This window comes from Pseudomonas sp. DrBHI1 (genome assembly GCF_002205115.1).
In the GTDB taxonomy this organism is placed as follows: Bacteria; Pseudomonadota; Gammaproteobacteria; order Pseudomonadales; family Pseudomonadaceae; genus Aquipseudomonas; species Aquipseudomonas mosselii.
Genome location: NZ_NIBE01000026.1, coordinates 1 through 56,809, shown reverse-complemented (window position 1 = coordinate 56,809; position 56,809 = coordinate 1). Strand labels below are relative to the sequence as shown.

General features: G+C 66.1%; 54 protein-coding genes, 1 pseudogene and 1 riboswitch (1 of these 56 cut by a window edge). Of the genes and pseudogenes, 31 read left to right on the top strand and 24 right to left on the bottom strand.

The window, feature by feature from the left end:
* Positions 1–890 carry the 3' portion of a C13 family peptidase gene (locus tag CC207_RS04235; protein WP_028690376.1) on the top strand. 844 nt of this gene lie to the left of the window's left edge, so only the last 890 of its 1,734 coding nucleotides appear in the window; the start codon falls outside the window, past its left edge; it ends in the stop codon at positions 888–890.
* Positions 891–917: 27 nt separating this feature from the next.
* Entirely contained in the window at positions 918–1,562 is a 645-nt protein-coding gene (locus tag CC207_RS04230) for an oxidoreductase (protein ID WP_028690375.1), read from the top strand.
* 64 nt (positions 1,563–1,626) lie between these two features.
* Here the strand turns inward: CC207_RS04230 and CC207_RS04225 are convergent, their stop codons facing one another.
* The 4 genes from CC207_RS04225 to CC207_RS04210 all read right to left on the bottom strand — a co-directional run bounded on the left by CC207_RS04225 (position 1,627) and on the right by CC207_RS04210 (position 5,917).
* Positions 1,627–1,914, bottom strand: a complete 288-nt coding sequence (locus tag CC207_RS04225) for a YceK/YidQ family lipoprotein (protein ID WP_088851638.1) — start codon at positions 1,912–1,914, stop codon at positions 1,627–1,629.
* On the bottom strand, positions 1,911–2,540 hold the full coding sequence (gene ubiX, locus CC207_RS04220; RefSeq protein WP_028690373.1) for a flavin prenyltransferase UbiX: 630 nt from the start codon (positions 2,538–2,540) through the stop codon (positions 1,911–1,913). The genes CC207_RS04225 and ubiX overlap by 4 nt, the downstream gene beginning before the upstream one ends.
* Positions 2,537–3,886, bottom strand: coding sequence for a UDP-N-acetylmuramate:L-alanyl-gamma-D-glutamyl-meso-diaminopimelate ligase (gene mpl / locus CC207_RS04215; RefSeq protein WP_028690372.1), 1,350 nt, complete (start codon positions 3,884–3,886; stop codon positions 2,537–2,539). Before mpl ends, ubiX begins: the two co-directional genes overlap by 4 nt.
* 66 nt (positions 3,887–3,952) lie before the next feature.
* Positions 3,953–5,917 carry a sigma-54-dependent Fis family transcriptional regulator gene (locus CC207_RS04210; protein ID WP_028690371.1) on the bottom strand — a complete coding sequence of 655 codons (1,965 nt, stop codon included), beginning with the start codon at positions 5,915–5,917 and terminating at the stop codon, positions 3,953–3,955.
* Positions 5,918–6,184: 267 nt separating this feature from the next.
* Here CC207_RS04210 and CC207_RS04205 point away from each other — a divergent pair, with 267 nt between their 5' ends.
* From CC207_RS04205 to CC207_RS04165, 9 genes are all read left to right on the top strand, one after another.
* Complete coding sequence (locus CC207_RS04205; RefSeq protein WP_028690370.1) at positions 6,185–7,705, top strand: aldehyde dehydrogenase family protein; 1,521 nt, start codon at positions 6,185–6,187, stop codon at positions 7,703–7,705.
* A gap of 181 nt (positions 7,706–7,886) precedes the next feature.
* Complete coding sequence (gene eat / locus CC207_RS04200; protein ID WP_028690369.1) at positions 7,887–9,335, top strand: ethanolamine permease; 1,449 nt, start codon at positions 7,887–7,889, stop codon at positions 9,333–9,335.
* 49 nt (positions 9,336–9,384) lie between these two features.
* Entirely contained in the window at positions 9,385–10,779 is a 1,395-nt protein-coding gene (locus CC207_RS04195; RefSeq protein WP_069016295.1) for an ethanolamine ammonia-lyase subunit EutB, read from the top strand.
* A gap of 8 nt (positions 10,780–10,787) precedes the next feature.
* Positions 10,788–11,606 (top strand): ethanolamine ammonia-lyase subunit EutC, encoded by an 819-nt coding sequence (eutC, locus tag CC207_RS04190; RefSeq protein WP_088851651.1) that lies wholly within the window; start codon positions 10,788–10,790, stop codon positions 11,604–11,606.
* Positions 11,607–11,713: 107 nt separating this feature from the next.
* Positions 11,714–12,172: a GNAT family N-acetyltransferase gene (locus CC207_RS04185; RefSeq protein WP_028690317.1), complete on the top strand. Its 459-nt coding sequence runs from the start codon at positions 11,714–11,716 to the stop codon at positions 12,170–12,172.
* Positions 12,173–12,461: 289 nt separating this feature from the next.
* The gene (locus CC207_RS04180) at positions 12,462–13,109 is read left to right on the top strand and encodes a DedA family protein (protein ID WP_028690316.1); all 648 of its coding nucleotides are present in this window, start codon (positions 12,462–12,464) and stop codon (positions 13,107–13,109) included.
* Positions 13,110–13,116: 7 nt separating this feature from the next.
* Complete coding sequence (locus tag CC207_RS04175; RefSeq protein WP_028690315.1) at positions 13,117–13,932, top strand: zinc-dependent peptidase; 816 nt, start codon at positions 13,117–13,119, stop codon at positions 13,930–13,932.
* Between the two features lie 92 nt (positions 13,933–14,024).
* Positions 14,025–14,552 carry an inorganic diphosphatase gene (gene ppa / locus CC207_RS04170; RefSeq protein WP_028690314.1) on the top strand — a complete coding sequence of 176 codons (528 nt, stop codon included), beginning with the start codon at positions 14,025–14,027 and terminating at the stop codon, positions 14,550–14,552.
* A 195-nt stretch (positions 14,553–14,747) separates the two neighbouring features.
* Positions 14,748–15,446, top strand: coding sequence for a S24 family peptidase (locus CC207_RS04165; protein ID WP_069016297.1), 699 nt, complete (start codon positions 14,748–14,750; stop codon positions 15,444–15,446).
* Positions 15,447–15,694: 248 nt separating this feature from the next.
* Here the strand turns inward: CC207_RS04165 and CC207_RS04160 are convergent, their stop codons facing one another.
* Positions 15,695–18,625, bottom strand: a complete 2,931-nt coding sequence (locus tag CC207_RS04160) for a TonB-dependent receptor (protein WP_178080950.1) — start codon at positions 18,623–18,625, stop codon at positions 15,695–15,697.
* A 170-nt stretch (positions 18,626–18,795) separates the two neighbouring features.
* Between CC207_RS04160 and CC207_RS04155 the strand changes: the two genes are divergently transcribed.
* The 6 genes from CC207_RS04155 to CC207_RS04130 all read left to right on the top strand — a co-directional run bounded on the left by CC207_RS04155 (position 18,796) and on the right by CC207_RS04130 (position 25,678).
* Positions 18,796–19,335, top strand: coding sequence for a sigma-70 family RNA polymerase sigma factor (locus CC207_RS04155; protein ID WP_028690300.1), 540 nt, complete (start codon positions 18,796–18,798; stop codon positions 19,333–19,335).
* The gene (locus CC207_RS04150; protein ID WP_028690299.1) at positions 19,328–20,260 is read left to right on the top strand and encodes a FecR family protein; all 933 of its coding nucleotides are present in this window, start codon (positions 19,328–19,330) and stop codon (positions 20,258–20,260) included. Before CC207_RS04155 ends, CC207_RS04150 begins: the two co-directional genes overlap by 8 nt.
* Positions 20,261–20,376: 116 nt before the next feature.
* A complete protein-coding gene (locus CC207_RS04145) occupies positions 20,377–21,069 on the top strand; it encodes a response regulator transcription factor (protein ID WP_028690298.1) in 693 nt (230 codons plus the stop codon).
* A complete protein-coding gene (locus CC207_RS04140) occupies positions 21,069–22,406 on the top strand; it encodes a sensor histidine kinase (protein WP_088851636.1) in 1,338 nt (445 codons plus the stop codon). Before CC207_RS04145 ends, CC207_RS04140 begins: the two co-directional genes overlap by 1 nt.
* Before the next feature lie 83 nt (positions 22,407–22,489).
* Positions 22,490–24,718: a TonB-dependent siderophore receptor gene (locus CC207_RS04135; protein WP_088851635.1), complete on the top strand. Its 2,229-nt coding sequence runs from the start codon at positions 22,490–22,492 to the stop codon at positions 24,716–24,718.
* Between the two features lie 69 nt (positions 24,719–24,787).
* Positions 24,788–25,678, top strand: coding sequence for an alpha/beta hydrolase (locus CC207_RS04130; RefSeq protein WP_088851634.1), 891 nt, complete (start codon positions 24,788–24,790; stop codon positions 25,676–25,678).
* A 4-nt stretch (positions 25,679–25,682) separates the two neighbouring features.
* On the opposite strand, the gene CC207_RS04125 is transcribed toward CC207_RS04130, so the two are convergent.
* The 3 genes and pseudogenes from CC207_RS04125 to CC207_RS28230 all read right to left on the bottom strand — a co-directional run.
* Positions 25,683–26,480 (bottom strand): nucleotidyltransferase domain-containing protein, encoded by a 798-nt coding sequence (locus tag CC207_RS04125; protein ID WP_028690294.1) that lies wholly within the window; start codon positions 26,478–26,480, stop codon positions 25,683–25,685.
* 39 nt (positions 26,481–26,519) lie between these two features.
* Positions 26,520–27,725, bottom strand: a complete 1,206-nt coding sequence (locus tag CC207_RS04120) for an RtcB family protein (protein WP_028690293.1) — start codon at positions 27,723–27,725, stop codon at positions 26,520–26,522.
* A 39-nt stretch (positions 27,726–27,764) separates the two neighbouring features.
* Positions 27,765–28,673, bottom strand: a pseudogene (locus CC207_RS28230) (slipin family protein); the annotation flags it as partial.
* Between the two features lie 1,226 nt (positions 28,674–29,899).
* Between CC207_RS28230 and rtcR the strand changes: the two are divergent.
* Complete coding sequence (gene rtcR / locus CC207_RS04110; protein WP_088851633.1) at positions 29,900–31,483, top strand: RNA repair transcriptional activator RtcR; 1,584 nt, start codon at positions 29,900–29,902, stop codon at positions 31,481–31,483.
* 36 nt (positions 31,484–31,519) lie between these two features.
* Positions 31,520–31,661: riboswitch (FMN riboswitch) on the top strand.
* 80 nt (positions 31,662–31,741) lie between these two features.
* Positions 31,742–32,392 (top strand): 3,4-dihydroxy-2-butanone-4-phosphate synthase, encoded by a 651-nt coding sequence (gene ribB, locus CC207_RS04105; protein WP_088851632.1) that lies wholly within the window; start codon positions 31,742–31,744, stop codon positions 32,390–32,392.
* A gap of 63 nt (positions 32,393–32,455) precedes the next feature.
* Here ribB and CC207_RS04100 read toward each other — a convergent pair whose 3' ends face one another.
* From CC207_RS04100 to CC207_RS04090, 3 genes are read right to left on the bottom strand one after another with little or no spacing between them, the layout of a single operon-like run.
* Positions 32,456–33,649: an SGNH/GDSL hydrolase family protein gene (locus CC207_RS04100; protein ID WP_088851631.1), complete on the bottom strand. Its 1,194-nt coding sequence runs from the start codon at positions 33,647–33,649 to the stop codon at positions 32,456–32,458.
* A gap of 1 nt (position 33,650) precedes the next feature.
* Positions 33,651–34,793, bottom strand: coding sequence for a DUF459 domain-containing protein (locus CC207_RS04095; protein ID WP_236179984.1), 1,143 nt, complete (start codon positions 34,791–34,793; stop codon positions 33,651–33,653).
* Positions 34,780–36,183 carry an MBOAT family protein gene (locus CC207_RS04090; protein ID WP_028690288.1) on the bottom strand — a complete coding sequence of 468 codons (1,404 nt, stop codon included), beginning with the start codon at positions 36,181–36,183 and terminating at the stop codon, positions 34,780–34,782. Before CC207_RS04090 ends, CC207_RS04095 begins: the two co-directional genes overlap by 14 nt.
* Before the next feature lie 232 nt (positions 36,184–36,415).
* Here CC207_RS04090 and CC207_RS04085 point away from each other — a divergent pair, with 232 nt between their 5' ends.
* The 4 genes from CC207_RS04085 (at position 36,416) to CC207_RS04070 (ending at position 41,639) form a co-directional block, all read left to right on the top strand.
* Positions 36,416–36,658, top strand: a complete 243-nt coding sequence (locus tag CC207_RS04085; protein WP_028690287.1) for an exodeoxyribonuclease VII small subunit — start codon at positions 36,416–36,418, stop codon at positions 36,656–36,658.
* Complete coding sequence (gene ispA, locus CC207_RS04080; protein WP_028690286.1) at positions 36,655–37,542, top strand: (2E,6E)-farnesyl diphosphate synthase; 888 nt, start codon at positions 36,655–36,657, stop codon at positions 37,540–37,542. Before CC207_RS04085 ends, ispA begins: the two co-directional genes overlap by 4 nt.
* 235 nt (positions 37,543–37,777) lie before the next feature.
* On the top strand, positions 37,778–39,673 hold the full coding sequence (gene dxs, locus CC207_RS04075; protein ID WP_069016308.1) for a 1-deoxy-D-xylulose-5-phosphate synthase: 1,896 nt from the start codon (positions 37,778–37,780) through the stop codon (positions 39,671–39,673).
* Positions 39,674–39,749: 76 nt separating this feature from the next.
* Positions 39,750–41,639 carry a TonB-dependent siderophore receptor gene (locus CC207_RS04070; protein ID WP_088851630.1) on the top strand — a complete coding sequence of 630 codons (1,890 nt, stop codon included), beginning with the start codon at positions 39,750–39,752 and terminating at the stop codon, positions 41,637–41,639.
* On the opposite strand, the gene CC207_RS04065 is transcribed toward CC207_RS04070, so the two are convergent.
* The 12 genes from CC207_RS04065 to nrdR form a co-directional block, all read right to left on the bottom strand.
* Positions 41,617–42,429 (bottom strand): cobalamin-binding protein, encoded by an 813-nt coding sequence (locus CC207_RS04065; RefSeq protein WP_088851629.1) that lies wholly within the window; start codon positions 42,427–42,429, stop codon positions 41,617–41,619. The genes CC207_RS04070 and CC207_RS04065 overlap by 23 nt on opposite strands.
* Complete coding sequence (locus CC207_RS04060) at positions 42,429–42,848, bottom strand: hypothetical protein (protein WP_062361885.1); 420 nt, start codon at positions 42,846–42,848, stop codon at positions 42,429–42,431. Before CC207_RS04060 ends, CC207_RS04065 begins: the two co-directional genes overlap by 1 nt.
* Complete coding sequence (gene ribA / locus CC207_RS04055) at positions 42,845–43,462, bottom strand: GTP cyclohydrolase II (protein WP_028690281.1); 618 nt, start codon at positions 43,460–43,462, stop codon at positions 42,845–42,847. The genes CC207_RS04060 and ribA overlap by 4 nt, the downstream gene beginning before the upstream one ends.
* Positions 43,463–43,606: 144 nt before the next feature.
* Entirely contained in the window at positions 43,607–44,344 is a 738-nt protein-coding gene (locus CC207_RS04050; protein ID WP_028690280.1) for an ABC transporter substrate-binding protein, read from the bottom strand.
* Between the two features lie 16 nt (positions 44,345–44,360).
* On the bottom strand, positions 44,361–44,864 hold the full coding sequence (locus tag CC207_RS04045) for a phosphatidylglycerophosphatase A (RefSeq protein WP_023632630.1): 504 nt from the start codon (positions 44,862–44,864) through the stop codon (positions 44,361–44,363).
* Positions 44,861–45,817 (bottom strand): thiamine-phosphate kinase, encoded by a 957-nt coding sequence (gene thiL, locus CC207_RS04040; protein WP_088851628.1) that lies wholly within the window; start codon positions 45,815–45,817, stop codon positions 44,861–44,863. Before thiL ends, CC207_RS04045 begins: the two co-directional genes overlap by 4 nt.
* Before the next feature lie 18 nt (positions 45,818–45,835).
* Positions 45,836–46,336, bottom strand: coding sequence for a transcription antitermination factor NusB (nusB, locus tag CC207_RS04035; protein ID WP_028690278.1), 501 nt, complete (start codon positions 46,334–46,336; stop codon positions 45,836–45,838).
* Positions 46,333–46,809, bottom strand: coding sequence for a 6,7-dimethyl-8-ribityllumazine synthase (gene ribE, locus CC207_RS04030; protein WP_003255395.1), 477 nt, complete (start codon positions 46,807–46,809; stop codon positions 46,333–46,335). Before ribE ends, nusB begins: the two co-directional genes overlap by 4 nt.
* Positions 46,810–46,900: 91 nt before the next feature.
* Positions 46,901–47,992, bottom strand: coding sequence for a bifunctional 3,4-dihydroxy-2-butanone-4-phosphate synthase/GTP cyclohydrolase II (gene ribBA, locus CC207_RS04025; protein ID WP_028690277.1), 1,092 nt, complete (start codon positions 47,990–47,992; stop codon positions 46,901–46,903).
* 18 nt (positions 47,993–48,010) lie between these two features.
* Positions 48,011–48,676 carry a riboflavin synthase gene (locus tag CC207_RS04020; RefSeq protein WP_028690276.1) on the bottom strand — a complete coding sequence of 222 codons (666 nt, stop codon included), beginning with the start codon at positions 48,674–48,676 and terminating at the stop codon, positions 48,011–48,013.
* Between the two features lie 41 nt (positions 48,677–48,717).
* Positions 48,718–49,845 carry a bifunctional diaminohydroxyphosphoribosylaminopyrimidine deaminase/5-amino-6-(5-phosphoribosylamino)uracil reductase RibD gene (ribD, locus tag CC207_RS04015; RefSeq protein ID WP_088851627.1) on the bottom strand — a complete coding sequence of 376 codons (1,128 nt, stop codon included), beginning with the start codon at positions 49,843–49,845 and terminating at the stop codon, positions 48,718–48,720.
* A 2-nt stretch (positions 49,846–49,847) separates the two neighbouring features.
* A complete protein-coding gene (gene nrdR / locus CC207_RS04010; protein WP_009685710.1) occupies positions 49,848–50,312 on the bottom strand; it encodes a transcriptional regulator NrdR in 465 nt (154 codons plus the stop codon).
* A gap of 105 nt (positions 50,313–50,417) precedes the next feature.
* Between nrdR and CC207_RS04005 the strand changes: the two genes are divergently transcribed.
* The 3 genes from CC207_RS04005 to trxA are packed head-to-tail and all read left to right on the top strand — an operon-like array spanning position 50,418 to position 52,434.
* Complete coding sequence (locus CC207_RS04005) at positions 50,418–50,870, top strand: YbaY family lipoprotein (protein WP_028690274.1); 453 nt, start codon at positions 50,418–50,420, stop codon at positions 50,868–50,870.
* Positions 50,871–51,530, top strand: coding sequence for a methyltransferase (locus tag CC207_RS04000; RefSeq protein WP_088851626.1), 660 nt, complete (start codon positions 50,871–50,873; stop codon positions 51,528–51,530).
* A 31-nt stretch (positions 51,531–51,561) separates the two neighbouring features.
* Positions 51,562–52,434: a thioredoxin gene (gene trxA, locus CC207_RS03995; RefSeq protein ID WP_028690272.1), complete on the top strand. Its 873-nt coding sequence runs from the start codon at positions 51,562–51,564 to the stop codon at positions 52,432–52,434.
* A 26-nt stretch (positions 52,435–52,460) separates the two neighbouring features.
* Here trxA and CC207_RS03990 read toward each other — a convergent pair whose 3' ends face one another.
* Complete coding sequence (locus tag CC207_RS03990; RefSeq protein WP_028690271.1) at positions 52,461–52,805, bottom strand: hypothetical protein; 345 nt, start codon at positions 52,803–52,805, stop codon at positions 52,461–52,463.
* Between the two features lie 135 nt (positions 52,806–52,940).
* On the opposite strand from CC207_RS03990, the gene CC207_RS03985 reads away from it, so the two are divergent.
* The 5 genes from CC207_RS03985 to CC207_RS03965 all read left to right on the top strand — a co-directional run.
* Positions 52,941–53,522, top strand: coding sequence for a DUF2796 domain-containing protein (locus CC207_RS03985; RefSeq protein ID WP_062361882.1), 582 nt, complete (start codon positions 52,941–52,943; stop codon positions 53,520–53,522).
* Positions 53,523–54,233 carry an ABC transporter ATP-binding protein gene (locus CC207_RS03980; RefSeq protein ID WP_062361880.1) on the top strand — a complete coding sequence of 237 codons (711 nt, stop codon included), beginning with the start codon at positions 53,523–53,525 and terminating at the stop codon, positions 54,231–54,233.
* A complete protein-coding gene (locus CC207_RS03975; RefSeq protein ID WP_088851625.1) occupies positions 54,233–55,498 on the top strand; it encodes an ABC transporter permease in 1,266 nt (421 codons plus the stop codon). Before CC207_RS03980 ends, CC207_RS03975 begins: the two co-directional genes overlap by 1 nt.
* A gap of 99 nt (positions 55,499–55,597) precedes the next feature.
* Positions 55,598–56,083 carry a DUF3299 domain-containing protein gene (locus CC207_RS03970; protein ID WP_036985990.1) on the top strand — a complete coding sequence of 162 codons (486 nt, stop codon included), beginning with the start codon at positions 55,598–55,600 and terminating at the stop codon, positions 56,081–56,083.
* 109 nt (positions 56,084–56,192) lie between these two features.
* A partial coding sequence (locus CC207_RS03965; protein WP_143496065.1) for an OmpW family protein occupies positions 56,193–56,809 on the top strand: 617 nt, incomplete at its 3' end.

Here is a 56,809-nt window from a genome sequence, read left to right as displayed (position 1 = left end):
ACGGACGGATCGAGAGCGGCACCTGGGTCAACGGCGTGCGCGTGCGCGATGCCCAGGGCAAACTGCTGCCCGACCCACTGGACCTGGCCTTGCTCAACCAGGGCAAGCTGCTGGCCGATGCCCTGGCCAAGGTGCCGGCGTCGGTGCCGCCGGTGCAGCTGTACAGCCTGGTGGTAGCCGGCGACGGCCAGCAGAGCGTATTCCTGCGCGAGGCCGACTATGTCAGCAACATGCTCAAGGTGCGCTTCGGCGCCCACGGCCAGGTGACCCTGGTCAACCATCGCGACCACCTGGCCGACCGCCCGATGGCCACCCGCGAGAACCTCACCCGCGCCGCCCGCACCCTGGCCGAGCGCAGCGGCCCCGAGGACCTGGTGTTCATCTACCTGACCAGCCATGGCAGCCATGACCACCAACTGGTCCTCGACCAGCCGCGCCTGCAACTGGCCGACCTCTCCGCGGACGAGCTGGCCAGCGCCCTGGCCCCGCTGAAAGACCGCGACAAGGTAATCGTCATCTCGGCCTGCTATTCGGGTGGCTACATCGCTCCGCTCAAGGACGACCGCACCCTGGTCATGACCGCCGCGCGCCCCGACCGGGTGTCGTTCGGCTGCTCCGAAGAAGCCGACTTCACCTATTTCGGCGACGCCCTGTTCGCCCAGGCGCTGAACCAGACCGACGACTTGAAACAGGCGTTTGAACTGGCGCGTCAAAGCGTTGCCGAAAGAGAACGAAGGGAGGGCTTCGAAGCCTCGGAGCCGCAGCTCTGGGCGCCGCCAGCAGTGATCAGCCACTGGCAGCGCCTGCGCCGCCAACAGGCCGAGCAAGCCCTGCGCAATGAAGCCCAGCCAGCTTCTGGGCAACAGGCAAAAACACCTGGTGCCCACTAAGCTGTGTAGTAACGAGGGAGAGACATCATGTACCTGACGCCTCAACATGTCCTGCTTGCCGGTGCCACGGGTCTGACGGGTGAACACCTGCTCGACCGCCTGCTCAACGAGCCCACCATCAGCCGCGTTCTGGCACCGACCCGCCGCCCCCTGGCCGAGCACCCGCACCTGGAAAACCCGGTGGGCGACCCGGCTGTGTTTCTCCCGCAACTGGCCGGCCGTGTCGATATCGCCTTCTGCTGCCTGGGCACCACGCTCAAGCAGGCCGGCTCGGAAAATGCGTTCCGCGCCGTCGACCTGGACATGGTCGTGGCCTTCAGCAAGCGTGCCCGCGAGATGGGCGCCCGCCACCTGCTGGTAATCAGCGCCTTGGGCGCCGATCCGAAATCGTCGGTCTTCTACAACCGGGTCAAGGGCGAGATGGAAGAGGCGCTCAAGCAGCAGGACTGGCCGCAGTTGACCATCGTGCGGCCTTCGCTGTTGCTGGGCGAGCGGATCGAGCCGCGTCTGGGGGAACGGATGGCGGCGCCCTTCGCCCGCCTGATACCGGGCAAGTACCGGGGCATCGAGGCCTGCACCCTGGCTCGGGCGCTGTGGCGTCTGGCGCTGGAAGAGGAAGATGGGATTCGGGTGGTTGAGTCCGACGAGCTGCGCAAGCTGGGGAAGAAATAGTCAGTCCTGAACCACGCCAATCGCCGGCAAGCCGGCGATTGTGCTGCAGAGCAGCCCTTGGCTATCAAAGACCACCGGTGGCGTTAAAGCCCACCCCCGCCGCCGTCAACAACGACAACGGCAGCAGCAAGGTATCCAGCAACGCACTGCCCGGCAGGTCCAGCCCCGGATAGGCCGGCGCTTCGGCGCCAAAGCGGTCCAGGGGACAACAACCGCCGTTGATCACGTACAGGTCCAGGCGCGTCCCGGCATACACCACCGGCGCCCCCGGCTTGTTGGCGTCGAGGGTGCGCACCGTGGCGCAGCCGCCGAGCTGGCCCAGTATCACCAGCCCCGCCAGCACCCGCTTCAATCATCGACCCCATAGTGATGCTCGCCCCAGCGCGGCAGCATGTCCTGCGGGATGTTCAGCAGATTGAGGATGCGCGCCACGACGAAATCGACCAGGTCGTCGATGCTCTGCGGCTGGTGGTAGAACCCCGGTGCCGCCGGCAGGATCACCGCGCCCATCTGCGACAGCTTGAGCATGTTCTCCAGGTGGATGGTGGAGAACGGCGCCTCGCGCGGCACCAGGATCAATTGCCGACGCTCCTTGAGGGTCACGTCGGCGGCCCGCTCGATCAGGTTGTTGCAGGCGCCCGTGGCGATCGCCGAAAGGGTCCCGGTGGAACAGGGCACCACCACCATCGCCGCCGGCGCGCCGGAGCCCGAGGCCACCGGCGACATCCAGTCTTCCTTGCCGTACACGCGGATCTGTCCGTCGGCCGCGCCAGTGTACTCGGTGAGGAACGCCTGCATGGCCTGGGGCTTGGCCGGCAGCAGCACGTCGGTCTCGGTGGCCATCACCAGTTGCGCGGCCTTGGAGACGAGGAAGTGCACCTCGCGCTCCTCGCGCACCAGGCAGTCGAGCAGACGCAGGCCATACTGCGCCCCGGAGGCGCCGGTCATGGCCAGGGTGATGCGTTCCGGCCCGCTCACTTCAGCGCCTCGGCCAGCTTGCCGTGCAGGCCACCGAAGCCGCCGTTGCTCATGATCACCACATGGGTGCCCGGACGGGCCTGGCCCTTGATGCGCTCGATGATGGCTTCAAGGCTGTCGGCCACCACGCTCGGCACCTTGCACTGCGCGGCGGTGCCCGCCAGGTCCCAGCCCAGGTTGGGCGGCGCGTACCAGATCACCTGGTCGGCGTCGTTGACGCTTTCCGGCAGGCCATCGCGGTGGGCGCCGAGCTTCATGGAGTTGGAGCGCGGCTCGATCACCGCAATCACCGGTGCCTCGCCGACGCGCTTGCGCAGACCGTCGAGGGTGGTGGCGATGGCGGTCGGGTGGTGAGCGAAGTCGTCATAGATGGTCACGCCCTGCACTTCGGCGACCTTCTCCATGCGCCGCTTGACGCTCTTGAACGCGCTCAGGCCTTCGATACCCATGGCCGGCGCCACGCCGACATGACGGGCGGCGGCCAAGGTAGCCAGGGCGTTGGCGACGTTGTGCTGACCGGTCAACGCCCAATCCACCACACCCTGCGCCTGACCTTCGAACAGCACCTCGAAACGCGAGCCGTCGGCGCTGAGCAGCCGCGCCTGCCATTGCCCGCCTTCGCCGGTGGTCTGCACCGGGGTCCAGCAGCCCATGCCGATGACCCGCTCCAGCGCCTGCTCGGTGGTCGGGTGGATGACCAGGCCTTCGCTGGGGATGGTGCGCACCAGATGGTGGAACTGCCGCTCGATGGACGCCAGGTCGGGGAAGATATCCGCGTGATCGAACTCCAGGTTGTTGAGGATCGCGGTGCGCGGGTGGTAGTGGACGAACTTGGAGCGTTTGTCGAAGAAGGCGCTGTCGTATTCGTCGGCCTCGACCACGAAGAACGGCGTTGCGCCCAGGCGCGCCGACACCGAGAAGTTCTGCGGCACGCCGCCGATCAGGAAGCCCGGGCTCATGCCAGCGTGTTCCAGAACCCAGGCCAGCATGCTGCTGGTGGTGGTCTTGCCGTGGGTACCGGCCACGGCCAATACCCAGCGGCCCTGCAGCACATGGTCGGCCAGCCACTGCGGGCCGGACACATAGGGCAGGCCTTTGTTCAGCACGTACTCCACCGCCGGGTTGCCCCGCGACATGGCGTTGCCGATCACCACCAGGTCAGGTGCCGGCTCCAGCTGGGCCGGGTCGTAGCCCTGGGTCAGCTCGATGCCCTGGGCCTCGAGCTGGGTGCTCATCGGGGGATAGACGTTGGCGTCGGAGCCGGTGACGCGGTGGCCCAGCTCCTTGGCCAGCACGGCCAGCGAACCCATGAAAGTGCCGCAAATACCGAGAATATGAATGTGCATGATCGACCTCGCAAAACGTCGAGGCAGGGTAGCCCAGGGCGAGGGAAATCGCACTCGCTGTTTCGCTCAACCGACCCTGGCGATGCCGTGTTTGCGCAGTTTTCGATACAAGGTATTGCGGCTGATGCCCAACTGCTCGGCGACATGGGTCAAGTGCCAGCGGTTTGCCTCCAGTACGGTGAGCAGTGCATCGCGCTCGGCGTATAGGAGCGGCCTTGTGCCGCGACAGGGCTGCGCAGCAGCCCCGGCGTTTTCGGGATCCTGGGGCCGCTCTGCGGCCCTTTCGCGACACAAGGCCGCTCCTGCGGAGGCCGCGCTATTGCGAACAATTGCCGGGAGATCGGAAAACTCGATGTGCGCGCCTTCGCACAACGCCACCAAGGTACGCAGCACATTCCTCATCTGCCGCACGTTACCCGGCCAGGTGAAGTCCAACAGCGCCTGGCGGGCGGCCGGGTCGAGGCCGATGGCCTGGCCCTCGGTCTCCTGCGCCAGCAGGAAGTCCAGCAACTGCGCCTTGTCGCTGCGCTCGCGCAGCGCCGGCAGGGCGACTTCCAGGCCATTGAGGCGGTAGTAGAGGTCTTCGCGGAAACCGCCCTGCGCCACCCGTTCCAGCAGGTCACGGTGGGTGGCGCTGACGATCCGCACATCCACCGCCTGCGGCTCGCCGCCAATGGGCACCACCTGACGCTCCTCGAGCACCCGCAACAGGCGGGTCTGCAGCGCCAGCGGCATGTCGCCGATCTCGTCCAGCAGCAAGGTGCCGCCATCGGCCTGCAACAGCTTGCCGCGCATGCCCTCCTTGCGCGCGCCGGTGAAGCTGCCGCCGCGATAGCCGAACAGCTCGCTTTCGATCAAGCTCTCGGGAATCGACGCGCAGTTGATTGCCACGAACGGCTTGTGCCGACGCGAGCTGGCCTGGTGCACGGCCTGGGCGAAGGCCTCCTTGCCGCAGCCGGTCTCGCCGCGCAGCAGCAGGGGCACATCGCGCTCGAACACCCGCACGGCACGACGAAAGTCCTCGCGCAGGGCTGGGTCGAGCAGGCAAATGCCGGGGGCACTGGCGTGGGGCAAGGCCACCGGCACCGACCACACCGGCGCACGGGCCTGGCCACGCAGGCTGGCGAACACCTGGCGGCCATCGCGGGTGTGCAGCGGCCAGGCGCTGCTGCCCTGGGGCGTGGCGCGACTGAACAGCTCGTCGTGGCTGCAGGCGAAGAACCTGTCCAGCGGCTTGCCCAGCACGCCGCCACGGATGGTGCCCAGCAGGTTCAAGGCGCTCTGGTTGGCGGCGCAGATCCGCCCGTCACCGTCAAAGGCCAGCAACCCTTCGCTGAACAGGCCGACCGACTCCGCCTGCAGGTGGAAGCGCAGCAACCACTGCTGCTCGAAATGACGCAGGAAATAGCAGCTTTCGATCATCTTCGCCGACAGGTTGACCAGGGCCATGGTGTGGAACTGGCTCTGGCGCGACACATCCGGCCGTGCCGACGATACGTCGAGCACCGCCAGCAGTTCGCCATGGGGGTCGAATACCGGGCTGGCCGAACAGGTCAGGCCGGTGTGTCGGCCACGGAAATGTTCGTCCCGGTGAATGGTCAGGGCCTGGCGCTCGACCAGGCAGGTGCCGATGCCGTTGGTGCCCTCGCGGGCTTCGCTCCAGTCGGCGCCCAACCACAGCCCGGCGCGCTCGAAAATACGCCGCTCGCCGGGGGCGCAGACGCAGTTGAGGATCACCCCGCGGGCGTCGGTCAGCAGCACCGCGTGACCGCTGCCGGAGAGCTGCTGGTGCAGGCTGTTCATCTCGTTGTCGGCGATCTGCAGCACCTGGTGCAGACGCTCGCGGCTCTCCAGCAGGCGGCCGTGCTCGAGCACCACCGGGGCCTGGGCCCGGGCCGGATCGAGGTGGTAATCCTCGAGGCAGCGCAGCCAGGAGCGGGCGATCGACGGGTCGCTGCCCGGCCCGCTGGCCTGGCCGTGGGCGACCGTGAGCACTTGCTGGGCATGGCGACTGAACGGGTTGCTCTGCATTTGTAGTTGTTCTCCGCAGATAGAGCGTGTTGCCAGCATCCTCCAGGCGGCAACGCTTTGCAATGCTGCACTGACCCTGTGGTCACAGGTTGTGTCGTAAACGGTACAAAGTGTCACCCAGGCCGTGTCGGCCCTGGCACAGGGCGGCGCCAGCCACTGCCCGATCTTGACCCAAGTCATTGATACACAAGGCCCTCCAGGCACTGGCCCGACCTTTGCTCTACGCTAGGAAACTCCGCAACAATCACAATGACCAGGAGACACACCATGCGTTACGCACATCCCGGTACCGAGGGCGCGAAGGTTTCCTTCAAGAGCCGCTACGGCAACTACATCGGTGGTGAGTTCGTTCCTCCGGTAAAGGGTGAGTACTTCACCAACACCTCGCCAGTGAACGGCCAGCCGATCGCCGAATTCCCCCGTTCCGGCGCCGAAGACATCGAAAAGGCCCTCGACGCCGCCCATGCCGCCGCCGACGCCTGGGGCCGCACCTCGGTGCAGGACCGCTCCAACGTCCTGCTGCGCATCGCCGACCGCATCGAGCAGAACCTCGAACTGCTGGCTATCACCGAGACCTGGGACAACGGCAAGCCGATCCGCGAAACCCTCAACGCCGACATCCCGCTGGCGGTCGATCACTTCCGCTACTTCGCTGGCTGCATCCGCGCCCAGGAAGGCGGCGCCGCCGAGATCAACGAAACCACCGTGGCCTACCACATCCACGAGCCACTGGGCGTGGTCGGGCAGATCATCCCGTGGAACTTCCCGCTGCTGATGGCCGCCTGGAAGCTGGCCCCGGCCCTGGCCGCCGGCAACTGCGTGGTGCTCAAGCCCGCCGAGCAGACGCCGCTGGGCATCACCGTGCTGCTGGAGCTGATCGGCGACCTGTTGCCCAAGGGCGTGCTCAACGTGGTGCAAGGCTATGGCCGCGAGGCCGGTGAAGCCCTGGCCACCAGCAAGCGCATCGCCAAGATCGCCTTCACCGGCTCCACCCCGGTCGGCGCGCACATCATGAAATGCGCGGCCGAAAACATCATCCCGTCCACCGTCGAACTGGGCGGCAAGTCGCCCAACGTCTACTTCGAGGACATCATGCAGGCCGAGCCTGCCTTCATCGACAAGGCCGCCGAAGGCATGGTGCTGGCGTTCTTCAACCAGGGCGAGGTGTGCACCTGCCCGTCGCGCGCCCTGGTGCAGGAGTCGATCTACCCGCAGTTCATGGAAGTGGTGATGAAGAAGGTCCTGCAGATCAAGCGCGGCGACCCGCTGGACACCGACACCATGGTCGGCGCCCAGGCATCCCAGCAGCAGTTCGAGAAGATCCAGTCGTACCTGAAGATTGCCCAGGAAGAAGGCGCCGAGCTGCTCACCGGCGGCAAGGTGGAGCAGCTCGAAGGCGCGCTGGCCAGCGGGTACTACATCCAGCCGACCCTGCTCAAGGGCAACAACAAGATGCGTGTGTTCCAGGAAGAGATCTTCGGCCCGGTGGTCAGCGTCACCACCTTCAAGGACGAAGCCGAGGCCCTGGCCATCGCCAACGACACCGAGTTCGGCCTCGGTGCCGGCGTGTGGACCCGCGACATCAACCGCGCCTATCGCATGGGCCGCGGTATCAAGGCCGGCCGCGTGTGGACCAACTGCTACCACCTGTACCCGGCGCATGCCGCGTTCGGTGGCTACAAGAAGTCCGGCGTCGGCCGCGAAACCCACAAGATGATGCTCGACCACTACCAGCAGACCAAGAACCTGCTGGTGAGCTACGACATCAACCCGCTGGGCTTCTTCTAACAAGAGCAGCTTCAAGTTCCAAGCTTCAAGCGACAAGAAAAAGCAGGCCTGATGCGGGCTGCTTTTTCTTGAAGCTTGCGGCTTGGGGCTTGCAGCTGCCCATTGGCCCGCTTTCTGCAAAACGAATCACCAGTGGCCGGCAGTCCCTCCGGCAACCTAAGAAAAACAACAGGTGAACCCTATGCCAAGCGATCATTCCGGCAGCGCGCCGGCGAGCTCCTCCGTCGACTTCGAAAAAGTCGGATCGGACTATTTCCAGCAACGTGAACTGAAAAAAGGCGCCGCCGGCTGGGTCCTGCTGGTGGGCCTGGGCGTGGCCTACGTGATTTCCGGCGACTACGCCGGGTGGAACTTCGGCTTGGCCCAGGGCGGCTGGGGCGGCATGTTCCTCGCCACCCTGCTGATGGCCACCATGTATTTGTGCATGTGCTTCTCCCTGGCCGAACTGTCGTCGATGATCCCCACCGCTGGCGGCGGCTATGGCTTCGCCCGCAGCGCCTTCGGTCCCTGGGGCGGGTTCCTCACCGGCACGGCGATCCTCATCGAGTACGCTATTGCCCCCGCGGCCATCGCCGTGTTCATCGGCGCCTACTGCCAGTCGTTGTTCGGCATCGGCGGCTGGATGATCTACCTGGCCTTCTACATCGTGTTCATCGGCATCCATATCTTCGGGGTGGGCGAGGCGCTGAAGCTGATGTTCATCATCACCGCCGTCGCCGCCATCGCCCTGGCGGTGTTCCTGATCGGCATGGTGCCCCATTTCGATGCAGCCAACCTGTTCGACATCGCCAAGACCGACGCAGTCGGTGCCAGCAGCTTCCTGCCGTTCGGCTATGTGGGGGTGTGGGCGGCGATTCCCTACGCGATCTGGTTCTTCCTCGCGGTCGAGGGCGTGCCGCTGGCCGCTGAAGAGACCAAGAACCCGAAACGCGATCTGCCCCGCGGCCTGATCGGCGCGATGCTGGTGCTGCTGGCCTTCGCCCTGCTGATTCTGGTGGTCGGCCCCGGCGGCGCCGGCTCCGAAGCCCTCAAGGCCTCGGGCAACCCGCTGGTCGAGGCACTGTCCAAGGCCTACGGCGGCTCCACCTGGATGGGCGGCTTCGTCAACCTGGTGGGCCTGGCCGGCCTGATCGCTAGTTTCTTCTCGATCATCTACGCCTATTCGCGGCAGATCTTCGCGCTTTCCCGTGCCGGCTACCTGCCGCGCAAGCTGTCGGAAACCAACAAGAGCAAGGCCCCGGTGCTGGCCTTGGTGATCCCCGGCATCATCGGCTTCGCCCTGTCGCTGACCGGCCAGGGCGACCTGCTGATCCTGGTGGCGGTGTTCGGCGCGACGTTGTCCTACGTGCTGATGATGGCCGCGCACATCACCCTGCGCATCCGCCGCCCGAAAATGGAGCGTCCGTATCGCACGCCCGGCGGCATCTTCACCTCGGGCGTTGCCCTGGTGCTGGCCTGCATCGCCGTGGTCGCCGGGTTCCTGGTCGATCCAAGGGTGGTGATTGGCGCTGCAGTGATCTATGCAGTATTAATTGCCTACTTTGCTTTCTACAGCCGTCACCACCTGGTGGCCGGTACCCCGGAAGAGGAATTCGCCGCGATCCAGAAGGCCGAAGAGGCCCTGCACTGATTGCCGACTTGCGCCGCAGGCCAGGCCTGCGGCGCCCTGGAGATTCTGTATGGCAAGTTTCACGCATACGGTGGGCCACCAGGTCTACCGCTTCGACAGCCTCAAAGAGGTGATGGCCAAGGCCAGTCCGGCGCGCTCTGGCGACTACCTGGCAGGGGTCGCCGCCAGCAACGACGGCGAGCGGGTGGCGGCGCAGATGGCCCTGGCCAACATCCCGCTCAAGCACTTCCTCAACGAGGCGCTGATTCCCTATGAACAGGACGAAGTCACCCGCCTGATCGTCGACACCCACGACCCGCAAGCTTTCGCTGCGGTCAGCCATCTGACCGTCGGTGGGCTGCGCGACTGGCTGCTCAGCGAGCAAGCCGACGAGCACAGCTTGCGCGCCCTGGCGCCGGGCCTGACACCGGAAATGGCGGCGGCGGTTTCGAAAATCATGCGCGTGCAGGACCTGGTGCTGGTGGCGCAGAAAATCCGCGTGGTCACCGCCTTTCGCGGCACCATGGGGCTGCGCGGACGGCTGTCGACGCGCCTGCAGCCCAACCACCCGACCGACGAGCCGGCCGGCATCGCCGCAAGCATCCTTGACGGCCTGCTGTACGGCAATGGCGATGCCATGATCGGCATCAACCCGGCCACCGACAGTATCGCCTCGATCTGCGCGCTGCTGGAGATGCTCGATGCGATCATCCAGCGCTACGACATTCCCACCCAATCCTGCGTGCTGACCCACGTCACCACCTCGATCGAGGCGATCAACCGTGGCATGCCGCTGGACCTGGTGTTCCAGTCCATTGCCGGCACCGAAGCGGCCAACGCCGGCTTCGGCATCAACCTCAACGTGCTTCAGGAAGGCTACGAGGCAGGCCTCTCGCTCAAGCGCGGCAGGGTCGGGCAGAACCTGATGTACTTCGAGACCGGCCAGGGCAGCGCGCTGTCGTCCAACGCGCACCATGGCGTCGACCAGCAGACCTGCGAGACCCGCGCCTACGCCGTGGCCCGCCACTTCAAGCCGTTCCTGGTCAACACCGTGGTTGGTTTCATCGGCCCGGAATACCTGTACAACGGCAAGCAGATCATCCGCGCCGGCCTCGAGGACCATTTCTGCGGCAAGCTGCTGGGCGTGCCGATGGGCTGCGACATCTGCTACACCAACCACGCCGAAGCCGACCAGGACGACATGGACACCCTGCTGACCCTGCTGGGCGTGGCCGGGATCAACTTCATCATGGGCATCCCCGGCTCGGACGACATCATGCTCAACTACCAGACTACCTCGTTCCACGACGCGCTCTACGCGCGCCAGACCCTGGGGCTGAAGCCCGGGCCGGAATTCGAGGCGTGGCTGGAGCGCACCGGCATCTTCACCCAGGCCGACGGCCGCATCCGCTTCGGCGACAACCTGCCGCCGGCCTTCCGCCAGGCCCTGGCGCAGCTTGCATAGGGATGACCATGGACCGACACACCCCCACCCCAGAGAACCCCTGGCTGGCCCTGCGCAACCTCACCCCGGCGCGCATCGCCCTCGGCCGCACCGGCATCAGCCTGCCCACCGGCGCCCAGCTGGACTTCCAGTTCGCCCATGCCCAGGCCCGCGATGCCGTGCATCTGCCGTTCGACCATGTCGGCCTGCGCCAGCAACTCGGCGAGCGCGGCCGCGACAGCCTGCTGCTGCACAGCGCCGCCAGCGACCGCCACCAGTACCTGCAACGCCCGGATCTTGGCCGGCGCCTGCATGAAGACTCGGCCCAGCGCCTGCGCGAGCACGCCCAAGCCAACCCCGGCGGCGTCGACCTGGCGATCGTCGTCGCCGATGGGCTGTCGGCGCTGGCCGTGCACCGCCACAGCCTGCCCTTCCTGAGCCGTTTCGAGGAGCAGGCCGCCGCCGATGGCTGGAGCAGCGCTCCGGTGATCCTGGTGGAGCAAGGCCGGGTCGCGGTGGCCGACGAAGTGGGCGAACTGCTTGGCGCGCGCATGACCGTCATGTTGATCGGCGAACGCCCAGGCCTGAGTTCACCCGACAGCCTGGGGCTGTACTTCACCTACGCGCCCAAGGTCGGCCTGACCGATGCCTACCGCAACTGCATCTCCAACGTGCGCCTGGAAGGGCTGAGCTACGGCCTGGCCGCCCACCGCCTGCTGTACCTGATGCGCGAGGCGTGCAGGCGTCAGCTGTCGGGGGTGAATCTGAAGGACGAAGCGGAGGTCCACAGCATCGACAGTGAAGAATCCGCCGGCAAAAACGGAAACTTCCTACTCGGCGAAGGGTAAAAAACATGTCACGGAAGGCGGATTGCGCTTCTAGCCTGCTTTAGGCAGCATGCCAGAGGACGCTGCAGGCAATCCGCCGTATCCCCAATGGACTCAGAGGCCCGCCCATGCGCATCATCCAGGCAACCTTGGAACACCTCGACCTGCTCACCCCTTTGTTCGTGAAATACCGCGAGTTCTATGGGCAACTGCCTTACCCGGACAGTTCGCGGGCCTTTCTCGAGAAGCGCCTCAAGCGCAAGGAGTCGATCATCTACCTGGCGCTGCCGGATGACGGCGACGACCGCCTGCTGGGCTTCTGCCAGCTGTATCCGAGCTTCTCCTCGCTGTCGCTCAAGCGCGTGTGGATCCTCAACGACATCTACGTGGCCGAGGACTCACGCCGCATGCTGGTCGCCGACAACCTGATGCGCGAGGCCAAGAAGATGGCCAAGCAATCCAACGCCGTGCGAATGCGCGTGTCCACCAGCAGCGACAACGAGGTGGCGCGCAAGACCTATGAATCCATGGGCTTTCGCAAGGACACCGAGTTCGAGAACTACATCCTGCCGATCAGTCAGGATTGATGCCTGGCGCTCTTGTGCTCGCTGTGGGAGCGGTCGTGTGTCGCGATGGGTCGCGACACACGACCGCTCCTAAAGGAACCGCGTTACAGCAAACGCTCCCCCACGACGCCCAGTGACTCTGTCGTAACGCTCCGCTACAAACTCTCCGGGCACAATCCGGACTTCGCCGTATAATCCCCCTCCTGTCATGTGCGAAAAGTTACCCGCCTAGCCGGTAAACCGTCCCCAACCATGGCACTGTCCGTCATCGCGCGCCCGTAGAAGCGGGTCAAGAACACAGGTGCTGTACATGGATTTCAACCCGCTGGACCTCATCCTGCATCTCGATGCCTACCTCGACCTGCTGGTCAACAACTACGGTCCCTGGATCTACGCCATCCTTTTCGCCGTGATCTTCTGCGAGACCGGCCTGGTGGTCATGCCGTTCCTGCCGGGCGACTCGCTGCTGTTCATCGCCGGCGCCGTGGCCGCCGGTGGCGGCATGGATCCGGTGCTGCTGGCCGGCCTGCTAATGGCCGCGGCGATCCTCGGCGACAGCACCAACTACGTGATCGGGCGCACCGCAGGCGAACGCCTGTTCCGCAACCCCAACTCGAAGATCTTCCGCCGGGACTACCTGCAGCGCACCCACGAGTTCTACGAACGCCACGGCGGCAAGACCGTCACCCTGGCGCGCTTCCTGCCGATTCTGCGCACGTTCGCGCCGTTCGTCGCCGGCATCGCCCACATGCACTACCCGCGTTTCCTGGCGTTCAGCGTGGCCGGCTCGCTGCTATGGGTCGGCGGCCTGGTGACCCTGGGCTACTTCTTCGGCAACGTGCCGTTCATCAAGCAGCACCTGTCGCTGATGGTGGTCGGCATCATCATCCTGTCGCTGGTGCCGATGATCCTCGGCCTGCTGCGCGGTCGCTTCGGCCGCACGGCCAAGGCCCACTGACCGGCGCATGTGGTCGTTCAGCGCCTGGCGCCGCCGGCGCACCCTGGCCCGCTATCCAGTCGATCCGCACATGTGGCAGGTGATCCGCGATCGCCTGCCGCTGCTGGACGGCATCAGCGACGATGAAGACCGCTGGCTGCGTGAAGCCAGCGTGCTGTTCCTGCACGACAAACACCTGACCACCCTGCCGGGCGTCGAGCTGGACGACGAGCAGCGCCTGTTCCTCGCCGCCCAGGCCCAACTGCCGCTGCTGCACCTGGGCGAGTTGAACTGGTACCAGGGCTTCCACGAGATCATCCTCTACCCCGACGATTTCAAGAGCCCCCAGCGCCATCGCGACGCCAGCGGCGTCGAACATGTCTGGGACGCCGAGCACAGCGGCGAGGCCTGGCAGCAGGGCCCGGTGATCCTGGCCTGGCCCGGCGTGCTGGCCAGCGGCGGCTGGGAAGCCTACAACCTGGTGATCCACGAACTGGCGCACAAGCTGGACATGCTCAACGGCGATGCCAACGGCCTGCCGCCGCTGCACCACGGCATGCGTGTCGAAGACTGGGCCCAGGCCATGCAACAGGCCTATGACGCGATGAATCGCCAGCTCGATGCCGACCCGGACGCCGAAACGGCCATCGACCCCTACGCCGCGGAAAACCCGGCCGAATTCTTCGCCGTTACCAGCGAATACTTCTTCAGCGCCCCCGACCTGCTGCACCAGGCCTGGCCGCAGGTCTACCAGCAGCTGACGCTGTTCTACCGCCAGGACCCGCTCGAGCGCCTGACGCGCCTGCAGGCCGAACACCCGGACTACCGGGAACGCCACGCCTGAACGCCCGCACATCAGGCCGGGCGTGGCACCCACCGTGGGAATATGCCTATAATCGCCGCCACTTTTTTGATCAAACACGGGGGCATTGCCCAATGAGCTACAGCAAGATTCCAGCCGGCAAAGACCTGCCGAACGACATCTACGTCGCCATCGAAATCCCGGCCAACCACGCGCCGATCAAGTACGAGATCGACAAGGACAGCGATGCCCTGTTCGTCGACCGTTTCATGGCCACCCCGATGTTCTACCCGGCCAACTACGGCTACATCCCCAACACCCTGGCCGACGACGGTGATCCGCTGGACGTGCTGGTCGTGACCCCGTACCCGGTCGCTCCAGGCTCGGTGATCCGCGCCCGTCCGGTCGGCGTGCTGAACATGACCGACGACGGCGGCGGCGACGCCAAGGTCATCGCCGTACCGCACGACAAGCTGAGCCAGCTGTACGTCGACGTGAAGGAATACACCGACCTGCCAGCCCTGCTGATCCAGCAGATCGAACACTTCTTCGCGAACTACAAGGATCTCGAGAAGGGCAAGTGGGTCAAGATCGAAGGTTGGGAAGGCGCCGACGCCGCCCGCGCCGCGATCACCAAATCGGTCGCTGCCTACAAGGGCTGAGCCTGAAACACGAAAAGCCCTGCTTCTGCAGGGTTTTTTGTGGGCGCTCGCCAAGAGAATCAACCATCACCCAAACATAAAACGAAACTTCTCACCTAGTCCTAGGCACCACCCTACAAACCGCCATTTTTCCTACAAACTCCCTCGACATCGGGTTGATTTCCACACCGTTCGAGGGCCTATAGACTCGGCACCATGAAAACATCCGGTGACCGTCTCAAAGCCCTCCTGCTGGAGTGCAACCTGACCCCCTCCGACTTTGCCGCACAGCGCAAAGTTACACCGCAACACGTCAACAACTGGTTCAAGCGCGGCGTGCCCCAGGCCCGGCTCGATGAAATCGCCGACCTGTTTTGCGTACGCAGGCGCTGGCTGCGCAGTGGCGAGGGAGCGAAACATCCGACGCCACTGGCCCCCGCATCACCGGCAACGCCAAACCTGGCCCTGCCGCCGCCGCTGCAAGCCCTTGACACAGATCTGCTCCACCTGCCATTGCACCAGGTACGGGAAGGCAAACTGATAGCCGTGCCAGGGCACTACCAGCCAATACCCCGGCGAGCCCTGGAGTGCGTGCAGGTCAGCGCCGAAATGGCCATCTGCCTCGGCATGCCGGGCAACAACATGACACCGCTGCTGCCCCAGGGCGCCCTGTTGGCCATCGACCGCGACTGCACCCGGGTGGTCGACGGCGAATGCTACGCCCTGCTGCACAACGGCCGCCTGCGGGTACAGCACCTCACCCTTGGCCACAACGGCACGCTGTGCCTGCACAGCCATGACCGTCTCAACCACCCCAGCGAACGCTATACGGCCTATCAGCGCCGGGTGCAGAACGTGGAAATCCTCGGCTGGGTGTTCTGGTGGTCAAGCCTGCGCCCGGCACGCCCCGCCTGAAGCACCTCACTTTTTGCTGGGCATGTGTCGCACACACGGGTATGCTACGCCGCACATCATGCCCCCTGATGGTGCAAGCCGCATTCCAGAGGGCCTGGCGACGCCTCACACAGCCGTCCGCCATCTTTTTCAGGCCATGTTGCCAACCGTTTAAGGCGGTTGCGGCTTATCAAAAATGAGCCAAGACCGTCCCCGAGAAGCCGGCCACAAGCCGGCTTTTTAATGCCTGCCGAACAGCCGCGCGCCCCTCAGAAACGCGCCACCATCCCCACCCGCCAGGTCCGCCCCGGTGCAGGCATGAAGCTCTGCGCCAGCGGGTCCAGGTAGTAACGATCCGTCAGGTTCTGCACCGACACATTCAGCTCGGTGTGCTCCAGCAGCTTGTACTTGAGGAACAGGTCGAACAACGCCACCGAGCGGTAGTCGATCTGCGGCGTGGTCGCGCCGGTCTGCCAGGGCTTATCCATCTGCGCGGTGGGCCCCGAGCTGTAGGTCATGCGCCCGCCCACGGTCAGTGCCTCGTCGAAGAAACGCATCCCGCCGAGCAGGTTGGCCGAGAAGCGCGGCGGGTTCTGGGTGTTGGTGTACGAACCCATGTAGCTGCCCGACGTGCAGTCCGGGGTGTCGTGGGTGCGCTGATACCGATTGGCGCTGGCGCGTAGCTTGGCGGCGAAGGCCGCGTCGCAGGTCTCGGTCATCAGGTAGTAGGTGGCCGAAAGGTCGGCGAACACGCGCCCGGCATCGTAGTGCGACTGCAGTTCCAGGCCACGGGTATGGAAGCTGTCGGTGTTGCTGAAGGTCATCTGGCCCCACAGGCCTGGGCTCGGGTCGTAGTAACGAGTGATGTAGTTCTTGATGTCGTTGTCGAACCAGGCCAGCTTGGCCGACGCCTCGTCGCCGGCGATCAGCAGGTCGCTGCGCAAGGCGCTCACCCCCACTTCCCAGCTGCGCGAGCGCTCGGGCTTGAGGTGCTTGCCCGGGGTGACCTGCTGGGTGCCCTGGCTGGTCTCGAACAGCGACGGCAGGCGCAGGCCTTCGGTGTAGGAGGCATAGACGAAGGTGTCCGGGAGGAACTCGACATTGATACCGAAGGCCGGTGCGAAGCCACCGCCGCGGCTTTTGCCCTGCGGGGTATAGTCGTAGCCGGTGACCACGTTGCTGATGCCTTCGGGGTGGACCTCCACGTTGGTCGCGCCGGACTCGTTGAACGGCACGCCATTGAACGGCTCGTTGCTGTTCTCGAAGACGATGCCGTTGTTCAGGCGTGGATCGGTGGCGTCGGTGTACTGGCCGTTCTGGTCGGGGAACCACATCATGCTGCCCCAGTGCCCCGGGCTGCTGGCGGTGATCCAGCGCATTTCCCGCTCCTCGCGGCGCGCCTCGGCCAGCACGGTGTTGTCCTTGGTCTGGTAGTGGGCATAGCGACCGCCGCCCCACAGCGTCAGCGTTTCAGTGGGCTTGAATTCCAGGTTGCCGTTGAAGCTGAACTCCTGGCGCGACGCGTCACGCAGCATGCGGTTGGCGTTGATGTCATGCTGGGTGGAGACCACGCTCTTCTGCGGCTGCAGGTCTTCGAGCTGGAAGGCACCGCCCAGGTCGAGCTTGAAATCGCCATGGGCCGTGGTGAAGCGCGAAACGTTGTTCAGGTCGCCGCCGATGCGGCGATTGTCCTGGCGGGACCAGGCGCGGTCGGTACGGTACAGCTGCGACTTGGGCGCCATCCAGGCCGCGCTCAAGGTACTGGTCTTCGAGTCGGTCAGCCACAGCCTGCTGGTGAGGTCTACCCACGGATTGCCTTCGGGCAGGTAGTGATAGCGGGCGGTGTAGGTGTCGATCCGGATTTCGCTGGTGGGGTACTGGTAGATGCCGGCGGTACCGTAGCGGAAGATGTCCGACGGCATGATCTCGCCCATGTGTCCGTCGAACCGGCGGTAGCCCAGGTCCAGGGTATGGTCGTCGGCCAGCCGCCAACTGGTCTTGAGCAGGTAGGAGTCGGTCTCGGACGACGAATTGAGCACCTCCTCGCCGGCGTTGTAGGTGTTGGCGACGCTCGGCTGTTCGTCACCGTCGCGGTCGTAGAGCCGGTAGCGGTCCTGGCCCTTCTTGCCGGAAAAGTAGTTGCCCTGGTTGCGGTGCGCATAGGCCGCCACCAGATCGAAGCGTTCATGGGAGTAGCCGAAGGCGGCGCTGCCGGACTCGGCCTTGGAGCCGAACAGGCTGCCGCGTTGGTCGCGCGGTACCGCGCTCAGGTCCTCGTCCCTGGCGTTGCGGTTGCGGTGCTCGGGCTCCACGCCGTTGTTCCACAAGTTGCCGGTCAGGCGCACGCCGACATCCTTGCCATCGACCAGGATGTCCTCGACGCCGATGGTCTTCATCTCCACAGAGCCGCCGATCGCTCCCGAGCGGGTGCTGGGGCCCTTGTTCACGGTGACGCTGCTGATCAGGTCGGGGTCGATGTAGCTGCGCTGCTGGGTACCGCCGTAGCCCCGGTAGACATCCACCGCCTGCTCCGAGCCATCGACCCTGACCGCCACCCGGCTCTGCCCCTGGATGCCGCGGATGTTGACGTCCAGCGCGCCACCGTTGCGGCTGTCGCCCATCTGCACGCCGGCCACGCCCTTGAGCATGTCGCCCACCGAAACGGTGCTAAAGCGGTCGAGGTCTTCGCGCGACAGGTGCACCGTAGAGCGCGGCGCGCGGTAGGTGTCGCGCTGCGGGTCAACCAGCTCGCTGGCCGCGACCATGGTCGGCGTCAATTCCGTCGCTGTCGCCGATGCCTGGGCCTGTGGGATGAGGATGTACGCGCCCCGCGCGTTCGGCAGCAGTTGCAGGCCGCTGTTGGCCAGCAGCCGCCGGGCCCCTTCCTGCACGGTATAGCGCCCCTTGAGCGCCGGAGCCGCGCGGCCGCGGGTCAGCTCGGGGTCATAGGACAACAGCAGGCCCGATTGGCTGGCGAACACGCCCAACGCGGTGCCCAGCGGCCCCTGGGCGATGTCGTAGTCGCGCGGCGTGGCATCGTCGAGCCGGGTGGACGCCACGGCCGGGGACTCGGCGGCCTGGGCCAGGGTCGAAGCCGTGCCCATCAGGCAGCCGAGCATCGCGCAACGCACGGCGAAGCTGATCGGGGACAAGTGTTGCGAAGGACGCGAAACAGGGGAAAGCCGACGAATTGCGGGCATGCTTTTCTCGCTCGTGAGGTCAGTGCCCGGCACTCGATGCGGGCTTGCACCCCTTCTGTCGCATGACGGCGAAAAAGGTATATGCGTGCGATTCGCATTTTCACTTGATCTTGTGATTTAACCAAATCTAGTGATAATTGTTTGCATTTGCGCCCTGACGCCTCCCAGCCATGACCCTTTTCAAGTCCCCGCCGCGGCCCGCCAAGCACTGCGCCGTCACCACGCTGTATATCGAGCACCACGCCTGGTTGCGCGGCTGGCTGGCGTACCGGTTGCGCTCCTGGGGGCGCGGTGTGGCCGACGATCTGGCCCAGGACATCTTCGTGCGCTTGCTCGCCAGCCGCGACAGCAACCAGCCCGACACCCTGCGCCAGCCGCGCGCCTACCTGACACGCATCGCCAACTGCGTGCTGGTCAGCTGGCGCCGCCGCCATTCGCTGGAGCAGGCCTGGCTCGAAGCGCTGGCGCTGGTGCCCGAGGCGCTGCAGCCGTCGCCCGAGCAGCAGAGCGTCATCCTCGAGACCCTGCATGAGATCGACGCGGTGCTCGACAGCCTGCGCCCACGGGTCAGGCAGGCGTTCCTGATGGCCAGCCTGGACGGCATGAAACAGAAAGACATTGCCCAGGCCCTGAATATCGCGCTGCCAACGGTGAAGAAGTACATCCACGAGGGCTACATGGCCTGCCTGAGCCAGATGCCCGATGAGTGACCAACCCGCCATTGCCCAGGCCGTGCTCGCCAAGGCCGCCGCCTGGCTGCTGCTGATGCAGGAAGGCCCGCTGACGCCAGCGCAACAGCTCGAGCTGGAACGCTGGCGGCGCCGCGACCCGGACCACGAACGCGCCTGGAAGCGCGCCGAGCGCCTGCTGACGCGCCTCGGCACCCTGCCACCGACCCTTGCCCGGCAGACACTCGTTCGCCCGCAGGACAGCAGCCGTCGCACCGTGCTGCGTGGCCTGCTGGTGCTGATCGGCGCGGCCCCGCTGGGCTGGTGGGTATGGCGGCAGACCCAGGAGGGTATCGACTACCAGACCGCAGTGGGCGAGCGCCGCGAACTGCTGCTGAGCGATGGCACCCAGGTCACTCTAAACAGCCACAGCGAGCTGCGAGTGGCGTATTCGGCCGAGGAGCGCCTGCTGCACCTGCGCCGTGGCGAGGCGTACATCGTCACCGCCGCGGACCCGTCGCGGCCGTTGCAGGTGCGGAGCGAACATGGCCTGATGCAGGCGCTGGGCACCCGCTTCAGCGTGCGCCAACGCCCTCGCGAGACTCAGCTCGCGGTCTATGAAGGCGCCGTGCGCGTCACCCCCGAGGCCGGCAGTGCCACCGTCATCCACGCAGGCTCGCAGGTGCGCTTCGACCGCGACCGGCTCGGCCTGGTGGAAATCGCCCGCGACACCCAGCTGGCCTGGCGCAATGGCTTGCTGGTGGTCGACGACATGCCGCTGTTGCAGTGGGCCCAGGAATTGATGCGCTACAGCGACCAGCGTCTGGTCTGCGACCCGGCCGTGGCCGAGTTGCGGGTCTCCGGCAGCTTCCCGGTCGATGACCTGCCTCTGGCCTTGGCCATGCTGAGCGAGAGCCATGGCCTGCGCGCGCGCGGCGAAGCTGGCGGGATGTTCATCAGTCGCTGAAACAGGGGCCAAAGGCCTCAACCACGCGACGAAATGCCAGCATCCGGCCATTGCCCCGGCACCATCGCCAATGGGATGATTCGTATTTGCAACGAATTCTCATCAAGGTCATGCCCGTGCCCCCCAAGCTCCTCCTCGCCGAAGACGACCCGCGCCTGCGCCAGGACCTGGAACAGCACTTCATGCGCCGTGGCTTCAGCGTCCGGACCTGCGAGAACGGCACCCAGGCATTGAACACGATGCAGCAGGCCCCCTTCGACCTGCTACTGCTGGACATCATGCTTCCCGGCATCGATGGCCTGAGCCTGCTCGACGAACTGCGCCGGCACCAGGCGGTACCGGTAATGCTGATGTCGGCCCTGGGCGCCGAGCAGGACCGCATCAGCGGCTTCACCCGCGGCGCCGACGACTACCTGCCCAAGCCCTTCAGCCTGGCCGAACTGGATGCCCGGATCGATGCGCTGCTGCGCCGGGTGGCGCTGGACCGGCGCCCGTCCATGCCACGCAATGCCTGCACGCTGACCTTCGATACCGCCAACCATGATGTCGCCCAGCATGGCCAGAGTGCCGGGCTGACCGGTTCCGAATACCGCTTGCTGGTGACCCTGCAAGCCCATCCCGGCGAGGCGCTGAGCAAGGCATTTCTGTACCAGAGCGTCCTGCACCGGGCCTATACCCGCCTCGACCGCGGCCTGGATGTGCATGTGTGCAACCTGCGCCGCAAGCTCGCCGCCATCGGCGCCAGCCACCTGGAAATCCAGGCCGTGCGCGGCCAGGGCTATATCCTGGTCGATGCGGGCAACACCTGATGCGCCGTCATCCGCTGCTGTGGAAACTGGCGCTGTTGCAGGTGTGCTTCTGCCTGCTGCTGACCTGGCTGATCTGGACCTGGGGCCTGTCGGTCGAACGCAGCACCTACTTCCTGGCCCCCGCCGACCGGGTGTTCCTCGCCGGCTTCGCCGAACAGGCCGAGCAGGCCTGGCGCGCGGAAGGTGCCGATGGCGTGGAACGCTTGCGCCGTCGGCTCGAAGCCGATGAGAACACCTGGGTCGCCATCATCGGCCCTCATCTGCAAAGCCTAGGCACTACCGCGCTGAGCGCTGATGAAGCCAGCCGCCTGACCTTCATGCGCAAACTCGACTGGCCGATGAGCCGGCGCCTGCAGGACGAGCTGCCATACGTGAGCATTGCCTTCCCCGAACACCCCGAGGACGGCCGCCTGGTCATCCAGCTCCCCGAACACCTGCTGCCCACCGGCCTGACACCCTGGACCCACGTAGTCACCCACGGCGTGGCCCCCGCCCTGCTCGCCCTGTTGCTGGGCCTGGCGCTGTACCGCCATCTGGTCGTGCCACTCAATCGCCTTCGCGACCGCGCCGACGCCCTGCGGGCTGATGACCTGGATGGCCCCAGGCTGCCCCTGCAGGAACGCCGCGACGAACTGGGCGAGCTGGCCCAGGCCTTCGAGCACATGGCCGTGCGCCTGCGCAAAAGCCTCGACCAGCAACGCCTGCTGCTACGTACCCTGTCCCATGAACTGCGCACGCCGCTGGCGCGCCTGCGCATCGCCCACGACAGCGAATTGCCGGCGGAGCAACTGCGACAGCGCCTGGACCGCGAGGTGGACGACATGCAGAAACTGCTGGAGGACACCCTCGATCTGGCCTGGCTGGACACCGAGCAACCGCAACTGGCGACCGAGCCGGTACTGGTGCTCTCGGTCTGGGAGGCGCTGGTCCAGGACAGCTGCTTCGAAAGCGGCTGGCCGGTCGAACGGCTGCCCTGCTCACTCGGCCTCGACTGCCAGGTGCAGGCGCACCTGGACAGCCTGGCCCAGGCCTTGGAAAACCTGCTGCGCAACGCCATCCGCCATTCGCCCGCCATTGGCCGAGTCGGCCTGGACGGTTGCCGCGAGGGCGCCTTCTGGCACCTGTGCCTGCGCGACCAAGGGCCCGGAGTACCAGAGGATGAACTCGAGCAGATCTTCCAGCCCTACCGCCGCCTGCCCGGCAGCGGCGCCGGCTTCGGCCTGGGCCTGGCCATCGCCCGGCGCGCCATCGAGCTGCAGGGCGGGCGCCTGTGGGCGAGCAATGGGCATCCTGGCCTGTGCCTGCACCTACTGTTGCCGGCAAGCGAAAGTGTTTAGAAAGTTAATGCGCTTTACTCTCAAATACGATTTATTAGCATCTGTGATTTCTTGAATTCAGCCCGCCGTGCCGGAGATCACACATGTCGCCCCGCCCGCTTCCTCTCGCCCCCTTCCTGCTGCTGTCCAGCTGCCTGCTGAGCAGCGCCGTGCAGGCCGCCAACCAGCCAGAACCGATCGTGCTGGAAAGCCAGAACGTAGTGGCCACCGCCCTGGAGGAGACCAAGCAGGCGCCGGGTGTGTCGGTCATCACCGCCGAGGACATCCAGAAACGCCCACCGGCCAACGACCTGTCGCAGATCATCCGCACCATGCCGGGGGTCAACCTGACCGGCAACTCCACCAGCGGCCAGCGCGGCAACAACCGGCAGATCGATATCCGCGGCATGGGGCCGGAGAACACCCTGATCCTGGTCGACGGCAAGCCGGTCAGCAGCCGCAGCTCGGTGCGATACGGCTGGCGCGGCGAACGCGACTCGCGCGGCGACACCAACTGGGTGCCGGCCGACCAGGTCGAGCGCATCGAGGTGATCCGCGGCCCGGCGGCGGCACGCTACGGCTCCGGCGCCATGGGCGGGGTGATCAACATCATCACCAAGCAACCGACGGGCGAAACCCACGGCAACATGACCGTGTACCAGAACTTCCCGCAGCACGGTGACGAAGGCGCCACCAAACGCGTGAGCTTCGGCCTCAACGGCCCACTGACCGACACCCTGAGCTACCGCGTCTACGGCAACGTGGCCAAGACCGACGCGGACGACTGGGACATCAACGCCGGCCACCAGTCAGCGCGCACCGGCACACAGGCCGGGACCTTGCCCGCCGGCCGCGAAGGCGTGCGCAACAAGGACCTCAACGGCCTGCTGAGCTGGCGCCTGACGCCGGAGCAGACCCTGGAGCTCGAAGCCGGCTTCAGCCGCCAGGGCAACCTGTACGCGGGCGATACGCAGAACACCAACTCCAACGCCAACGTCAAAAGCATGCTTGGCAAGGAGACCAACATTCTTTACCGCGAGAACTTCGCCATCACCCACCGTGGCGATTGGGACTTCGGCAGCAGCATGGCCTTCCTGCAATACGAGAAGACCCGCAACCAGCGCATCAACGAAGGCCTGGCCGGCGGCACCGAAGGCATCTTCAGCAACACCGACTTCTACACATCGACGCTGCGCGACCTGACCGCCCACGGTGAGCTCAACCTGCCACTGCACGCCTGGCGCGACCAGACCCTGACCCTGGGCAGCGAGTGGAGCCAGCAGAAACTGGACGACCCCAGCGCCAACACCCAGACCACCAGCGAAGGCGGCAGCGTGCCCGGCCTGGCCAGCAGCGGCCGCAGCACCAGCAGCCAGGCGCAGATCTTCTCGCTGTTCGCCGAGGACAACATCGAACTGCTGCCCGGCACCATGCTCACTCCGGCGCTGCGCTTCGATCACCACAGCATCGTCGGCGACAACTGGAGCCCGTCGCTCAATCTGTCCCACGCGCTGAGCGACACCCTGACGCTCAAGGCCGGCATCGCCCGCGCCTACAAGGCGCCGAACCTGTACCAGCTCAACCCCGACTACCTGCTCTACAGCCGTGGCCAGGGCTGCTACGGGCAGAGCACCAGCTGCTACCTGCAGGGCAACGCGCACCTGGAAGCCGAGACCAGCGTCAACAAGGAACTGGGCATCGAGTTCCAGGACAACGGCTGGGTCGCCGGCCTGACGTACTTTCGCAACGACTACAAGAACAAGATCGACTCTGGCCTGAGCGGCATCGGACAGGCATCCGGCGGCGTCGGCGCCAACGCCAACGCCACCCTCTACCAGTGGGAGAACATCCCCAAGGCGTTGGTCGAGGGCCTCGAGGGTACCCTGACCATCCCGCTGAGCGAACAGCTGAAGTGGAGCAACAACTTCACCTACATGCTGCAGTCGAAGAACAAGACCACTGGCGAGACCCTGTCGGTGACCCCGGCCTACACCCTCAATTCGATGCTCGACTGGCAAGCCGCCGATGAACTGTCGCTGCAGCTGAGCGTGGCCTGGTACGGCAAGCAGACACCGAAGAAGTACGACTACCAGGGCAAGCGGGTCACCGGCACCGCCAACGACCAGGTGGCCCCTTACGCCCTGGTCGGCGCCAGCGGCACCTATGCGCTCACTAAAAACCTGAGCGTGACCGCCGGCATCGACAACCTGTTCGACAAACGCCTGTACCGGGCCGGCAACGCCCAGGCGGTGAACGGTATCGAGGGCGCGGGCGCGGCCACCTACAACGAACCCGGGCGCACCTTCTACACCAGCCTGACCGCCTCCTTCTGAACACGTGCCGCCGTTGCATCCGACGATGCCGCGGCGGCCTGTCAATGGATGACCTCACGAGAACGCCCGATGAAGATCCTTACCCTTGTCCTGGCACTGGTGCTGAGCGGTTCGGCCCTGGCCCAGCCGCAACCCGAGCAGAAGATGGACACGACCCTGCTGCAGCGCCAGGACCTGGCCTATCGCTTCAGCCACCTCGACCTGGATTCGCGCGACGGCCAGCGCCATTACCGCCTGTGGATCGGCCAGCCCCGGCGCCCGGCCCCCGCCAGCGGTTACCCGGTGCTATGGATGCTCGACGGCAACGCCGCCATCAGCGCCCTTGAGCCAGAGCAACTGCAGGCGCTGGCCGGCGGCCAGGCACCGCTGCTGGTCGCCATCGGTTACCAGACTGACCAACGCATCGAGCGTGCCGCCCGTACCTACGACTACACCCCCGTGGTGCCCGGGCTGGCCGAGCAACGCGATCCCCTGACCGGCCAGGCCAGCGGTGGCGCCGATGAATTCCTCGATCTGCTGGAGCAACGCATGCGTCCGATGGTCGCCGCTGTGGCGCCCGTCGACCCGCAACGACAGACACTTTGGGGCCACTCCTATGGCGGGCTGTTGACGCTGCACACACTGTTCACCCGCCCGCGGCTGTTCAGCGACTATGCGGCGGCCAGCCCATCGTTATGGTGGAACGACGGCGCCATCGTGGCCGAGATGCAAGGGTTGCAGGAGCGGCTGGGCAGCCACCAGCCTAGCCTGCTGCTGATGCGCGGCACGCGGGAACCGGCCAACCCCCGAGGGCCGCTGCAGGGCGATGTGCAACGACCTGCCCGGACGCTGGTGGCCAGTCTGGCCGGAGTGAAGGGATTGTCAGCGACTTTCCAGCCATTCGACGGCCTGGACCACGGGCCAATGCTGCCGGCCTCGCTGTGGTTCGTGATGGACAGGATGTCCAAGTCGGCTCAGTGAGCCGTCATCCAGCCTGGCGCACGGTGTCCCGCAGAAAATCATCCAGCAACCCGGTGTCCCCCCTCGTCACCGGTACTTCCCGCGCCTCTCCTGCCCGCGCCAGCTCGGCCTCGATGAACCCATGCAATACCTCATCCCGCGGTCCGTGCTCGGCCTCGCCGCTGCGGCGCTTCACAACCAGCAGCGCGTCGATCGCCGCCTGCAGTCGCGGGTCATCGACGGTACGCGCCATCAACGCGGCGAACGCCGTCGGCGGCATGCCCAGTCCCTGGTCGATCCAGCGCACCGCCAGCAACGGTCGCAGCACATACAGGTACTTCTTGAAACGCACCGTCTCGCCCATCAGGTAGCCGCGCAGGTTCTTGCGTGCCATCGACAGGTAGTGGTGGCGCACGGCGCGCGGCGAGTAGAAAGCCTCGCCCAGCTCGCGCAAACGCCCGGTAGCTTCGGCGTCGGCGCGGTACACCAGCGGCGAGCCCAGCCACTCGAGCAAGCTCGGGTTGGCGCCGCGCATCAGGCGCAGGGCCTTGCGCAGCTCCCAACCGCTGATGTCCAGTTCGTCGCAGAGCGGCCGCTCGATCACATCGCGAGGCTCGTCCACCCGCAAGTACCAGTCGTTGCGCGGCACGTAGACAAAGCGCACATCATAATCGCTGTCCGGCGAAGCGAAGCCCCAGGCACGGCTGCCGGACTCGCAGGCATAGAGCACATTCACCTCGTGCTCGCGCTCGATACGTTGCAATTCATCGAGCACCCGGGCATGCATGGCCTCGGGCAATGGGTGGGGGTCGTCCTGATACATGTCTTCGTTCCTTGTACAGGGCGCCATAGGGCGCCCATTTCAACCTTTCACGCACACCACCTGACGCAGGGTATGCACCACTTCGACCAACTCCCGCTGGGCCTGCATCACCGCATCGATGTCCTTGTAGGCCATCGGGATCTCGTCGATCACATCCTTGTCCTTGCGGCACTCCACATGGGCGGTGGCACGCTGCTGGTCCTCGACGGTGAAGCGGCTCTTGGCCTTGGTACGGCTCATCACCCGGCCCGCCCCGTGGCTGCACGAACAGAACGCCTCCTCGTTGCCCAGACCACGGACGATGAAGCTCTTGGCTCCCATGGAGCCGGGGATAATGCCCAGCTGGCCCTTCTGCGCCGACACCGCGCCCTTGCGGGTCACCAGCACCTCGCGGCCGAAGTGCTGCTCCTTCTGCACATAGTTATGGTGGCAGTTGACCGCCTCGAGGCTGGCCTCGAACGGTTTGCCCAGCACCTTTCGGGTGGCGGCAACCACCGCCTGCATCATCAGCTCGCGGTTGTGCCGGGCGAAATCCTGCGCCCACTCGACCGCCTCGACATAGTCGGCGAAGTGCCGGCTGCCTTCCTCGAAATACGCCAGGTCCCGGTCCGGCAGGTTGACCATGTGCTGGCGCATGTCGGCCTGGGCCAGTTCGATGAACAGGTTGCCGATGGCGTTACCGACACCACGCGAGCCGCTGTGCAGCATGAACCAGACCCGGTCGGCCTCGTCCAGGCAGACTTCGATGAAGTGGTTGCCGCCCCCCAGTGTCCCCAGGTGCTGGCGGTTGTTGGTCTTCTCCAGCCGCGGGTGCTTGTCGGTGATCGCCTTGAAGCGCCCGGCCAGGCCGCTCCATACCTGGTCGGCCTGGTTCGGCACATTGTCCCAGGCGCCTTGGTCACGACGACCGAAGGTCTTGCCATGGGGCACGGCTTTTTCGATGGCCGTGCGCAGGCCGTGCAGGTTGTCCGGCAGGTCGCGGGCGTGCAGCGAGGTGCGTGCGGCGATCATGCCGCAGCCGATGTCCACGCCCACCGCCGCCGGAATGATCGCGCCCACGGTGGGGATCACGCTGCCGATGGTCGAGCCCTTGCCCAGGTGCACATCCGGCATCACCGCCAGGTGCTTGAAGATGAACGGCATCTTCGCCGTGTTCATCAGTTGCTTGCGGGCGTCGTCCTCGACCGGCACGCCGTCGGTCCACAGTTTGATCGGCTTGCCGCCCGCCACTTCGAGTATGTTCATTGCCTTGTTCCTTGTTGCGCTACGTCGTGTCGCAAAGGGTCAACCCGCCTTGAGGCTGACCATTCCATTCAATACCTGATCCAGACCACCGAACACCGAAATCCGGTCGATGCGCTCGGCCACCCGCTCCAGGGTTTCCAGCTCCTTCAGGCGCAGGGCCGTCGGGTTGCCTTCCATCACCTTGGCGGTGTTGAGCAGCGAACGGGTCGCCTGGGTTTCCTCACGGCGCCGGATCACGTTGGCCTGGGCGGCCTTTTCCGCCTCCACCACCTGCGCCAGCAGGGTCTTCATTTCGCCCGGCAGGATGATGTCGCGCAGCCCGAGGCTGCCCACCTCCAGGCCACTGCCCGGCAACTGCGCCTGCAGGTGCTCGGTAACGCTGTCGTCGATCAGTTGTTTGTTCTCCAACAGCTCATCGAGGGTGCGGGTACCCACCGCCGCACGCAGGCCGAACTGCAGCTCGCGGTACAGGTGCTCAACTGGCTTGCTCATCTGCCCATGGGCACCGAGCACGTCGGTATAACGCCAGTTGGCCACCAGGCTCAGGCGCAGGTTGACCTTGTCGCGGGTGAGGATCTCCTGGCCGCTCACCTCCAGCGCCTGCAGGCGGGTGTCGACCATCTCCACCGCTACCTGGCTGCCGCAGCGCCAGTAGCCATGCTGCCCGGGCTCGAGCAAACCGGCCACCACGCCGTCAATCTTCAGCACGCCGACATGAAAAGCCGGCACCAGCGCCAGCAGTACATGGTCCATGCCGGCGATTCCAGGACGATTCAGGCGGGTCACCAACTCGGCGTCCAGGCACTGGCCGTGGGTCAGGTCGATACGTTGCAGCTCGTGCCTGGCCTGGTCTTTCCAGTAGGCACGGCGGCTGTCCGGCGGCAGCACTTCGACCAGCTTGCCGTCCTCGAAGCGCAGCCCGACCTCATGCTCGCTCAGGTCCATGCACACCAGGTGCTGGTCCATGCCACGGGCGAGCAACTCCCGGACGTTGACGTCCGAAACCGGGCGACGCGTGTCCACCGTGTCCACCACCACCTGGGCGCCACAGCGCCAGAAGCCGTGCTGCCCGGCCGGCAGCAGGTCGACCACGACACCGTCGATGCGCAGCACACCGACACTGAAGGTCGGCACCGTCACCAGCAGCACGTTGTCCATGCCGGCGATTCCCGGTTTGTTCAGGCGTGCCAGCAGTTCGGCGTCCAGGCGCCGCCCCTGGGCCAGGTCGATCCGCGTCAGGCTCTGCCGGGTCGGGCCTTTCCATTGCAGGCGGCGGCTGTCGGCTGCCAGCAGTTCCTTCAACTGACCATCCTCGAAACGCAGGCCCACTTCGTTTTCGGCCATGTCCAGGGTAAGGAAATACTGCTCGACCAACGCCGGCTCATGTTGGCGCAGATAGCGCTCGAGGGGATAGTCGTGCAGCGGGGAATCCTGGGGGCAGTTCTTCAGCGTCAGCCGCCCCTGCCAATCGAAACGCTTGTACTGGCCCGGCTCGAGGATCGCCTCGAAATCGCCATCGTTCAGCAACAGGCCGTGTTCGTTCTTCTTCACTACAAAGCGCTTCAACATGTTCATCTTGCTCATCCTTTGTTCAATGTCCTTGGTTGCCGGTGGTCGCCAACCCAGCGGGCGTCGCGAGCGAAGCCTGGCGGAGTCCGGGGCCGGGAGCGTTGCTCCAGCGGCCACCCTCGTTGCGCCAAGCCCGGCCGGCGAGCCGGGTGGGCCAGCGGTGGGCCAGGCGTCCTTCGCAGTGACGGGCCGTCCTGGCCCTGCTTGCGTTGCCTGTGCCCCACCGGCGGGTGTTGCGGTTACAGCTACCTTAGGAGGGTAGTGCCGGGGCTTTGCCCGGCGAGCGTCTGCGCCAGCCTTTCCAGGGGCCCAGCGCAGCAATGACCGGTCGTTGCGGCGGCGGCATGCACGACACCGACACCTGAAGGTGGGTACGTGCACCGGCGGGGGGTTCCCCTTTCCCGAGGGCCTGCCTGGCGATGCGGTCGAGAGGGATATAGCGAGCGGCGTGCCAGGTTTTCATTTGGCATAGATAAGATTATTTAACTTATTGTTTTATATAGAGTTATTTTTATCTTATTCATTTGCACACCACTGCAAGCACTCATGGAGATTCTTTTTTTGTATATCATCGGATAGCAATTTATCTTTTAGGATAATCAAGGATGCGCAAGCCCCTCGTCGCCATCGGCTTCCTCGGTACCACCCTCGACCGCAACGGCAAGGGCGCCGCACGCTGGAACCGCTGGCGGCCAACCATCGGCCTGTGCCAGCAAGCCGACCTGCCTCTGGACCGCCTGGAACTTATCCACGGCCCCGGCGCCCGCGACCTCGGCCTGGCCGAGCGGATTCGCGCCGACATCCAGCAGGTCTCGCCCGGCACCGAAGTGCGCCTGCACCCGCTGGCGCTGCGCAACCCGTGGGACTTCGAGGAGGTCTACGGCGCCCTGCACGACTTCGCCAGCGGCTATACCTTCGACACCGAGCGCGAGGACTATCTGGTGCACATCACCACCGGTACCCACGTCGCGCAGATCTGCTGGTTCCTGCTCACCGAGGCGCGCTACCTGCCAGCGCGCCTGGTGCAGACCTCGCCCTCGCGCAAGCAGGACGAAAACAGTGACCCGGCCGGCATCGCCACCCTGATCGACCTCGACCTGTCGCGCTACGACCCGATCGCCTCGCGCTTTCGCCGCGAGCAGGTCGAGGGGCAGTCGCTGCTCAAGTCCGGCATCGCCACGCGCAACCAGGATTTCAATCGCACCATCGAACAGATCGAACGGGTCGCCCTGCGCTCGAAGGCCCCCATGCTGCTAGTCGGCCCGACCGGCGCCGGGAAGTCATTTCTGGCCCGCCGCGTCCATGAGCTCAAGCGCGGGCGCCATCAGCTGGGCGGGCGCTTCATCGAAGTGAACTGCGCCACCCTGCGCGGCGACGGTGCCATGTCGACCCTGTTCGGTCACGCCAAGGGCGCCTTCACCGGCGCCCAGAACGCCCGCGACGGCCTGCTGCGCGCCGCCGACGGAGGCATGCTGTTCCTCGACGAGATCGGTGAACTGGGCGCTGATGAGCAGGCCATGCTGCTCAAGGCCATCGAGGAAAAACGCTTCTTCCCGCTGGGCGCGGACCGCGAAGTGGAAAGCGACTTCCAGCTGATCGCCGGCACCCACCGCGACCTGCGCGCCAAGGTCGCCGACGGCTCGTTCCGCGAGGACCTGTTCGCCCGCATCAACCTGTGGACCTTCGCCCTCCCCGGCCTGGCCGAACGCCGCGAGGACATCGAGCCGAACCTCGATTTCGAACTGCAGCGCCATGCCCGCGAACAAGGGCGTCAGGTGCGTTTCAACCTCGAGGCCAAGCGCCGCTACCTGGCTTTCGCCCATGCCGGCGAGGCCCGCTGGGCCGGCAACTTCCGCGAGCTATCGGCGTCGATCACGCGCATGGCGACCCTGGCCGACAGCGGGCGTATCGATGAGGAAATGGTCGAGGAAGAGATTGCCCGGCTGCGCTATGCATGGGGCCTGGAGTCGGCCAGCGAGCCACTTTTGGCCGACCGCTCACTCGACCTGTTCGACCAGGTGCAGTTACAGGCGGTGATCGACGTCTGCCGCCGCGCACCGAGCCTGTCAGAAGCCGGGCGTCAGCTGTTCGCGGTATCGCGCCAGGAGAAGGCCAACCCCAACGACGCCGACCGCCTGCGCAAGTACCTGGCGCGCTTCGGGCTGGACTGGCAGCAACTAAAGTCGTAGGGCTTGCCAGCCCGCTGGCACAGTGCTGTATGCTTGGCCGGTCTTCAGGGCGGGGTGAAAGTCCCCACCGGCGGTAAATCGAAAGATGAGCCCGCGAGCGCCCCGGCCATGCCGGGGGTCAGCAGATCTGGTGAAATTCCAGGGCCGACGGTCATAGTCCGGATGAAAGAAGGCGTTTGGCAGGGGCCGTCCGGGCGCCCCTGCGCGCGCATTTTGTTCGCCCCGAGACGTTCATCGATCATTCACGAGGAGCGTTTCATGTCCACCATGCACCACAAGCAATTCCCTAACGTCAGTGCCGCCATCGCCGCCTTCCAGGCCGGGCGCCCCGTGCTGCTGCTCGACGACGACGACCGCGAGGACGAAGCCGATATCGTCGCCGCCGCCGAGAACCTTTCGCTGCAGACCATGGCCATGATGATCCGCGACTGCAGCGGCATCGTCTGCCTGTGCCTGGACGAAGCCACCGTCGACGCCCTGCAGCTGGCGCCGATGGTGCAAAACAACCAGGCCCGCCATGGCACCGGCTTCACCGTCACCATCGAGGCCGCCGAAGGGGTCAGCACCGGCGTGTCGGCACAGGACCGCATCACCACCATCGAAGCCGCGCTGCGCTCGACCGCGCAGGAACGTCATATCGTCAGCCCAGGACATGTGTTCCCGTTGCGCGCTCGTGATGGCGGCGTACTGACCCGCCGCGGCCACACCGAAGGCTCGGTGGACCTGGCCCGCCTGGCCGGCCTGCGCCCGGCGGCGGTGCTGTGCGAACTGATGAACCCCGACGGCAGCATGGCCCGCGGCGAGCAGGTGGCGGTGTATGCCCGCCAGTACAACCTGCCGGTGCTGACCATCGAGGAACTGGCGCGCTATCGCGAGGCGATGGTCGAGCTGCAGGCCGAGCCGGCCTGATACCTGAGCAAGCCCGCCCCCGGTCAGCGTGGGAGCGGGCTTGCCCCGCGATGAGGCCAGGCCTCAACGCAACCCCAGCGGCCCCTTCAGAAACTCGTACAACCCCGCCGCACTCTTGCGATAGCCATCAGCCGTCAGGTGCACCAGATCCGGCCGCGCCAGCCCACCTGCCTGCCAGCCGGCAATCGAGCACGGCCCACCCATGAACCCTTGCCAATCCCAGAACAGCGCCTTGTGCTTGTACGCCATCTGCTTCTGGATACGGATCACCGAGGCCAGCGGTTGCGGCTGGCGCGCCGCACAGCTGCGCGCCTTGCGCTGCTTGATCGAGTCTGGCGGACCGACCAGCAGGATCGCCGCCTGCGGCAGGTCCTTGCGCAGGCCCGTGAGGGTCGCGTCCAGTTGCGTCTGGTACAGCGCCAGGTCGAGCTTGTCGTCGAACGCTTCATTGGTGCCGTAAGCCAGGATCACCAGGTCAGGCCGCACGGCCTTGAGGCTGTCGCGCCAGCCCGGCTGCCACTTGTCCACCACGTCCAGGCGCGCGCCGTTGATGCCCAGCGCCGAGTAGGTCACCCCGGCATGCTTCTGCCCCTGGATGTACCAGCCACCCAAAGCGACACCCCGACCGCCCTCGACACTCAACTGCACCGGCAGGCCGACATTGGCGTAGGCCGGACTGAAGCGCCACTGGCCATTGCTGGCCGGCAGCACGCGGCGCTGGCCGCCATTGACGAAGAGGCTGGCGCTGGTGGTCGACTGGTACAGCGCCGAAACCTTGTAGCGCTGGCGATCCTCGTCCCGCGCCTGCAGCACCACGCTGGCACGATTGGCCAACGGCAGCGACAGGTAGCCCCCCAACGGAAACCGCGAGCTCTGCTGGTTGCGCGCCGACACCAGCTCCCACTGGCGCTTCTCGCTCTTGATGATCACCCGGTCGTTGCGGATCCCCGGCACTGGCGAAGCCGGCACCAGGCCGATGCCACCGTCGCCGTAGCGCGCCTGCAACAGCTTGCGCAGCTCGCCGCTGAACAGGTCGGCGGCGGTATGCGAGTCTCCCAGCTGGACGATGGCGACCGGCGCCCGGCCGGCATTGCGCAGCTTGCCGGCGAGCAAGGCCAGGTTGCCGTCCTGGCGGGTGGCTGGCGCGGCGGCTGGCCGGGCCGTGGGCTGGGCGCTCACGCTGTTGGCGCCGGTGCTGCAACCCGGCGCGGCGCTGATCAGCAGGGCCAGGCCCAGCAGGTGATGCCATTGGCGCATCTCAATGTCCTGTAACGGTCAGGCCCGGAAAACTGATCAGCGACAGAACCTGTTCGGCGATCATCTTCTGGCCTGTGATGGTGAAATGAATGCCGTCGTCGACCCGCACCTTGACCCGCTTGCCCTGCGGTGTCTGCACCGTATACGAGAAGTTGGCGTCGGGGTAGCCGAGGATCGGGTTGGCCGAGACATAGTGCTGGCCGAACAGCGCGGTCTGCTCCTGGTATAGCCCGCTGAGGTAGCCCATGGCCGTGGACAATCGCGCCTTCTCCATGTTCGGCGGCCCGACCCAGATCACCTGCACGTTGTGCGCGCGGGCCTGCTCGAGGATCGAATCGATACGGGCGCGGTAGGCGACCTCCCACTCCGGCGACTTGAAGCGCAGGAACGGCTTGCCCTTGCCCTGGGGCATGTCCCACGGGTCGTTGGGGCCGAGGAACACCACCATCAGGCGCACGTTCGGTTCGTGATCAAGGGTGTCGGCCACGGTCTTCGGCCAGTTGAAGAAGCCGGGGTAAGCAAGGCCGGTGCTTTGCTTGCTGAGGTTGACGGTGCGGATCTGGTAGCGCTTGCGCAGGCTGTTGGCCAGGTGCGGCGCCACGCCCTGCATCAGCGAGTCACCGACCAGGAACACGTCGTCGCCAGCGGCCAGCGAGGCCACGGTACCCGGCTGCAGCAACGCGGGTGCGGGTGCAGGCGCGGGCGGCGCAGGCTGGGCGACAACGACAGGGGCTGGCGCATGAAGCGGCGCAGGCGTCGGCTGCACATGCGCCGGCGTCGACACCGGTGGCAACGGCTTGGCCACGGCCGCCGGGGTTTCCAGATCGACCGTGACCACCGGCTGCGGTGCGGGCAGAACCTCGACCGCCGGCCCCTCGGCCAGTTGCGCCGCGGGCAGCAACTGCTCGAGCAGGTCTTCGCGCTGCGCCTCCAGCATGGCCGTCAACTGCGCACCCATGCGCCAGGCCGGCATCTGGCCTAGCAGCGGTATCTCGCAGCTCTGGTGGTATTTCTGCTGGCAGTAGAGCTTGATCGAGTCCTGGTTCAGCCAGAACAGCAATGCGGTGGTGACCACGATCGCATACAAGCCACGGGCGGCGCCCATCTGCACCTGGAACAGCTGTTTGCTATCAGAAGCTTGCATAGATGAACCCCGGCACGCCCGACTGCGAAGCGAAAATCACCAGCGACACGCCGACCCCGAGCGGGATCGGGTACAGCTGCCACGGCAGACGCTGGAACAGCGCGCCACTCTGGCGCAACAGCGCCAGCCACTGTGGATAACTGGCCACGAACAGCACGCAGGCCAACAGCATCAGGCCGGTGGCGCTGTTCAGCCCCGCCAGGCTCAGCTGGCCGATGTCGCCGAGCATCTCAAGCGCGCCATCCAGCGTCGGACTGCGGAAGAAGATCCAGGCGAAGGCCACGTAGTGGAAGGTCATCAGGCGCGCCAGCAGGCCGGAGCCCGGCAGCCGTGCGAAGCCCGGAAACCACTGGCTGAACAGCTTGGAAATGGCCAGGCCGACACCATGCAGCGCGCCCCAGATGATGAAGTTCACGCTCGCCCCGTGCCACAGGCCGGACACCAGCATCGCCAGCAGCATGTTCAGGTTGCCGCGCCATGCGCCCTTGCGATTGCCGCCCAGCGGGATGTACACGTAGTCGCGGATGAAGCGCGACAGGCTGATGTGCCAGCGCCCCCAGAATTCCTTGAGGTTGTGCGCGGCGTACGGCGCGTCGAAGTTGTCCGGCAGGCGAAAGCCCAGCAGCAGGGCGATACCGGTGACCAGGTTGGTGTAGCCGCTGAAGTTGAAGTAGATCAGCAAGCTGTAGCCGTACACGCTCAACAGCACCTGTTCGGGGCTGGCGCTGCCCGGGGTGTCGAACACCGGGTCGACCCACTCGCTGCCCAGCCAGGCGCTGAGGAAGAACAGCTTGACCACCGCCATCGCGATCAACCCCAGCGCCCGCTGCGGCTCCAGCACCTGGCGCATGGCCGGCGGACGGACCTGCGGCAGCATGTGCAGGGCACGGTTGACCGGCCCGGCCACCAGGCTGGGGAAGAACGCCAGGTACAGGGCCAGGTCCAGCGGCGCCGCCGGCGCCAGTTCGCGGCGGTTGATCGACACCAGGTAGCTGACCGAATGGAAGGTATAGAACGACAGCCCGATCGGCACCAGCACTTCCAGCAGCGGCAGCGACACCTCGAACCCGGCCGCCGCCAGGGCGCCCTGGGCGCCGCCGACGAAGAACTCCTGGTACTTGAACAGGTAGAAGCAGCCCAGCACCAGGGTCAGCAGCAGCACGCGACAGAACCAGCGCCCGGGATAGCGCCCCGCCAGCAGGCCGAGCAGGTACACCAGCGCGCTGTAGCCCAGCAGGATGTACAACGACTGCAGGCTGAAGCTCGCCACCAGGCCATAGCTGGCGGTCAGCAGCAGCAGGTTCTGCAACCGCACGCTCCAGCACAGGCTCCAATAAAGAATGAAGAACAGCGTGAAACAGAGGCCGAATTCGATCGAGAGGAAGCTCACAACGTAGTCCATTACATGACGTCGGGAAGAAAGGTCCCTGACCCGCAGGCCAGAGCGCGCGGATTATGGCAGAGGGCCGTCACCCCCACAATTCGATTGCATCGCCGATTGCAAGATGGCTCGCACCGAACAAGTGCAACAAAATGCGACGAACGATAGGCCCATGCAATTTGCTCCCCCTGCCCCGCTCTGCTAGTGTCGCGCCGTTCTGAATGCCACCGAGACAGTCGCCATGGCCCGCAAAAAAACCTCCATCGATTTCGAACAATCCCTCGCCGACCTGCAAGCCCTGGTCGAACGCCTGGAGAACGGCGAACTGTCGCTGGAAGAGTCGCTGGCCGCCTTCGAGCAGGGCATCGCCCTGACCCGCGATTGCCAGGGCGCCCTGGCCCAGGCCGAGCAGAAAGTGCAGATCTTGTTGGAGCGTGACGGCGAACTGGCTGCCCAGCCGTTCGACGCGGAGCCCGAGGCATGATCGCCCAGTACCAGCAGAGCGCCCAGGCACGGGTCGACGCCGCCCTCGAACCGCTGTTCCAGGCACCGTCGAAGGAACTCGAACGCCTCTATGCCGCCATGCGCTACAGCGTGATGAACGGCGGCAAGCGCGTGCGCCCGCTGCTGGCCTATGCCGCCTGCGAAGCCTTCGGTGTGCCTGCCGAGCATGCCAACGGCGCGGCCTGCGCGGTGGAACTGATCCACGCCTACTCGCTGGTGCATGACGACTTGCCGGCGATGGACGACGACGACCTGCGTCGCGGCCAGCCCACCACCCACAAGGCGTTCGATGAAGCCTGTGCGATCCTCGCCGGCGACGGGCTGCAGAGCCTGGCCTTCAGTGCCCTGCTCGACCCTCGCCTGAGCCCGCAGGCCGACGCCATCCGCCTGCAGATGGTCCAGGCCCTGGCCAAAGCCGCCGGCCCCGCCGGCATGGTCGGCGGCCAGGCCATCGACCTCGGCTCGGTGGGCGTCAAGCTGGACCAGCAAGCCCTGGAGTACATGCACCGGCACAAGACCGGCGCGCTGATCGAAGCCAGCGTTCGCCTTGGCGCCCTGGCCAGCGCCCGCGCCGATCAGGCCCAGCTTGATGCCCTGCAGACTTATGCACAGGCCATCGGCCTGGCGTTCCAGGTGCAGGACGACATTCTTGACGTGGAGAGCGACACCGCCACCCTGGGCAAGCGCCAGGGCGCCGACATCGCCCGCGACAAGCCGACCTACCCGGCGCTGCTCGGGCTGGAAGCGGCCAAGGCCTATGCCCTGGAGCTGCGCGACCAGGCGCTGGCCGCGTTGGCAGGTTTCGGCGACAACGCTGAGCCGTTGCGAGCGCTCGCCCGCTATATTGTCGAGCGCCGCCACTAAGGCCTGACACATCCCCCTGTAGGAGCGGCCTTGTGTCGCGAAAGGGCTGCAAAGCAGCCCCAGATTCAGCATCAATGCAGAAATTGCCGGGGCCGCTGTGCGGCCCTATCGCGACACAAGGCCGCTGCTACAGGATATCTGCCGCACCGGTGGCCCTCATACACCCGTCCGAATGGGCAGCTTTTCCTACAATGGGGTAAACTGCCGCGTCTTCACACCTATAACGACACGCCTGATGCCCACGACGTTTCAAGAGATCCCCCGCGAACGCCCGGTCACGCCATTGCTGGACCGCGCCGATACGCCCGCCGGCCTGCGCCGGCTGGCCGAAGCCGACCTGGAGACCCTGGCCGACGAGCTGCGCCAGGAGCTGCTCTACACCGTCGGTCAGACCGGTGGGCATTTTGGCGCGGGCCTGGGCGTCATCGAGCTGACGATCGCCCTGCACTACGTCTTCGACACACCGGATGACCGGCTGGTGTGGGACGTCGGCCACCAGGCCTACCCGCACAAGATCCTCACCGGTCGCCGTGAGCGCATGCTCAGCCTGCGCCAGAAGGACGGCATCGCCGCCTTCCCGCGCCGCAGCGAGAGCGAATACGACACCTTCGGCGTCGGTCATTCCAGCACCTCGATCAGCGCCGCCCTGGGCATGGCCATCGCCGCCCGCCTGCAGAACGACCCACGCAAGTCGATCGCCGTGATCGGCGACGGCGCACTGACCGCCGGCATGGCCTTCGAGGCGCTGAACCACGCCCAGGAAGTGGATGCCGACATGCTGGTCATCCTCAACGACAACGACATGTCGATCTCGCGCAATGTCGGCGGCCTGTCCAACTACCTGGCCAAGATCCTCTCCAGCCGCACCTATGCCAGCATGCGCGAAGGCAGCAAGAAAGTGCTGTCGCGCCTACCCGGGGCCTGGGAGATCGCCCGCCGCACCGAAGAGTACGCCAAGGGCATGCTGGTGCCCGGCACCCTGTTCGAGGAACTGGGCTGGAACTACATCGGCCCGATCGACGGCCACGACCTGCCGACCCTGATCGCCACCCTGCGCAACATGCGCGACCTCAAGGGTCCGCAATTCCTGCATGTGGTCACCAAGAAGGGCAAGGGCTTCGCCCCGGCCGAGGTCGACCCGATCGGCTACCACGCGATCACCAAGCTGGAGCCGGCCAACAAGCCGGTGGCGCCGAAGAAGGCCAGCGGGCCGAAGTATTCCGCCGTGTTCGGCCAGTGGCTGTGCGACATGGCCGCCGCCGACAACCGCCTGGTGGGCATCACCCCGGCGATGAAGGAAGGCTCGGACCTGGTCGACTTCAGCGAACGCTACCCCGAGCGCTACTTCGACGTCGCCATCGCCGAACAGCACGCGGTGACCTTTGCCGCAGGCATGGCCTGCGAAGGCGCCAAGCCGGTGGTGGCGATCTACTCCACCTTCCTGCAGCGCGCCTACGACCAACTGATTCACGATGTGGCGGTGCAGGACCTCGATGTGCTGTTCGCCATCGACCGCGCCGGCCTGGTCGGCGAGGACGGCCCGACTCACGCCGGCGCTTACGACCTCTCCTACTTGCGCTGCATCCCCGGCATGCTGGTGATGACCCCCAGCGACGAGAACGAGCTGCGCAAGATGCTCAGCACCGGCCACCACTACAAGGGCCCGGCCGCCGTGCGCTACCCGCGCGGCACCGGCCCGAATGCACCGATCAGCGGCGACCTCGAGCCGCTGGAGATCGGCAAGGGCGTGGTCCGTCGCCAGGGCGGCAAGGTCGCCCTGCTGGTGTTCGGCGTGCAACTGGCCGAGGCCCTGCAGGTGGCCGAGCAGATCGACGCCACCGTGGTCGACATGCGTTTCGTCAAACCGCTGGACGAGGCCCTGGTACTGGAGATGGCCGCCAGCCATGAGCTGCTGGTGACCATCGAGGAGAACGCCATCATGGGTGGCGCCGGCGCTGCCGTCGGCGAGTTCCTGGCCCGCGAGGGCGTGGTCAAGCCGCTGCTGCACCTGGGCCTGCCGGACATCTATGTCGAACATGCCAAGCCTGCGCAGATGCTGGCTGAATGTGGGTTGGATGTGGCTGGTATACAGGCGGCCGTCACTGCCCGCATGACCAAGCTCGGCCTGTAAAAACCGATCGCGGGGCAAGCCCGCTCTCACGAGGCCTGTCTGGTCGTCGTGGGAGCGGGTTTGTCCCGCGATCGCAATGGAACTGCCCATGAAGATCCGCGCCTTCTTCCTGCTCTGCCTCCCCGCCAGCGCCCTGGCCGCCGAACCCTCCCGCGATGACGCCCTGAAGCTTCCCGACGTGCTGATCAGCGCCAGCCGCCAGGTCGAGTCACGCACCGCCACCAGCGCCGCCAACACAGTGTTCACCCGTGCCGATATCGACCGCCTGCAGCCGAGCGGTGTCACCGACCTGCTCGCCCGTGTCCCCGGCGTGCAGGTTGCGCCCACCGGCGGTCGCGGCAGCCTGCCCGGGATCTTCATCCGCGGCACCAAGGCTGCCCAGACCCTGGTGCTGGTCGACGGCGTGCGCATCGCCAATGCCACCTCTGGCGACAGTGGCCTGCAGTTTCTCGACGTCGACCAGATCGAACGTGTGGAAGTGCTGCGCGGCTCGCGCTCGGCGGTCTACGGCAGCGACGCCATTGGTGGGGTAATCCAGATCTTCACCCGTCGTGGCGGCGCCCCGGGCCTGCAACCGCGCCTGCGCCTGGCCGCTGGCAGCAATCAGACCTGGCAACGCAGCCTGGGGCTGTCGGGTGGCGACGACACGACCCGCTTCAACCTCGGCGCCAGCCTGGACGAGACCGCCGGCATCGATTCGACCGGGCCGTCGCACGCCAGCGATGGCGACCATGACGCCTATCGCAATCGCTCTCTCAACCTGAGCTTGAGCCATACCTTCAACGAGCGTTTCGAGGCGGGCTTGAATCTGCTCGACAGCCGTGGGCGCAGTGAATACGACAATCCGTATGGACGGCTGGATGAGGTCACCTGGCTGAGTTATCCACAGCAACCCTATACCGACTTCAGTGTCAGCAGTCTTGGCTCCTGGTTCGACGCCCAGCTCAACGACACCTGGCACTCCAGGCTGGAACTGGGCCACAGCGAAAACCGCGACGACAAACGCGATAAGCTCAGCGACCAGCGCTTCATCTACAACACCTACCGTGATCAGGTCACCTGGCAGAACGAGTTTGCCCTGGACGAGCGCAACCAGCTGATGCTGGGTGGCGACTGGTATCAGGACCGCTTCCACGGCACGGCGAACTTCAGCGAGGACAGCCGCTGGAACCGCGCCGCTTTCGCCCAGTACCGTTTCGCGGGGGAACGCTTCTCGAGCGAGCTCGGCGTGCGTCATGACCGCAACCAGCAGTACGGCGAGCAGACCACCTGGAATGCCAGCCTCACCGTCCCCTTAAATCCACGCAACGATGTGCTGGTGTCCTACAGCGAGGGATTCCGTGCCCCGACCTTCAACGACCTGTATGACGTACAGTACGGCAACCCGGACCTGCGTCCCGAGCACTCGAAAAGCTACGAGCTGCAATGGCGCAGCCAACTGGCCAGCCATACCCGACTGGAGGCCTCGCTGTATCGCAGCGACCTGCGCGACGCGATCAACTACGACCCCGCCCGCAGGCGCCCCGGCAATGTCGACAATGCACGCATCAACGGCCTGGAACTGTCGCTCATGCAGGAGTGGGCCGGCTGGACCTCTCAGTTGGGCCTGAGCATGATCGATCCGCGAGACCGTGAAACCGGCCATACCTTGCAACGGCGCGCTCGGCGCACATTGAGCCTGGACCTGGACCGTCAGTTCGAACGCTTCAACGTGGGCGCGAGCTGGCAAGCCGTCAGCGGCAGCTACGACGATCCATCCAACAACAATCGCATCGGTGGCTACGGACTACTCGGCCTGCGCGGCGGCATGGTCCTGACGGACGAGGTGAGGTTGGAGCTGAAGCTGGACAACCTGCTGGACAAGCAATACAGCCGTGCCCTGTACAGCTTCGACGGCAGCCAGTACGGCTATCGTGAAGAAGGCCGCACCTGGCTGCTGAGCCTTACCTGGACCCCGACCCTTTAGCCTCCAGCAGCGCGCACAACCGGGCGGTGGCCTCGATCATCTGCCCGCTGGGCCGCTCCAGGCCCTTGTCCGGTACCACCAGCAAGCCGTCCTCCTGCACGGCGCTCATCTGCGGCCAGCGACGCCAGCTGGCCAGCTGCGCCGCGTCACCCGCCAGGATCACCTCGGGATTGCGCAGCAGCACCGACTCCACGCTGACCTGTGGCGCGGGTTGGGTCAGGTCGTCGAACACATTGCGCGCCCCGCAGACGCGCAAGGCATCGCTGACCACCTGGCGCCCGCCCAGGGTGTACAGCGGATTGTCCCAGACCTGGTAGAACACCCGCAGCGGCGTGTCGCGCCGGTAGCGTTCCCGCAGCGCTTGTAGTCGCTCACGCAGGCCGGCGGCATAGGCATGGCCCCGCTCGTCCCGCCCAAGGCGCCGGGCGATGGCTTCGATCTGCTCGATCAACTGGTCGAGGTCGCCGGGCTCGCCGCTGAACGTGGCGATACCCAGGCGCTTGAGCTGGTCGCGCTGGGCCGGCGCGACACTGCCGGGCCAGAGCAGCAGCAGCTCAGGCTTGAGACTGAGCAGGCGCTCCATGTCCAGCTGGCCATGGCGCCCGACCGAGGGCAGGGCCTGAAGGCTCGGCGGACGCTCACCCGCGTCCAGCACGCCCACCAATAGGTCGCCGGCCTCCAGTTCGAGGACGATCTCGGTCATCGACGGCGCCAGGCTGACCACCCGCGGCCCGGCCTCGGCCAGGGTACCGAGGCACAACACTGCGAGGGAGGCGAGAAACGCCCGCATCAGCCGAGCTGGCGCGGGATACGGTAGAGGTACAGCACCACCAAGGTGGACAGGGCAAGGAGGATCTGCGGCACCGCCTCCAGCCCGACCAGCACCGACAGCGCCGCGACCCAGGCCGGGAAGCAGGCGAACAGCATGGCCAGGCGCCTGACCCGCGCCAGCTCGATCCAGGCACCGGGTTCGTCCGGCGAGCCCAACTGCTTGTCGGTGGCGATCAACGCCCGCTTGTAGGCGCCAAAGCGCGGCAGGCTGAGGAACATGGTCGCGGCTCCGGCGATGAACAAGGGCATGGCCAGCACCGGAATCAGCGGCTCTCCCCGGCCGAACGCCCAGGCCATTATCGGCAATGGCATAAGGCCCACGGCCAGGTACTGCCACCAGGCCAGGGCCAGCCGGCGCTTCACCTCGCCTCGGGTCACGCCTGGGGCACCTCGCCCTGGTGCTTGTTGCCCATCATGTGACCGAGCTTGTCGGCCTTGGTGGCCAGGTACAGACGGTTGTGCGGATTGTGACCGGTATGCAGCGGCACGCGCTCGGAGACCTTGATGTTCATGTCGGTCAGCGCCTTGACCTTGCGCGGGTTGTTGGTCATCAGACGCAGCGACTTCACACCCAGGTGCTCGAGCATCGGCAGGCACATGGCGTAGTCGCGCTGGTCAGCGGCGAAGCCCAGGCGCTCGTTGGCCTCGACGGTGTCGGCGCCGCCGTCCTGCAGTTCGTAGGCGCGGATCTTGTTCAGCAGGCCAATGCCACGGCCCTCCTGGCGCAGGTACAGCAGCACGCCACGGCCTTCGCGGGCGATGGCCTGCAACGCGGCTTCGAGTTGCGAGCCGCAGTCGCAGCGCTGGCTGAACAGCGCATCGCCGGTCAGGCACTCGGAATGCAGGCGCCCCAGCACCGGCTCGCCGTCCGCGATGTCACCCAGGCTGAGCACCACGTGCTCGCGGCCAGTGGCTTCGTCGAGGAAGCCATGCATGGTGAAGGTCGCAAAGGGAGTCGGAAGTTTAGAGGCGGCAACAAAGACGACGGGCACGTTGTGCTCCTGGGTAGTAGGATTTTTCAGATCGGCCGATTGTATCAGCAGCCCGGCGCAGGTGCGCAGGAGGAATAGGGTGGCTTAAGATCGAAAAGTTCGATGCTTATGGTGTTGCTGACGCCTGCTCTAACGCCCCGCTACTCAGTGAGGCTGACTATCGCTGGTAAACGGATACGGCTGCTTCCAACGCTCGAAGATCGGCTTCAGCTCGCCACTACGGACCAGTTGCGCCATGCGCCGGTCGAACAGGTCACGCAGGGCCTCGCCCTGGGCACTGCGGGTGAAGGCCAGGTACAGCGGCAGCTCGGCGACGTGGGTGCTGCGAAAACGCTGGGGCTCGGGCGCCTGTCCGAGCACATATTCGACCTCGGTCTGCGCATCGACGTAGAAATCCACCCGGTCATGCTCAAGCATGGGCAGGATCCCTTCGCGGCGCTGGACCTCGCGGAAATTGTGCACGTTCGGCAGGTAGCTGGCGTAGTCATAGCCACGCACCCAGGCCAGGCGGTACTGGCCGATGGTGTCCAGCGTCGGCTGCGGCTTGCCCGCCAGGCCCAGGGCATAGATATGGTCCATGTCGAAATGCCAGCGCGGATAGAGATTGTCGTCGTTCTCTTCCTTGTAGGAGCCGACCCAGGCATCGGCCTCGCCCCGCTTCACCAGGCCGACCGAGCGGCTGTACGGCGCGCTCAGTACCTTGACCTTGACGCCGGCCGGCTCGAACACCTTGCGCAGCACGTCCCAGGCCAGCCCGCTGCCATCGGCGTTGGTGTAGTCTAGCCACTCCTCGCTGACCAGGCGCACCTGCTGCTCCTGGGCCATGACACCGGGCACTGCGCAAAGCAGCACCCACGCCAGCAACACACTCCTCACGGCCATCGCAACGCTCCCTGTATCAGGCCACCGCCCACACCAGAACCTGCATGCCCAGCCAGGCGAACACGCCGGCCAGGATATCGTCGAGCATGATCCCGAACCCACCATGCACATGGCGATCGACCCAGCGGATCGGCCACGGCTTGAGGATGTCGAAGAAGCGGAACATCAGGAACCCCGCCAGCAGCCACTGCCAGCCTTCCGGCACCAGCCACAGGGTGATCCACATGCCGACGATCTCGTCCCAGACAATGCCCTCGTGATCGTGCACGCGCAAGTCGTTGGCCACCTTGCCGCACAGCCACACGCCGAACAGCATGCTGATGCCCAGCAGCAGCCAGTAGCCCCAGTCGGGCAGCATCTGCCACAGCGGGATGAACGGCAGCGCCACCAGCGAACCCCAGGTACCGGGGGCCTTGGGCAACGTACCGGAGCCGAAGCCGAAGGCGATGAAGTGCCACGGGTTGCGCCAGACCGAAGGCGGAACGAACTCCGCAGGCACCTGGTTGGGGTGGTCGGTCACGGTGTCTCCCTGAAATGTTGATAGCCCCGCTGTACGGGGGTGATGTCCAGGCCCTGCGGGTCACGCAGGGTCACGCCCTGCCCTTGCAGCACACGGCCGATGACGTGAACCTCGCGAGCCAGGGAGGTCAGTGCGCTTTCCGGCAGGGTGAAGGCCAGCACGTAGTCGTCGCCACCGGTGAGCGCCGCCTGCACTGCCGCCTCGTGCCCAAGGAAAGCCTGTAAAGGTGCGGACACGGGGACCAGCGACAGGTTCACCTCCAGCGCAACGCCGGACGCCTTGGCGATATGCCCGCAGTCGGCCAGCAGGCCGTCGGAGATATCCAGTGCCGCCGTGGCCAGGCCGCGCAGGCGCTCGCCCAGTTGCAGCTGGGGCAAGGGCGACCAGTAGTGCTCCAGCAGCGGACCGGCCACCTCGGCAGCCGCCTCGCGCTCGCCCAGCACCAGCGGCAAGGCCCCCGCTGCGTTGCCCAAAAAACCGCCGACGCACAGCAGGTCGCCCGGCTGCGCGCCGCTGCGGCGCAGGGCCTGGCCCGTCGGTACCCGGCCGAACACGGTCACGGTGATGCTCAGCGGCCCACGGGTGGTGTCACCGCCGATCAAGGTCATGCGGCAACGGTGGGCCACGCGGCCGAGGCCATCGGCGAAGGCTGCCAGCCAGTCCGGGCCGAATTCGGGCAGGGTCAGAGCGAGGGTAAAGCCGATGGGCGTGGCGCCCATGGCCGCCAGGTCGCTGGCCGCCACAGCGAGCGAACGCTGGCCCAGCAGCAGCGGATCGCAGACGGTGGGGAAATGCACACCGGCCACCAGCGTGTCGGTGGAGATCGCCAGCTGCTCGCCGGCGGGCAGGTCCAGCAGGGCACAATCGTCGCCGATCCCCAGGGCCACGCCCTCGCCGCCCTGCGCACAAGGCGCGGCGGCGAAGTAGTGACGGATTAGCTCGAACTCACCCATGGCCGGTCAGCGCCGCGATCAGCGCTTGTTCGCCTTGACTTCCGCTTCACGCAGACGCGGAGCCAGCTTGTCCAGCACGCCGTTGACGAACTTGTGGCCGTCGGTGGCGCCGAAGACCTTGGCCAGTTCCACACCTTCGTTGATGACGACGCGGTACGGCACATCGACGCGCATCATGAACTCCCAGGTGGACAGGCGCAGCACGGCCAGCTCGACCGGGTCGAGTTCTTCCAGCGGCGTGTCCAGGCAAGGCTTGAGCGCCTCGTCGATCTCGACCTTCTTCGCCGGGACCCCGTGCAGGATCTCGCGGAAGTAGGCGCCGTCGACATCGGAGAAATCGTTATCGACCCGGAACTGCGCTTCCACTTCGTTCAGCGAGTGCTTGGCCATGTGCCACTGGTAGAGCGCTTGCGTGGCGAGCTTGCGGGCTTCGCGACGCTTGGCGCTCTTCGAGGGCTTGCCGGCATCCGCAGGTTTTGGATCGCGCGGGTTGAAACGATCGCTTTCGTCGCTAATCACTTGGCCTCCAACTGCGCCAGCAGACTGACCATTTCCAGGGCCGACAGGGCAGCTTCGGCACCTTTGTTGCCGGCCTTGGTGCCGGAACGCTCGATGGCCTGCTCGATGGAGTCAACGGTCAGGACGCCGAAGGCCACCGGAACACCGAACTCCATGGACACCTGGGCCAGGCCCTTGGTGCACTCGCCCGCCACGTATTCGAAGTGCGGGGTACCGCCACGGATCACCGCGCCCAGGGCGATGATCGCGTCATAAGCACCCTGCTGGGCGACTTTCTGCGCTACCAGCGGGATTTCGAACGCGCCCGGGGCACGGATGATGGTGATGTCGCTTTCGCTGACGCCGTGGCGTACCAGGGCATCGACTGCACCGCTTACCAGGCTTTCGACGACGAAGCTGTTGAAGCGGCCAACCACCAAAGCATAGCGACCTTTGGGGGCGATGAAGGTACCTTCGATGGTCTTCAGGGTCATTCCGGAGTTCTCATCTTCAAGAGCGAGGCCGCGCTGTGGCGGCCTCGGGAGGGTTTTGACTCGAGTCTAGGGGCGATCAGGCCGCCTCAAGTCACTCGGAGGGCACGTATTCTACAACTTCCAGATCGAATCCGGATATCGCATTGAACTTCATCGGCGAACTCATCAGGCGCATCTTGCGCACACCGAGATCGCGCAGGATCTGCGAGCCGGCACCGACGGTGCTGTAAGTGGTCGGCGCCTTGGGCTGCGTATCGCCGGCGCTCTCGCGGATATGCGCCAGCAACACGTCGCCGTCCAGCGGGTGGCCCAGCAGCAGCACCACGCCGCTGCCGGCCTCGGCCACGGCGCTCATGGCCGCGCGCAGGCTCCAACGGCCCGGCTGCTTGACCATCAGCAGGTCGCGCAGCGGGTCCATGTTGTGCACCCGCACCAGGGTCGGCTCTTCGGCGCAGATCTTGCCCAGGGTCAGGGCCATGTGCACGTCGCCCTCCACCGCGTCGCGGTAGGTGACCAGGTTGAACTGGCCCAGCTCGCTCTCGATCGGCTGTTCGGAGACGCGCTGCACGGTGCGCTCGTGGATCATGCGGTAGTGGATCAGGTCGGCGATGGTGCCGATCTTCAGGCCATGCTCGGCAGCGAACACTTCCAGTTCGGCGCGACGCGACATGGTGCCGTCGTCGTTCATCACCTCACAGATCACCCCGCTCGGCTCGAAACCGGCCATGCGCGCCAGGTCGCAAGCGGCCTCGGTGTGGCCGGCACGGGCCAGGGTGCCGCCGGGCTGGGCCATCAGCGGGAAGATGTGGCCGGGGCTGACGATGTCCTCGGCCTTGGCGTCCTTGGCGGCAGCGGCCTGCACGGTGCGAGCGCGGTCGGCGGCGGAGATGCCGGTGGTGACGCCTTCGGCGGCCTCGATCGACACGGTGAACTTGGTGCCGAAGCCCGAGCCGTTGCGCGGCGCCATCAGCGGCAGCTTCAGTGTTTCGCAGCGCTCGCGGGTCATCGGCATGCAGATCAGGCCACGGGCGTGCTTGGCCATGAAGTTGATGTGCTCGGGCAGGCAGCACTCGGCCGCCATGATGATGTCGCCTTCGTTCTCGCGGTCTTCGTCATCCATGAGGATGACCATTTTGCCCTGGCGGATGTCTTCGACCAGTTCTTCGATGCTGTTGAGCGCCACGCGGCACCCCCTTCTCAATCAGGATTTCAAGAAGCCGTTGGCGGCCAGGAAGCTTTCGGTGATGCCACTGCCTTTGCTCGGCTCGGCGGCCTTGTCGCCCAGCAGCAGACGCTCCAGGTAACGGGCCAGCAGGTCGACCTCAAGGTTCACCCGACGCCCTGCGCGGTAGTCGGCCATGATGGTTTCGGACAGGGTGTGCGGGACGATGGTCAGCTCGAACTCGGCGCCATCGACTTCGTTGACCGTCAGGCTGGTGCCGTCGACGGTGATCGAGCCCTTGTGGGCGATGTACTTGGCCAGTTCCTTGGGCGCGCGCACGCGGAACTGGATGGCGCGGGCGTTATCGGCACGCGAGACGATCTCGCCGACACCGTCGACGTGGCCGCTGACCAAGTGGCCACCCAGGCGGGTGGTGGGGGTCAGGGCCTTTTCCAGGTTGACCCGGCTGCCGCTCTTGAGATCGACCATGGCGGTGCGCTTGAGGGTCTCGACGCTGACGTCGGCCCAGAAGCCGTCGCCGGGCAGTTCGACGGCGGTCAGGCACACGCCGTTGACCGCGATGCTGTCGCCGAGCTTGACGTCGCCCAGGTCGAGCTTGCCGGTCTCTACGTAGACGCGCACGTCACCGCCCTTGGGGGTGAGGCTGCGGATGGTGCCGATGGATTCGATGATGCCGGTGAACATGGTGTTCTCCTAGATACGGGCTGCGCGAGGCAAGCCAGGCATTATACGCCGGGGGGCGGCAGGGGGATGGCAGTGACTCGCCAGTCATCGCCGACCGCGCGCATTTCGGTGATCTTCAGCCGCGGCGCCTCGCTCATTTTCGACAGCGGCCAGTCCAGCAACGGGCGGGCGTCGGAGCCGAGGAAGGTGCCGGCGACGAACAGCTGGTACTCGTCGACCAGGCCCTGGCGGGCGAAGGCGCCGACCAGGCCGGCGCCAGCCTCCAGCAGGATTTCGTTGACCCCGCGCCCGGCCAGGGTGCGCAGCAGTGCCGCCAGGTCGACGCGACCCTCGCTACCGGGCAGATTGATCAGTTCATGACCAGCGGCCGCATAGCGCGGGTCTTCACCAGCGGCGGTCACCACCAGCGCCGGGCCGGCCTGGAAGAAGGGCGCGTCCAGTGGCAAGCGCAGGCGCCCGTCGACCAGCACGCGCAACGGCGGGCGCGACAGGGCCAGAGTGGTGAGCGCGTCATCCAAGCCCAGTTCCTCGCCGCGCACGGTCATGCGGGCCTGGTCGAACAGCACGCTCTCGGCGCTGGTCAGTACCACGCTGGAGCGGGCGCGCAGGCGCTGCACCGCGGCACGCGCCGCAGGGCCGGTGATCCATTGGCTTTCGCCGCTGGCCATGGCGGTGCGGCCGTCCAGGCTCATCGCCAGCTTGGCGCGCACGAACGGCAGGCCCTGCTCCATGCGCTTGAGGAACCCCGGGTTGAGCGCGCGGGCCTCGGCATCGAGCACGCCGCTGGCGACTTCGATACCGGCCTCGCGCAGGCGCTGCAAGCCGTTGCCGGCCACTTGCGGATTGGGGTCCTGCATGGCCGCCACCACCCGCGCCACCCCGGCCTTGACCAGCGCATCGGCGCACGGCGGCGTGCGGCCATGGTGGCTGCAGGGCTCGAGGGTGACGTAGGCACAGGCGCCGCGGGCGCGCTCGCCGGCCTGGCGCAGGGCATGGACCTCGGCGTGCGGCTCGCCGGCGCGCACATGCCAGCCTTCGCCGACCACCTCGCCGTCACGCACGATCACGCAGCCCACGCGGGGGTTGGGGTGGGTGCTGTACAGGCCCTTGCGGGCCAATTCCACGGCGCGGGCCATGTAGTGGGCGTCGAGAATGGCTTGGCTGGACATGCTTACTCTTTAGCCGGCTCGCGGGCCAGGCGGTCGATTTCTTCGCGGAATTCGTCGAGGTCCTGGAACCGCCGGTAGACCGAGGCGAAACGGATGTAGGCCACCTCGTCGAGCTTGCGCAGCTCGGCCATCACCATCTCACCAACCACCAGCGACTTCACTTCGCGCTCGCCGGTGGCACGCAGGCGGCTCTTGATGTGCGCCAGCGCCGCTTCCAGGCGCTCGACGCTGACCGGGCGCTTCTCCAGCGCGCGCTGCATGCCGGCGCGCAGCTTGTCCTCGTCGAAAGGTTGGCGCGTGCCGTCCTGCTTGATCAGCCGGGGCAGGACCAGTTCGGCGGTCTCGAAGGTGGTGAAGCGCTCGCCGCAGGCGACGCATTCGCGCCGGCGACGCACCTGTTCGCCCTCGGCGACCAGACGCGAGTCGATGACCTTGGTGTCGTTGGCACCGCAAAACGGACAGTGCATGGTGGCAGGCAACAAAAAAAGGGAGGGCCATGGTAGCGCATTGCACTGGCAAGACAAGCCAAAGGGGTTACCATCCATGCAAATCTGCCCGTGAAGGACTACCTCATGCACCCTCGAGCGCTCGTCGTGCTGTGTTGCGCCGCCCTGCTCGCCGCCTGCGGCAGCGACCGCCCCAAGCCGGAACAGGCCCCGGCCCCGGTGCCGGCCAAGGTGGCGAAGAAAACCGAACCCCTGGGCCCGCTGCCGGCCTACCAGCGCGAGTTGAGCGGCACCCTGCTGGAAATTCCGGCAGGCGCTGACGTGGAGCTGGCACTGCTGGTGATCGATGAGCGTGGCCGGCCCCAGCAACTGCTGGCCAGCAGCACCCTGAGCGGCACCGGCCAGGCCCTGCCCTACCGCCTGCGCTTCAACCCCGAAGCCTTCCCCGCCGGCGCCCGGGTCGAACTGCGCGGCCGTGCCAGCCGCTCCGGCCAGTTGATCCTGCACCTGCCGCCGGTTCGCATTGCCCAGGCCCAAACCCAGGCCACCGGTCCGCTGCGTTTCGAAAAGGCACCCTAGATGGCCCCGCCAACCCTGCGACAGGCCCTGAGCGGCCTGATCGGCGAAGCGCGCCTGATCGTCAGCGAACTGCCTGGGTGCGACCTGAAACTCTGGTTGATCGATGAACAGAACATGGACCGTGAGTTCAGCCGCGAGGAAACCCGGCGCATTCTCGAGGAGCCGCCCTACTGGAGCTTCTGCTGGGCCAGCGGCCTGGCCATGGCGCGCTACCTGGCCGAGTATCCGCAATGGGTGCGCGGCAAGTGCGTGCTGGATTTCGGCGCCGGCTCCGGCATCGCCGGGATCGCCGCCGCCCGCGCCGGCGCGCGGGAGGTAGTGGCCTGCGACCTCGACCCGCTGGCCCTGGACGCCTGCCGTGCCAACGCCGCGCTGAACGGCGTGACGCTGAACTACAGCAGCGATTTCTTTGCCGAGGCCGACCGCTTCGACCTGATCCTGGTCGCCGATGTACTCTACGACCGCGCCAACCTGCCGCTGCTGGACGAGTTCCTCAGCCGAGGTCGCCAGGCGCTGGTGGCCGATTCGCGGGTGCGCGATTTCAGCCACCCGCTGTACCGCCCGCTCGGGGTGCTCGAGGCGCTGACCCTGCCTGATCTGGCCGAGCCGCACGAATTCCGCCGGGTCAGCCTGTACCACGCCAGCCGCGAGCCCTTATAGTGGGGGTATTCACGGATTTGCGAGAGTCACGATGAGCCAGGAAACACCCTTTATCTTCGATGCCACCGATGCCACCTTCCAGCAACTGGTCATCGAGAACTCCTTCCACAAGCCGGTGCTGGTCGACTTCTGGGCCGAATGGTGCGCGCCGTGCAAGGCGCTGATGCCGCTGCTGGCGAAAATCGCCGAGGGCTACCAGGGCGAGCTGCTGCTGGCCAAGATCAACTGCGACGTCGAGCAGCAGGTCGTCGCCCAGTTCGGCATTCGCAGCCTGCCGACCGTGGTGCTGTTCAAGGACGGCCAGCCGGTCGACGGTTTCGCCGGCGCGCAACCCGAGTCGGCCATCCGCGCCATGCTCGAACCCCACGTGCAGATGCCCGCGCCGCCCGCCGCCGCGCCGCTGGAGCAGGCCAAGGCGCTGTTCGCCGAGAGCCGCTTCAGCGAAGCCGAAGCCCTGCTGCAGGTGCTGCTGGGTGAAGACAACAGCAATGCCGAGGCGCTGATCCTCTATGCCCGCTGCCTGGCCGAACGGGGCGAGCTGGGCGAGGCCCAAGTGGTGCTCGACGCGGTCAAGACCGACGAGCACAAGGCCGCCCTGGCCGGCGCCAAGGCCCAGCTGACCTTCCTGCGCCAGGCCGCCAGCCTGCCGGAAGCCGCCGAGCTGAAGAGCCGCCTGGCGCAGAACCCGCAGGACGACGAGGCGGCCTACCAGCTGTGCATCCAGCAGTTGGCGCGCCAGCAGTACGAGGCCGCGATGGAGGGGCTGCTGAAGCTGTTCCAGCGCAACCGCGCCTACGAGAACGGCTTGCCGCAGAAGGCGCTGCTGCAGGTGTTCGAACTACTGGGCAACGCTCACCCGCTGGTCAGCCTGTATCGCCGCAAGCTGTCCGCTGCGCTGTTCTGAGGCTGTTGGGGCTGCTTTGCAGCCCCTCACCCCACCCAGCGATAAACCGGCGCATCCACGCCGCTTTCCACCTTCACCTCACTGCTGTGGCGCAAGCGCACCAGCAGCCGCTTGCCCGCCGCCACGTTCCCGGCCAGCCCCTCCAGGCGCTCCAGCAGCGCCGGCCCGCTCATCTGCCCCGCCTGGCGCAGCACGTCACGCGCCGCTGCCCATTGTCCGTCATCCTGCCGAGGTGCCGGGCTGGTGGTGACCGGCACCGCCTCGACAGACGCCGGCACTTCCAGTCGACGCCCGAGCTGCGCCCACTCCTCCGGCGCCAGCTCAATGGTCAGGTCCACCGGCCATTCACCGATCTGTCCACGAATTCTCACGATAGGTACCCTGCCTCCAGTCTCGATGCCGCCATGCTCCCACGAACATGAAACCTGTGCCAGGCAGGCTGGCGGGGCAAAGAAAAATTGTTATAACATCACATAATCTTTTCCAAACCGCCTGTGGAGCCGTCCATGCGTCGTCTGTTGCTCGCCCTGCCCTTCGCCCTGCTGCCCCTGGCCGTGGCCCATGCCCACGACGACCACGACCACGATCATGACCACGCCCATGGCTCCCTCGGTGCCCACGAGCATGGCGTGGCCAAGCTCAACGCGGTGCTCGACGGCAACACCCTCGAGCTGGAACTGGACAGCCCGGCGATGAACATTGTCGGCTTCGAGCACGTGGCCAGCAACGATACCGACAAGGCCAAGGTCGCCGCCGCCCGCCAGCAGCTCGAACAGCCCTTGAAACTGTTCGGCGTTGCCCCGGCAGCCGGCTGCAAGGAAGACGCCCAGGAGCTGGAAAGCCCGCTGTTCGGCGACGCCGCCCAGGCCGACGAGGATGGCGACAGCCATGAGCATGAGCACGGTCACGCCGACGTCAACGCCCACTACCAGCTGACCTGCGCCACCCCGGGCAAACTCACCCAGATCGACCTCGGCCCGCTGTTCAAGACCTTCCCGCAGACCCAGAAGATCAACGTGCAACTGATCGGCCCCAACGGCCAGAAAGGCATCGAGGCCACCCCCGCCAAGGCCGTGGTCGCGTTCTGAATGAACCAGCCGCTGATCGAACTGCATGACCTGGTGTTCGCCTGGCCCGGCCAGGCGCCGCTGCTGGAAATCCCTGCATTTCGCCTGGAGCCCGGCGAGGCGCTGTTCCTCAAGGGCCCCAGCGGCAGCGGCAAGACCACCCTGCTCGGCCTGCTGGGAGGGGTCAACCGCCCCGGACAAGGCAGCATCCGCCTGCTTGGCCAGGACCTTGCGGCCCTGGGCCAGGGTGCGCGCGACCGTTTCCGGGTCGATCACACCGGCTACATCTTCCAGCAGTTCAACCTCCTGCCGTTCCTGTCGGTGCGGGAGAATGTCGAGCTGCCTTGTCGCTTCTCGAAAAGCCGCGCAGCCCGCGCCGCCCAGCGCCATGGCAGCATCGACCAGGCCGCTGCCCAACTGCTCGCCCACCTTGGCCTGGACAACCCGGCGCTGCTCGCCCGCCGCGCCGACAGCCTGTCGATCGGCCAGCAGCAGCGGGTTGCCGCGGCCCGGGCGCTGATCGGTCAGCCCGAGCTGGTGATTGCCGACGAGCCCACCTCGGCCCTCGACGCCGACACCCGCGAGGCCTTCATCCGCCTGCTGTTCGACGAATGCCGCGACGCGGGTGCCAGCCTGCTGTTCGTCAGCCATGACCAGAGCCTGGCGCCGCTGTTCGACCGGCACCTGTCCCTGGCCGAGCTCAACCGCGCCGCCAAGCCCCGGGAGGCCTGATGTACCTGCTTCGCCTTGCCCTGGCCAGCCTGGCCAACCGCCGCTTCACCGCCCTGCTCACCGCGTTCGCCATCGCCCTGTCGGTGTGCCTGCTGCTGGCCGTCGAGCGGGTGCGCACCGAGGCCCGCGCCAGCTTCGCCAGCACCATCAGCGGCACCGACCTGATCGTCGGCGCCCGCTCGGGGTCGGTGAACCTGCTGCTGTACTCGGTGTTTCGCATCGGCAACGCCACCAACAACATCCGCTGGGACAGCTACCAGCACTACGCCAGCGACCCGCGGGTGAAATGGGCCATCCCCATTTCCCTGGGTGACTCGCACCGTGGCTACCGGGTGATGGGCACCACCACCGACTACTTCAGCCACTACCAGTTCGGCCGCCGCCAGCACCTGGCACTCGACCAGGGCCGGGCGTTCGCCGACGATCCGTTCGAGGTGGTGCTCGGCGCCGAAGTGGCCCAGGCGCTGCACTACAAGCTCGGCGACAAGCTGGTCCTGGCGCATGGTGTAGCCGCCATCAGCCTGGTCAAGCACGACGACAAGCCGTTCACCGTGGTCGGCGTGCTCAAGCGCACCGGCACCCCGGTGGACCGTACCCTGCACATCAGCCTGGCCGGCATGGAGGCGATCCACATCGACTGGCACAACGGCGTGCCGGCCCGTGGCGCCGGGCGCATCAGCGCCGAGCAGGCCCGCACCATGGACCTGCAGCCTGCGGCCATCACCGCCTTCATGCTCGGGCTCAACAGCAAGATCGCCACGTTCAGCCTGCAGCGCGAGATCAACGAATACCGCGCCGAACCGCTGCTGGCGATCCTGCCCGGCGTGGCCCTGCAGGAGCTGTGGAGCCTGATGGGCACGGCGGAGCAGGCCTTGTTCGTGGTGTCGCTGTTCGTTGTGCTCACCGGCCTGATCGGCATGCTCACGGCCATTCTCACCAGCCTCAACGAGCGCCGCCGGGAAATGGCCATCCTGCGATCGGTGGGTGCCCGTCCCTGGCATATCGCCGGATTGCTGGTGCTCGAGGCGCTGGCCTTGGCGCTGGCAGGCATCGCCGCCGGGCTGGGGTTGCTGTACGCAGGCATAGCCCTGGCCCAGGGCTATGTGCAGGCCAACTATGGGCTATACCTGCCACTGGCCTGGCCGAGCGCCCACGAGTGGACGTTGCTGGCCATCATCCTCGGCGCGGCGCTGCTGATGGGTAGCGTGCCGGCCTGGCGCGCCTATCGGCAGTCGTTGGCCGATGGTTTGTCGATCCACCTTTAAGAGACAGACATGATCCTAGACTTCACCACCCTCTTCGCGGGTAAACCCGCGAAGAGGGCAAGACCGATCATTCAGTATCTGCTGCTCACGATCCTGCTGATGACTTCGCTGCCCCTCTGGGCCGCCGACCCGCGCGAGCTGGACTGGCCCGCCCTGATCCCCGAGGGCGCGCCGGTCATCCCGCCACAACTGACGCCCCTGCACGATCTGTCGCAGATCAGCGACGCGCTGTCCGCCGAGGCCGCCCCCGCCGCCCGCCAGCAGGCGCCCAACGCGCCGGTGGTGAAAGCCCTGGACGGCCAGCAGGTGAAGATCCCCGGCTACATCGTGCCGCTGGAAGTCAGCGACGAAGGCCGCACCACCGAGTTCCTCCTGGTGCCCTACTACGGCGCCTGCATCCATGTGCCGCCACCGCCGTCGAACCAGATCGTGCATATCTTCAGCGAGATGGGCGTGCGCATCGAAGACCTGTACCAACCGTACTGGATCGAGGGCACGATGCAGGTCAAGGCCAGCAGCAGCGAACTGGCGGACGCCGGTTACCAGATGGAAGCAGAGAAAATCTACGCTTATGAGCTGAAGTGAGCATTGCGTCACCCCGATAGCACGGCTTCTTTGAGCTGGGTCAAACTTTCTGTTTAGTCAGCTTCGTACCATTGGACTACTCGATTACTCACGTCCTCTGGGAGCTTCCATGAACAAGTCCTTGCTCGGTGCCTCGCTCGTCGCGTTGGCGCTTGCAGCCCCTGTCGCCCACGCCCACCAGGCGGGGGATTTCATCCTCCGCGCCGGCGCCATCACCACCGCGCCCAACGAGAACAGCGGCGACATCAAGCTCGACGGCGCCAAGGTCTCGGGCACCAAGGCGACTCTGGACAGTGACACCCAGCTGGGCCTGGCCTTCGCCTACATGCTCACCGACCACATCGGTCTCGAGCTGCTGGCCGCCACCCCGTTCCAGCACAAAGTCGGCGTCAAGGGCCTCGGCCCTGGCCTGGACGGCAAGCTGGCCGACATCAAGCAACTGCCGCCGACCCTGTCGCTGCAGTACTACCCGATGGCGCCGTCCTCGAAGTTCCAGCCATACGCCGGCGTGGGCATCAACTACACGATGTTCTTCGATGAGGACCTGACCAGCGACCGTAAGGCCCAGGGCTTCAGCAACATGAAGCTGAAGGACTCGGTCGGCATCGCCGGCCAGTTGGGCATGGACTACATGCTCACCGACAACCTGCTGCTCAACGCCGCGGTCTGGTACGTCGACATCGACACCAAGGCCAGCATCGACGGCCCGAGCGCCCTGGGCGTCGG

Bases quoted from the DNA above. Each gene is read 5' to 3' on its own strand.
- CC207_RS04175 (WP_028690315.1), top strand. From the start codon at position 13,117: ATGTGGTCGTTCAGCGCCTGGCGCCGCCGGCGCACCCTGGCCCGCTAT.
- eutC (WP_088851651.1), top strand. From the start codon at position 10,788: ATGGACCGACACACCCCCACCCCAGAGAACCCCTGGCTGGCCCTGCGC.
- CC207_RS04020 (WP_028690276.1), bottom strand. From the start codon at position 48,676: ATGTTCACCGGCATCATCGAATCCATCGGCACCATCCGCAGCCTCACC.
- thiL (WP_088851628.1), bottom strand. From the start codon at position 45,817: ATGGGTGAGTTCGAGCTAATCCGTCACTACTTCGCCGCCGCGCCTTGT.
- CC207_RS04165 (WP_069016297.1), top strand. From the start codon at position 14,748: ATGAAAACATCCGGTGACCGTCTCAAAGCCCTCCTGCTGGAGTGCAAC.
- CC207_RS03985 (WP_062361882.1), top strand. From the start codon at position 52,941: ATGCGTCGTCTGTTGCTCGCCCTGCCCTTCGCCCTGCTGCCCCTGGCC.
- CC207_RS04085 (WP_028690287.1), top strand. From the start codon at position 36,416: ATGGCCCGCAAAAAAACCTCCATCGATTTCGAACAATCCCTCGCCGAC.
- CC207_RS04180 (WP_028690316.1), top strand. From the start codon at position 12,462: ATGGATTTCAACCCGCTGGACCTCATCCTGCATCTCGATGCCTACCTC.
- CC207_RS04125 (WP_028690294.1), bottom strand. From the start codon at position 26,480: ATGTATCAGGACGACCCCCACCCATTGCCCGAGGCCATGCATGCCCGG.
- CC207_RS03975 (WP_088851625.1), top strand. From the start codon at position 54,233: ATGTACCTGCTTCGCCTTGCCCTGGCCAGCCTGGCCAACCGCCGCTTC.
- mpl (WP_028690372.1), bottom strand. From the start codon at position 3,886: ATGCACATTCATATTCTCGGTATTTGCGGCACTTTCATGGGTTCGCTG.
- CC207_RS04065 (WP_088851629.1), bottom strand. From the start codon at position 42,429: ATGCGGGCGTTTCTCGCCTCCCTCGCAGTGTTGTGCCTCGGTACCCTG.
- ribE (WP_003255395.1), bottom strand. From the start codon at position 46,809: ATGACCCTGAAGACCATCGAAGGTACCTTCATCGCCCCCAAAGGTCGC.
- CC207_RS04130 (WP_088851634.1), top strand. From the start codon at position 24,788: ATGAAGATCCTTACCCTTGTCCTGGCACTGGTGCTGAGCGGTTCGGCC.
- CC207_RS04230 (WP_028690375.1), top strand. From the start codon at position 918: ATGTACCTGACGCCTCAACATGTCCTGCTTGCCGGTGCCACGGGTCTG.
- CC207_RS04185 (WP_028690317.1), top strand. From the start codon at position 11,714: ATGCGCATCATCCAGGCAACCTTGGAACACCTCGACCTGCTCACCCCT.
- CC207_RS04000 (WP_088851626.1), top strand. From the start codon at position 50,871: ATGGCCCCGCCAACCCTGCGACAGGCCCTGAGCGGCCTGATCGGCGAA.
- CC207_RS03980 (WP_062361880.1), top strand. From the start codon at position 53,523: ATGAACCAGCCGCTGATCGAACTGCATGACCTGGTGTTCGCCTGGCCC.
- dxs (WP_069016308.1), top strand. From the start codon at position 37,778: ATGCCCACGACGTTTCAAGAGATCCCCCGCGAACGCCCGGTCACGCCA.
- CC207_RS04195 (WP_069016295.1), top strand. From the start codon at position 9,385: ATGGCAAGTTTCACGCATACGGTGGGCCACCAGGTCTACCGCTTCGAC.
- ppa (WP_028690314.1), top strand. From the start codon at position 14,025: ATGAGCTACAGCAAGATTCCAGCCGGCAAAGACCTGCCGAACGACATC.
- CC207_RS04005 (WP_028690274.1), top strand. From the start codon at position 50,418: ATGCACCCTCGAGCGCTCGTCGTGCTGTGTTGCGCCGCCCTGCTCGCC.
- CC207_RS04140 (WP_088851636.1), top strand. From the start codon at position 21,069: ATGCGCCGTCATCCGCTGCTGTGGAAACTGGCGCTGTTGCAGGTGTGC.
- ribB (WP_088851632.1), top strand. From the start codon at position 31,742: ATGTCCACCATGCACCACAAGCAATTCCCTAACGTCAGTGCCGCCATC.
- CC207_RS04210 (WP_028690371.1), bottom strand. From the start codon at position 5,917: ATGCAGAGCAACCCGTTCAGTCGCCATGCCCAGCAAGTGCTCACGGTC.
- ispA (WP_028690286.1), top strand. From the start codon at position 36,655: ATGATCGCCCAGTACCAGCAGAGCGCCCAGGCACGGGTCGACGCCGCC.
- CC207_RS04150 (WP_028690299.1), top strand. From the start codon at position 19,328: ATGAGTGACCAACCCGCCATTGCCCAGGCCGTGCTCGCCAAGGCCGCC.
- trxA (WP_028690272.1), top strand. From the start codon at position 51,562: ATGAGCCAGGAAACACCCTTTATCTTCGATGCCACCGATGCCACCTTC.
- rtcR (WP_088851633.1), top strand. From the start codon at position 29,900: ATGCGCAAGCCCCTCGTCGCCATCGGCTTCCTCGGTACCACCCTCGAC.
- CC207_RS04070 (WP_088851630.1), top strand. From the start codon at position 39,750: ATGGAACTGCCCATGAAGATCCGCGCCTTCTTCCTGCTCTGCCTCCCC.
- eat (WP_028690369.1), top strand. From the start codon at position 7,887: ATGCCAAGCGATCATTCCGGCAGCGCGCCGGCGAGCTCCTCCGTCGAC.
- CC207_RS03970 (WP_036985990.1), top strand. From the start codon at position 55,598: ATGACTTCGCTGCCCCTCTGGGCCGCCGACCCGCGCGAGCTGGACTGG.
- CC207_RS04100 (WP_088851631.1), bottom strand. From the start codon at position 33,649: ATGCGCCAATGGCATCACCTGCTGGGCCTGGCCCTGCTGATCAGCGCC.
- CC207_RS04135 (WP_088851635.1), top strand. From the start codon at position 22,490: ATGTCGCCCCGCCCGCTTCCTCTCGCCCCCTTCCTGCTGCTGTCCAGC.
- ribD (WP_088851627.1), bottom strand. From the start codon at position 49,845: ATGTCCAGCCAAGCCATTCTCGACGCCCACTACATGGCCCGCGCCGTG.
- CC207_RS04095 (WP_236179984.1), bottom strand. From the start codon at position 34,793: ATGCAAGCTTCTGATAGCAAACAGCTGTTCCAGGTGCAGATGGGCGCC.
- CC207_RS04120 (WP_028690293.1), bottom strand. From the start codon at position 27,725: ATGAACATACTCGAAGTGGCGGGCGGCAAGCCGATCAAACTGTGGACC.
- CC207_RS04160 (WP_178080950.1), bottom strand. From the start codon at position 18,625: ATGCCCGCAATTCGTCGGCTTTCCCCTGTTTCGCGTCCTTCGCAACAC.
- CC207_RS04155 (WP_028690300.1), top strand. From the start codon at position 18,796: ATGACCCTTTTCAAGTCCCCGCCGCGGCCCGCCAAGCACTGCGCCGTC.
- CC207_RS04205 (WP_028690370.1), top strand. From the start codon at position 6,185: ATGCGTTACGCACATCCCGGTACCGAGGGCGCGAAGGTTTCCTTCAAG.
- CC207_RS04050 (WP_028690280.1), bottom strand. From the start codon at position 44,344: ATGGCCGTGAGGAGTGTGTTGCTGGCGTGGGTGCTGCTTTGCGCAGTG.
- nrdR (WP_009685710.1), bottom strand. From the start codon at position 50,312: ATGCACTGTCCGTTTTGCGGTGCCAACGACACCAAGGTCATCGACTCG.